General features: G+C 64.7%; 46 protein-coding genes, 1 tRNA gene and 1 pseudogene (1 of these 48 running past the window's edge). 33 read left to right on the top strand and 15 right to left on the bottom strand.

Annotation, left to right across the window (positions count from 1 at the left end; all coding sequences use genetic code 11):
• Positions 1-568: the start of a threonine synthase gene (gene thrC / locus DF196_RS07330; RefSeq protein WP_109057202.1), read on the bottom strand. Its footprint begins 923 nt before the window's first position; 568 of the gene's 1491 nt are visible here — the first part of the coding sequence; it begins with the start codon at positions 566-568; the stop codon falls past the left edge of the window.
• 405 nt (positions 569-973) lie between these two features.
• Between thrC and glyA the strand changes: the two genes are divergently transcribed.
• From glyA to nadD, 4 genes are all read left to right on the top strand, one after another.
• On the top strand, positions 974-2281 hold the full coding sequence (glyA, locus tag DF196_RS07325; RefSeq protein WP_109057201.1) for a serine hydroxymethyltransferase: 1308 nt from the start codon (positions 974-976) through the stop codon (positions 2279-2281).
• Between the two features lie 246 nt (positions 2282-2527).
• Complete coding sequence (locus DF196_RS07320; RefSeq protein WP_109057200.1) at positions 2528-3823, top strand: glutamate-5-semialdehyde dehydrogenase; 1296 nt, start codon at positions 2528-2530, stop codon at positions 3821-3823.
• On the top strand, positions 3820-4395 hold the full coding sequence (locus DF196_RS07315; RefSeq protein WP_109057199.1) for a phosphoribosylglycinamide synthetase: 576 nt from the start codon (positions 3820-3822) through the stop codon (positions 4393-4395). Before DF196_RS07320 ends, DF196_RS07315 begins: the two co-directional genes overlap by 4 nt.
• A complete protein-coding gene (gene nadD / locus DF196_RS07310; protein WP_109057198.1) occupies positions 4392-5132 on the top strand; it encodes a nicotinate-nucleotide adenylyltransferase in 741 nt (246 codons plus the stop codon). Before DF196_RS07315 ends, nadD begins: the two co-directional genes overlap by 4 nt.
• Before the next feature lie 146 nt (positions 5133-5278).
• On the opposite strand, the gene DF196_RS07305 is transcribed toward nadD, so the two are convergent.
• Positions 5279-6508, bottom strand: a complete 1230-nt coding sequence (locus DF196_RS07305; protein WP_241519636.1) for a glycoside hydrolase family 3 N-terminal domain-containing protein — start codon at positions 6506-6508, stop codon at positions 5279-5281.
• A 180-nt stretch (positions 6509-6688) separates the two neighbouring features.
• Here DF196_RS07305 and DF196_RS07300 point away from each other — a divergent pair, with 180 nt between their 5' ends.
• The 4 genes from DF196_RS07300 (at position 6689) to mfd (ending at position 14936) form a co-directional block, all read left to right on the top strand.
• Entirely contained in the window at positions 6689-9988 is a 3300-nt protein-coding gene (locus tag DF196_RS07300; RefSeq protein WP_109057196.1) for a UPF0182 family membrane protein, read from the top strand.
• 66 nt (positions 9989-10054) lie between these two features.
• The gene (locus DF196_RS07295; protein ID WP_109057195.1) at positions 10055-10579 is read left to right on the top strand and encodes a GNAT family N-acetyltransferase; all 525 of its coding nucleotides are present in this window, start codon (positions 10055-10057) and stop codon (positions 10577-10579) included.
• Between the two features lie 66 nt (positions 10580-10645).
• On the top strand, positions 10646-11245 hold the full coding sequence (pth, locus tag DF196_RS07290; protein ID WP_109057194.1) for an aminoacyl-tRNA hydrolase: 600 nt from the start codon (positions 10646-10648) through the stop codon (positions 11243-11245).
• On the top strand, positions 11235-14936 hold the full coding sequence (mfd, locus tag DF196_RS07285) for a transcription-repair coupling factor (protein WP_338323323.1): 3702 nt from the start codon (positions 11235-11237) through the stop codon (positions 14934-14936). The genes pth and mfd overlap by 11 nt, the downstream gene beginning before the upstream one ends.
• Positions 14937-15114: 178 nt before the next feature.
• Here the strand turns inward: mfd and DF196_RS07280 are convergent, their stop codons facing one another.
• Entirely contained in the window at positions 15115-16398 is a 1284-nt protein-coding gene (locus DF196_RS07280) for a zinc ribbon domain-containing protein (protein WP_109057193.1), read from the bottom strand.
• A 201-nt stretch (positions 16399-16599) separates the two neighbouring features.
• Here DF196_RS07280 and DF196_RS07275 point away from each other — a divergent pair, with 201 nt between their 5' ends.
• From DF196_RS07275 to DF196_RS07230, 10 genes are all read left to right on the top strand, one after another.
• A complete protein-coding gene (locus DF196_RS07275; protein ID WP_241519635.1) occupies positions 16600-17511 on the top strand; it encodes an aldo/keto reductase in 912 nt (303 codons plus the stop codon).
• A gap of 140 nt (positions 17512-17651) precedes the next feature.
• Complete coding sequence (gene eno, locus DF196_RS07270; RefSeq protein ID WP_109057191.1) at positions 17652-18950, top strand: phosphopyruvate hydratase; 1299 nt, start codon at positions 17652-17654, stop codon at positions 18948-18950.
• A 100-nt stretch (positions 18951-19050) separates the two neighbouring features.
• Positions 19051-19650 carry an FtsB family cell division protein gene (locus DF196_RS07265; protein WP_170115008.1) on the top strand — a complete coding sequence of 200 codons (600 nt, stop codon included), beginning with the start codon at positions 19051-19053 and terminating at the stop codon, positions 19648-19650.
• Positions 19651-19709: 59 nt separating this feature from the next.
• Positions 19710-20276 (top strand): DUF501 domain-containing protein, encoded by a 567-nt coding sequence (locus DF196_RS07260; RefSeq protein ID WP_109057189.1) that lies wholly within the window; start codon positions 19710-19712, stop codon positions 20274-20276.
• A 34-nt stretch (positions 20277-20310) separates the two neighbouring features.
• Positions 20311-21312, top strand: coding sequence for a Ppx/GppA phosphatase family protein (locus tag DF196_RS07255; protein ID WP_109057188.1), 1002 nt, complete (start codon positions 20311-20313; stop codon positions 21310-21312).
• A gap of 32 nt (positions 21313-21344) precedes the next feature.
• Positions 21345-21424: transfer RNA gene (locus DF196_RS07250), tRNA-Leu, on the top strand.
• A 183-nt stretch (positions 21425-21607) separates the two neighbouring features.
• The gene (locus tag DF196_RS07245) at positions 21608-22201 is read left to right on the top strand and encodes a cadmium transporter (RefSeq protein WP_109057187.1); all 594 of its coding nucleotides are present in this window, start codon (positions 21608-21610) and stop codon (positions 22199-22201) included.
• Between the two features lie 7 nt (positions 22202-22208).
• Positions 22209-23669 carry an L-serine ammonia-lyase gene (locus DF196_RS07240; RefSeq protein WP_109057186.1) on the top strand — a complete coding sequence of 487 codons (1461 nt, stop codon included), beginning with the start codon at positions 22209-22211 and terminating at the stop codon, positions 23667-23669.
• 184 nt (positions 23670-23853) lie between these two features.
• Positions 23854-24261: an FKBP-type peptidyl-prolyl cis-trans isomerase gene (locus tag DF196_RS07235; RefSeq protein WP_109057185.1), complete on the top strand. Its 408-nt coding sequence runs from the start codon at positions 23854-23856 to the stop codon at positions 24259-24261.
• A 113-nt stretch (positions 24262-24374) separates the two neighbouring features.
• The gene (locus tag DF196_RS07230) at positions 24375-24854 is read left to right on the top strand and encodes a GreA/GreB family elongation factor (protein ID WP_109057184.1); all 480 of its coding nucleotides are present in this window, start codon (positions 24375-24377) and stop codon (positions 24852-24854) included.
• 172 nt (positions 24855-25026) lie between these two features.
• Here DF196_RS07230 and trhA read toward each other — a convergent pair whose 3' ends face one another.
• Positions 25027-25956, bottom strand: a complete 930-nt coding sequence (gene trhA, locus DF196_RS07225; protein ID WP_170115007.1) for a PAQR family membrane homeostasis protein TrhA — start codon at positions 25954-25956, stop codon at positions 25027-25029.
• Positions 25957-26147: 191 nt separating this feature from the next.
• Here trhA and DF196_RS07220 point away from each other — a divergent pair, with 191 nt between their 5' ends.
• The 3 genes from DF196_RS07220 to DF196_RS07210 are packed head-to-tail and all read left to right on the top strand — an operon-like array spanning position 26148 to position 30025.
• Positions 26148-27437, top strand: coding sequence for a zinc-ribbon domain-containing protein (locus tag DF196_RS07220; RefSeq protein WP_109057183.1), 1290 nt, complete (start codon positions 26148-26150; stop codon positions 27435-27437).
• Positions 27438-27442: 5 nt separating this feature from the next.
• Positions 27443-28498, top strand: coding sequence for a serine hydrolase (locus DF196_RS07215; protein WP_241519629.1), 1056 nt, complete (start codon positions 27443-27445; stop codon positions 28496-28498).
• Positions 28499-28537: 39 nt separating this feature from the next.
• Entirely contained in the window at positions 28538-30025 is a 1488-nt protein-coding gene (locus DF196_RS07210; protein ID WP_109057182.1) for a sensor histidine kinase, read from the top strand.
• 183 nt (positions 30026-30208) lie between these two features.
• On the opposite strand, the gene DF196_RS07205 is transcribed toward DF196_RS07210, so the two are convergent.
• From DF196_RS07205 to DF196_RS07195, 3 genes are all read right to left on the bottom strand, one after another.
• Entirely contained in the window at positions 30209-30487 is a 279-nt protein-coding gene (locus DF196_RS07205; RefSeq protein ID WP_003835265.1) for a WhiB family transcriptional regulator, read from the bottom strand.
• Between the two features lie 150 nt (positions 30488-30637).
• Positions 30638-32545 carry an FtsK/SpoIIIE domain-containing protein gene (locus DF196_RS07200; protein ID WP_421728454.1) on the bottom strand — a complete coding sequence of 636 codons (1908 nt, stop codon included), beginning with the start codon at positions 32543-32545 and terminating at the stop codon, positions 30638-30640.
• A 327-nt stretch (positions 32546-32872) separates the two neighbouring features.
• Positions 32873-34321, bottom strand: a complete 1449-nt coding sequence (locus tag DF196_RS07195) for an LCP family protein (protein ID WP_170115006.1) — start codon at positions 34319-34321, stop codon at positions 32873-32875.
• A 466-nt stretch (positions 34322-34787) separates the two neighbouring features.
• Here DF196_RS07195 and DF196_RS07185 point away from each other — a divergent pair, with 466 nt between their 5' ends.
• From DF196_RS07185 to DF196_RS07175, 3 genes are all read left to right on the top strand, one after another.
• On the top strand, positions 34788-35087 hold the full coding sequence (locus tag DF196_RS07185; protein ID WP_109057181.1) for a WhiB family transcriptional regulator: 300 nt from the start codon (positions 34788-34790) through the stop codon (positions 35085-35087).
• 217 nt (positions 35088-35304) lie between these two features.
• Positions 35305-38406 carry a glycosyltransferase family 2 protein gene (locus tag DF196_RS07180; RefSeq protein ID WP_109057180.1) on the top strand — a complete coding sequence of 1034 codons (3102 nt, stop codon included), beginning with the start codon at positions 35305-35307 and terminating at the stop codon, positions 38404-38406.
• Positions 38403-39965, top strand: a complete 1563-nt coding sequence (locus DF196_RS07175) for a DUF5719 family protein (protein ID WP_109057179.1) — start codon at positions 38403-38405, stop codon at positions 39963-39965. The genes DF196_RS07180 and DF196_RS07175 overlap by 4 nt, the downstream gene beginning before the upstream one ends.
• A gap of 19 nt (positions 39966-39984) precedes the next feature.
• Here DF196_RS07175 and DF196_RS07170 read toward each other — a convergent pair whose 3' ends face one another.
• Entirely contained in the window at positions 39985-40347 is a 363-nt protein-coding gene (locus tag DF196_RS07170; RefSeq protein WP_170115010.1) for a metallopeptidase family protein, read from the bottom strand.
• Positions 40348-40492: 145 nt separating this feature from the next.
• Here DF196_RS07170 and DF196_RS07165 point away from each other — a divergent pair, with 145 nt between their 5' ends.
• Positions 40493-41329 (top strand): HAD-IIB family hydrolase, encoded by an 837-nt coding sequence (locus DF196_RS07165; RefSeq protein WP_109057177.1) that lies wholly within the window; start codon positions 40493-40495, stop codon positions 41327-41329.
• Between the two features lie 18 nt (positions 41330-41347).
• Positions 41348-42232: a ComF family protein gene (locus DF196_RS07160; protein ID WP_109057176.1), complete on the top strand. Its 885-nt coding sequence runs from the start codon at positions 41348-41350 to the stop codon at positions 42230-42232.
• Between the two features lie 44 nt (positions 42233-42276).
• Here DF196_RS07160 and DF196_RS14105 read toward each other — a convergent pair.
• The 4 genes and pseudogenes from DF196_RS14105 to glgB all read right to left on the bottom strand — a co-directional run.
• Positions 42277-42468: pseudogene (locus DF196_RS14105) on the bottom strand (LexA family protein); the annotation flags it as partial.
• 182 nt (positions 42469-42650) lie between these two features.
• Positions 42651-43721 (bottom strand): sensor histidine kinase, encoded by a 1071-nt coding sequence (locus DF196_RS07150; RefSeq protein ID WP_109057175.1) that lies wholly within the window; start codon positions 43719-43721, stop codon positions 42651-42653.
• A gap of 108 nt (positions 43722-43829) precedes the next feature.
• A complete protein-coding gene (locus DF196_RS07145) occupies positions 43830-44552 on the bottom strand; it encodes a response regulator transcription factor (RefSeq protein WP_109057174.1) in 723 nt (240 codons plus the stop codon).
• A 37-nt stretch (positions 44553-44589) separates the two neighbouring features.
• Positions 44590-46842 carry a 1,4-alpha-glucan branching protein GlgB gene (gene glgB / locus DF196_RS07140; RefSeq protein WP_109057173.1) on the bottom strand — a complete coding sequence of 751 codons (2253 nt, stop codon included), beginning with the start codon at positions 46840-46842 and terminating at the stop codon, positions 44590-44592.
• A gap of 178 nt (positions 46843-47020) precedes the next feature.
• Between glgB and DF196_RS07135 the strand changes: the two genes are divergently transcribed.
• Both DF196_RS07135 and ispF read left to right on the top strand, forming a co-directional pair.
• Positions 47021-47614, top strand: a complete 594-nt coding sequence (locus DF196_RS07135; protein WP_109057172.1) for a CarD family transcriptional regulator — start codon at positions 47021-47023, stop codon at positions 47612-47614.
• 111 nt (positions 47615-47725) lie between these two features.
• Positions 47726-48232: a 2-C-methyl-D-erythritol 2,4-cyclodiphosphate synthase gene (ispF, locus tag DF196_RS07130; protein ID WP_170115009.1), complete on the top strand. Its 507-nt coding sequence runs from the start codon at positions 47726-47728 to the stop codon at positions 48230-48232.
• Positions 48233-48322: 90 nt separating this feature from the next.
• Here ispF and DF196_RS07125 read toward each other — a convergent pair whose 3' ends face one another.
• The 3 genes from DF196_RS07125 to DF196_RS07115 all read right to left on the bottom strand — a co-directional run bounded on the left by DF196_RS07125 (position 48323) and on the right by DF196_RS07115 (position 51576).
• Positions 48323-49159, bottom strand: coding sequence for a metal ABC transporter permease (locus tag DF196_RS07125; RefSeq protein ID WP_109057171.1), 837 nt, complete (start codon positions 49157-49159; stop codon positions 48323-48325).
• Positions 49156-50046 (bottom strand): ABC transporter ATP-binding protein, encoded by an 891-nt coding sequence (locus DF196_RS07120; RefSeq protein ID WP_109057170.1) that lies wholly within the window; start codon positions 50044-50046, stop codon positions 49156-49158. The genes DF196_RS07125 and DF196_RS07120 overlap by 4 nt, the downstream gene beginning before the upstream one ends.
• Positions 50047-50289: 243 nt before the next feature.
• Positions 50290-51576, bottom strand: coding sequence for a metal ABC transporter solute-binding protein (locus tag DF196_RS07115; protein WP_109057169.1), 1287 nt, complete (start codon positions 51574-51576; stop codon positions 50290-50292).
• A 98-nt stretch (positions 51577-51674) separates the two neighbouring features.
• Here DF196_RS07115 and DF196_RS07110 point away from each other — a divergent pair, with 98 nt between their 5' ends.
• From DF196_RS07110 to DF196_RS07090, 5 genes are all read left to right on the top strand, one after another.
• Positions 51675-52550 (top strand): bifunctional methylenetetrahydrofolate dehydrogenase/methenyltetrahydrofolate cyclohydrolase, encoded by an 876-nt coding sequence (locus DF196_RS07110; protein ID WP_109057168.1) that lies wholly within the window; start codon positions 51675-51677, stop codon positions 52548-52550.
• Positions 52551-52811: 261 nt separating this feature from the next.
• Complete coding sequence (rpsA, locus tag DF196_RS07105) at positions 52812-54287, top strand: 30S ribosomal protein S1 (protein WP_109057167.1); 1476 nt, start codon at positions 52812-52814, stop codon at positions 54285-54287.
• 80 nt (positions 54288-54367) lie between these two features.
• Entirely contained in the window at positions 54368-55018 is a 651-nt protein-coding gene (coaE, locus tag DF196_RS07100; protein ID WP_109057166.1) for a dephospho-CoA kinase, read from the top strand.
• Positions 55019-55113: 95 nt separating this feature from the next.
• Positions 55114-57225, top strand: a complete 2112-nt coding sequence (gene uvrB, locus DF196_RS07095) for an excinuclease ABC subunit UvrB (protein ID WP_109057165.1) — start codon at positions 55114-55116, stop codon at positions 57223-57225.
• A gap of 35 nt (positions 57226-57260) precedes the next feature.
• Positions 57261-57671, top strand: a 411-nt coding sequence (locus DF196_RS07090; RefSeq protein WP_421728453.1) for a TerC family protein, incomplete at its 3' end; no start/stop codon positions are given.

Here is a 57671-nt window from a genome sequence, read left to right as displayed (position 1 = left end):
CGTTCACGTTCGCGCCGGTCTGCGTGGTCATCTGCAGCTCCTGGACCTGGCTCACCTTGCCTTCCGGGTAGAAGACGGTGATGGCGGTGCCCGGGGCGTCCGCGAAACCGGCCAGCGCGGCCTTACCCGTGTCGCCGGAGGTGGCGGTGAGGATCATGATCTTCTCGTCCGGGTCGCCGTCGGCCGGGGTGGTGTGCGCCATGAAGCGCGGAAGGATCTGCAGGGCCACGTCCTTGAATGCGGAGGTCGGGCCGTTGAACAGCTCGAGGATGTAGTCGTCGCCCAGGGGCTTGAGCGGCGTGATGCGCTCGTCCGACCACTGGTCGCCGTAGGCGTCCACGATGCACTGGCCCAGCTCCTCGGCCGTGAAGTCCGGCAGCAGCACGCCGAGCACCTCCGCGGCGATCTCCTGATACGTCTTGCCGGGCAGGGAGGCGATGTCCACCTTGGTCTTGCCCAGGTCATCCGAGACGAACAGGCCGCCGTCGTCGGCGATGCCCTTGCGGATGGCCTGCTTGGCGGTCAGCGAGTCGGTGGTGCTGCGGGTGGAATGGAAGGTGGTAGCCACGGTGAATCCTTAATCCTTGAAGCCTTAAGGGATGATTGAATCCTCTTAAGTCTACCGTGGGCCTCGGTCAGGGGAGCGGGGGTTCCCGCATGATGGAGGAAAGCCGCCGGATGTGTGACGCGAGGGAGCTGCGCGTCCGCATGGTGAGACGGCGCGTCGCGATGTCCGGGATATGGGACTTTGCCTTCCCGTCATGTGCGATCCGGGCCATGATGGCCGGTATACGGGCCGCGTGCGGGTCTGCCGGACGCAAGGCCGGCGATGGCGCATGATGTGCGCACCGGTCGTGAAACGACCTGTGAAACACCGGCGGAATCGTCGTACGGAAACAGAACGGCCACAAACGGAACGTACAGTAGCCCCGAACGGCAAACCAGTCGTTATCCACACCACTAAGGAGCACCCATGACCGCTTCACCCCTCGCACAGACCGCAACCGACGCCTTCAACGCGCCCATCAGCGAGACCGATCCCGAGATCGCCCAGCTGCTCGACTCCGAGCTGCACCGCCAGCAGGGCGGCCTGGAGATGATCGCCTCCGAAAACTTCGTACCGCGCGCCGTGCTGCAGTGCCAGGGTTCCGTGCTCACCAACAAGTACGCCGAAGGCTATCCGGGACGCCGCTACTACGGTGGCTGCGAGTTCGTGGACCAGATCGAGACCATCGCCCGCGAACGCGCCAAGAAGCTGTTCGGCGCCGAATACGCCAACGTCCAGCCGCACTCCGGCGCCCAGGCCAACGCCGCCGTCTACCAGGCGCTCGTCAAGCCCGGCGACACCGTGCTCGGTCTGGCCCTCGACCACGGCGGCCACCTGACCCACGGCATGAAGATCAACTTCTCCGGCAAGTTCTACCACGCCGAAGCCTACGGCGTGAACCCCGAGACCTTCCGCATCGACCCGGAGATTATCCGCCAGCGCGCCCTCGAGGTGCACCCGGCCATGATCATCGGCGGCTGGTCCGCCTACCCGCGCATCGAGGACTTCAAGGCCATCAAGGAGATCGCCGACGAGGTGGGCGCCAAGTTCTGGGTCGACATGGCCCACTTCGCCGGCCTTGTGGCCGCCGGCCTGCACCCGAGCCCGGTGCCGTACGCCGACGTGGTCTCCTCCACGGCACACAAGACGCTCGGCGGTCCGCGTTCCGGCTTCATCCTGGCCAAGGAGGAGTACGCCAAGAAGCTCAACTCCTCCGTGTTCCCGGGCCAGCAGGGCGGCCCGCTCATGCACGTGGTGGCCGGCAAGGCCGTCAGCTTCAAGGTGGCCGGCACCCCGGAGTTCAAGGACCGCATGCAGCGCACCCTCGACGGCGCCAAGATCCTGGCCGACCGCCTTATGGCGGACGACGTCAAGGCCAACGGCATCTCCGTGCTGACCGGCGGCACCGACGTGCACCTGGTCATGGTGGATCTGCGCAACTCCGAGATGGACGGCAAGCAGGGCGAGGACCTGCTCGCCGCCTGCGGCATCACCATCAACCGCAACACCGTGCCGTTCGATCCGCGTCCGGCCTCCGTGGCCTCCGGCCTGCGCATCGGCACCTCCGCCCTGGCCACCCGCGGCTTCGGACCGAAGGAATACGAGGAGGTGGCCGACATCATCGGCACCGCGCTCGCCGCCGGCCCGTCCGCCGACGTGGAGACCCTCAAGGCCCGCGTGGACAAGCTCGTCGAGGACTTCCCGCTCTACCCGGGCCTCGACCAGATTCACTGATCGTAAGCATCTTGGCTCCCTCTGATGAGGGAGCTGGCTTGCGAAGCAAGACTGAGGGAGAGAAGTACGGCGTCAGCCGTTTGGGAAAGGCATTGGCTTACAGTCGATACGATTCCACGGCGATGGTATCGCCTCGGCTTCTCTCCCTCAGTCAGCTTCGCTGCCAGCTCCCTCGTCAGAGGGAGCCAAGCGCGTATCTGGCCCGAAACAAGCGCCATGCCGCATTGTGCGTTACCCTTGTCTTCTATGAGCGAAGCATTGAGTCCCGAGGTGTTCAGCGCGGTGTGCGGCCAGGCCGATCGGGCCGCCCGCGCACAGGAGCGCCTCGCCCGGGCAAACACCGAATCCAAGAACGAGCTGCTGCTCGCCATCGCGGACGCACTGGACGCGCACGCCGGCGAGATCGAAGCCGCCAACGCCCTCGACATGCTCGAATCCAAGGAAAACGGCATGGACGCGGGCAAACTCGACCGTCTGCTCTTCGACATCCCGCGCGTGGCCGCCGCAGCCAACGGCGTGCGTCACGTGGCCACCCTGCCCGACCCGGTAGGGAAGATCGTGCGCGGATACAACCTGCCCAACGGCCTGCGCCTGACGCAGACGCGCGTGCCGATGGGCGTGATCGGCATGATCTACGAGGCCCGCCCGAACGTCACCGTGGACGTGGCCAGCCTGTGCCTCAAATCCGGCAACGCTGCGCTGCTTCGAGGAGGCCACGCCGCCGAACGCACCAACGCCGCCACGCTGTCCGTGATCGCCCCCGTGCTTGAGGCCTATGGCTTCGACCCGGCCCTCGTGCAGTCCGTGGATCAGTTCGGACGCGCCGGCGCCACCGCCATGATGGAAGCGCGCGGCCACATCGACGTGCTCGTGCCGCGAGGCGGCGCGGGACTCATCCAGGCCGTGGTGCGCAACTCCAAGGTGCCGGTCATCGAAACCGGAGCCGGCAACGTGCACATCTACGTGGACCGTTCCGGCGACCTCGACAAGGCCATCCCGATCATCCTCAACGCCAAGACCCAGCGCGTGGGCGTGTGCAACGCCGCCGAAAAGCTGCTGGTCCACAAGGATGTCGCCGCCGACTTCCTGCCCGCCATCGCCACGGCCCTGGGCCAGGCGGACGTGGTGCTGCAGGCGGACGCCATCTCCTACGACATCATCCAGGGCGCCTCGATCGAGGGGCTGACGCTCAACCACGCCACCGAGGAGGACTGGGACACCGAATACCTGGCCCTCAAGATGGGCGTCAAGGTGGTCGATGATCTGGACGAGGCCATCGCGCACATCAACGAGCACTCCACCGGCCATACCGAATCCATCATCGCCGAGGATTACGAAGCCATCGAAACGTTCACCAAGCGTATAGACTCGGCAGTGGTCATGGTCAACGCCTCCACACGCTTCACGGACGGCGGCGTGTTCGGCTTCGGCGCCGAACTCGGCATCTCCACCCAGAAGATGCACGCGCGCGGACCCATGGGACTGCGTGAAATGACCACCACCAAGTGGATCGGATACGGAACAGGACAGGTGCGCGCATGAGCGAGAACAACGGCAACGTCGTCAACGGCACGACCAAGGAGGGCGGCCAGGTGACCGACCTGCGCAACGACATCGACCTGAACGATCCCAAACTTGGGCTCAAGATCGCGGCCGAGCGCCTGAGCATCGTACGCTATGTCTTCCTCGTGCAAATCGAGGACGGCATCGCCTCCGCCGCCCAGCGCGCCTCGTTGGAATACGCGGACGCCGTGCTCATCGGCTGGCCCGAAACCGATTCGCCCGACGTGGTGGATCTGGACGAGGCCCGGCTGCACACCGTGCGCGAGCACATGGAGCTCATGGAAGGCTACATCGGCAAGTTCTCCCAGATGGAGCGTGACGGCGACATCGACGGTATGACGGACACGCTCATCCGCATCACCGAGCGCGTGGCCGAGGTGCGTCGACTCTACCAGCCCGGATTCCCGCTGCCCACCTTCGCCGAGATCCGCCGTGTGGTGCAGGACGAATGGGATGAGGACATGGGCAAGATTGATCCGCAGGAGGCCGACCCCACCGCCGACGAGATCGAGCAGGAGACGCAGGTGGCGGACGAAGGCGGCCAGGCATGAGCGCCGCCGAACCTACCGAACTCGCGGCCCTGCAGCAGGCGGCGGGTGCGGCGGAACCCATGCGTCGCATGTCCGATCTGTCCGGTCAGGACGAGCACTCCGGTCACGGCCGCGGACGGCTTTCGGCGCGCGGCAACTGGCATACGCGACTGCGCATCGGCATCATGGGCGGCACGTTCGACCCGATCCACAACGGTCACCTGGTCGCCGCTTCGGAGGTGGCGTGGGTCTACGATCTGGACGAGGTCATCTTCGTGCCCACCGGCCGGCCGGTGTTCAAGCTGGACAAGCATGTGACCAACGCCGAGGACCGGTACCTCATGACCGTGATCGCCACGGCCTCTAATCCCAAGTTCACGGTCTCCCGAGTGGATATCGACCGTCCGGGCGTCACCTACACCATCGACACGCTGCGCGACATCCGCGCCCAGCACCCGGATGCGGAGCTGTTCTTCATCACCGGTGCGGACGCCGTGGCTGAGATCATGCAGTGGAAGGACGCCGAGAAGATGTGGGATCTGGCGCACTTCGTGGCAGTGACCCGGCCCGGATACTCCAGCCCGACCGGCGTGAAGCTGCCCGAAGGCAAGGTGGACACGCTGGAGATCCCGGCTCTGGCCATCTCCTCGACCGACGTGCGCCGCCGCGCCGAACACAACGAGCCCGTCTGGTATCTGGTGCCCGACGGTGTGGTGCAGTACATCGGCAAGCACGGCCTGTACGCGCAGGGGGAGTAGTGGATTCAAACGGAATAAGTTGCGCGGGGGCCGGGGGGGGGGGGCGGGGTGCGCCCCGCCCCGGCCTCCGCGCAACGGATTACGTAATCAGGGCTTGCGGAAAAGCGTGAGGCTGTCGCGTTCCGGTTCTTCCGCCGCTATTGCCGCTACTTCACCAATCCCATTTCGATCTTCAACGTCATCACGCGCACCGCGGATTCCGTGACCTTCTTGGCGAACGCCTCATCTGCCGAGGCCTGCGTGTTGAGACCTTGCAAAATCGGCTCCACATACTCCACCTGACCGATGCAGGCCAGGTCGGCACCCGCATCAATCATCTTCACGCCCAACTGCGTGGCAGCGTAGCCGCTCAGCGCCTCGGCGGACAGCGAATCGGAGGCCACCACGCCGTCATAGCCCAGTTCGCCGCGCAGGTGGTCGGTGATGAGCGCGGACGAGAACACCGCGGGATTGTTCGGATCGATGGCCTGATACGTGGCCAGCGACATCATCACCATCGCCGGGTCGGCCTGCTTGATGGCCGTGTCGAACGCGCCGATCTCATCGCCGCCCAACGCGGTGGTGGTGTCGAGGATGCCCTGCGAGGTGAAATCGGTGTTGCCGGTCACCGCGCCCAGACCGGGATAATGCTTGACCGACGTCTGCACAGAGGCGTCCTTCATACCTTGGATGAACGCCACGCCATGAGCGGCGTTGCCGGCGGCGTCCAGACCGAAATCACGGTTCAGCGCGCCGATCGGGGCGTTCGAGGCGCGATTCACCGTCACCGTGCCCAGCACCGGCGCCAGATTGACGTTCACGCCGGCGGACGCCAGCTGCGAACCCCACACCTTGGCGGAGGCGCGCAGCTGATCGGTGGTCATCGCGCCCTGTTCGACGGCCGAGGGCATCGTATCGAACCCGGTGCCGGTCAGATGCTGTACCTGACCGCCCTCCTGATCGGTGGCGATGATGAGTCCGTTGCCGTCCGGCGCGTATCCCTGCAACTGGTCGACCGCAGCCTTAACGTTCGCGGTGCCGCCGGTCCAGTTGCCGATGATGAGCACGGAACCGGCATGGTCGTTCTGAATGGTCGAGGCCAGCGAGGACGGGTCGGTGCCGGCGAACAACGGCACCATCACCAGCTGGCCCACGCGCTCGCCGAGCGACATCGAGGAGACCAGCTTCCGGGCCCGGGCGGCGGCGGAATCGTCGGGCTTGGGGGAGTCCTTGCGATTGAGCGTCTGCGATTGCTTTTGCGTGCCCGTGGCGGACTGCTGCGTGCCGTTGCCGCCACCGGCCGCGCCGGAGCCGTGCAGGAAATCGAACGCGCCGGTATGCCATCCATAGGCCACCGTGCCGGCCAGGGCCAGGACCAGCACGCAGATCACGGCCACGACCACCGTGCCGATATGGGAGGCCTTGGACGCGGCGTGGGAGGCATGCAGATGTTGCGGACGTTCTCTTCTCATGCCTCCAAGCCTATGACAGGGTATGTTCCGATATTGTGTTTCCTGCGAATCACCTGTGCGCTGGCGGCATAATCACCCTTCCTTGGCTGCCGGTAGGCTGGGAACATGTCTTTCAACGATCCTTTCTCAATACTGTTCGGCAACGGTGACGGCGACGGCCACCGCGGCAAGTCCGGCGATGACGATCCGATCATTCTCAATGTCGAGGCCGATGGGGACGGCCCCGCAAACGGCGGCAACGCCAATGCTTCCAGCCAGTCCGGCTCCGGCCGGCCGCCGCACGGACCCGCGAACCCGCGCCTGACCAACCGGCCGTCCGGCGGGCGCCCGCGCAACACCCAGAGCTCTCGCGGCACCAAGATCATGCTCGGCATAGTGCTCGCGCTGGTCATCGCCGTGAGCCTGTTCTTCGCCCTGTCCCGCTTCATCACCGACCTCATGTGGTATGGCCAGCTCGGCTTCCAGTCCGTGGTCTGGACCCAGCTCGGCGTCAAGGTGGGCCTGTGGGTGGCGTACGCGCTGCTCATGGCGCTGACCGGCTTCGTGTCCGCGTGGCTGGCAATCCGCGCCCGTCCGGACGCGGCGGACGGCTCCACCATCCGCATCAACGGCGACGTCATCGAAGTGGCCAAATCCTTCAGCTCCAAGACCGCGCGCCGTGTGGCCGCCGGCGTCTCGCTCATCGTGGGCGTGGTGTTCGGCGCGCAGTTCAACGCCAACTGGAGCGAGATCCTGCTCATGTTCAACGCGCAGAGCTTCGGCACCACCGACCCGCAGTTCGGCTTGGACAACGGCTTCTACGTATTCGTATTGCCGGGCTTGAAGCTCGTGCTCGCCGCAGTGTCCATGCTGCTGGGCGTGGGCCTCATCTTCTCGCTCATCACGCATGTGCTCATGGGCGGCATCCGTATCACCATGCCGGTCAACGGCCGGGGCCTCTTCGCCATCACCAAGCGTTGCCGCCGCCAGCTCGGCATCTGGCTGATGCTCAACATGTTCGCCTGGGCGGTGCGCCAGGTCATCGGCGTGTTCGATCAGCTCACCGTGCAGGGTTCGCGCATCACCGGCGCCTCCTACACCGCCGTGCACGCCAACATCCCGGTCACCTTCATCATGGCCGCCCTGACCGCCATCCTCGGTGTGGTGCTGGGTGTGTGGCTCATGCGCTCGCATGCGCTCGAAGGCCAGGCGCCGCTCGGCGTGCGCGCCTCCGCCGCCCTCAGGGCCTGGCGTGTGCCGGTGGTGGCCATCGCCGCCACCGTGGTGGTGGGCATGGTGCTCACCGTGGCATGGCCGGTGCTGCTCCAGCGCTTCCGCGTGAACCCGAACGCGCAGGAGATGGAATCCACCTACATCCAGCGCAACATCGACGCCACCCGCGCCGCCTACGGCCTCGACAAGCTCAAGACCGAGCAGTACAAGGTGACCAACAAGGGCGAGCAGGGGGCCCTGGCCAAGGAGGCGGACACCACCGCGCAGATCCGACTGCTCGACCCGCAGGTGGTCAGCCCCACGTTCAAGCAGCTCCAGCAGTCCAAGCAGTACTACACCTTCGCGGACACGCTCGCCGTGGACAAGTACGACATCGACGGCGTCTCCCAGGACACCGTGATCGCCGCCCGCGAGCTGGACCTCGACGGCAACGACAACCGCAACTGGGTCAACGACCATACCGTCTACACGCACGGCTACGGCATCGTGGCCGCCTACGGCAACAAGGTGACCGCGGACGGCCAGCCGGAGTTCTTCGAATCCGGCATCCCCACCCAGGGCAAGCTCACCGACTCCGAGAAGTACGAGCCGCGCATCTACTTCTCCCCGAACACCACCGAATACTCCATCGTCGGCGCGCCCGAGGGCACGCAGGCCTGGGAGTTCGACTATCCGACCGGTTCCGAAGGTGCCCTGACCACCTTCAAGGGCAACGGCGGTCCGTCCGTGGGCAACCTGTTCGCCCGCATCCTCTACGCGATTCGCTTCGGCTCGGACCAGATCCTCTTCTCCGACCGTGTGACCAGCGCCTCGCAGATTCTCTACGACCGCTCCCCGAAGGAGCGCGTGGCCAAGGTCGCGCCGTACCTCACGCTCGACGGCCGTGTCTACCCGGCGGTGGTGGACGGCCGCGTCAAGTGGATCGTGGACGGCTACACCACCTCCGACGCCTACCCGTACTCGCAGATGACCAACCTCGGCACCTCCACCCAGGATTCCACCACCGTCTCCTCGGACACGGTCTCCTCCTTGGGCTCGCAGCAGGCCAACTACATCCGCAACTCGGTCAAGGCCACCGTGGATGCCTACGACGGTTCCGTGGATCTGTACGTGTGGGACACTTCCGACCCGGTGATCAAGGCCTGGGAGCAGATCTTCCCCGGCCAGTACCACCAGCTGAGTGAGATCTCCGGCGACCTCATGAGCCACCTGCGCTACCCGGAGGGCCTGTTCAAGGTGCAGCGCAACCTGCTGTCCAAGTACCACGTCACCTCCGCCAACCAGTACTACTCCGGCGAGGACTTCTGGCAGACGCCAGTGGATCCCACCGAATCCCAGGCCCAGCAGGATCAGGACATCCTGCAGCCGCCCTACTACCTGACCTTGCAGACCGGCGGCACCGAGGAGCCTATCTTCTCGCTGACCTCCACGTACATCCCGGCCGGCCAGTCCACCCGTGAGATCCTCACAGGATTCCTCTCGGTCGATTCGGACGCGGGCAGCGAGAAAGGCAAGATCGGGCCGAACTACGGCACCCTGAGATTGCAAGAGCTGCCCAAGGACTCCAACGTGCCCGGCCCCGGCCAGGCGCAGAACAACTTCAACGCCAACGCGGACGTGTCCAAGGAGCTCAACCTCCTGCAGTCCGGCGACACGCAGGTGGTGCGAGGCAACCTCCTGACCCTGCCGCTCGGCGGCGGCCTGGTGTACGTGCAGCCCGTGTACGTGAAGTCCTCGGGTGCCACGTCCTTCCCGCTGCTCAAGAAGACGCTGGTGGCCTTCGGTGACCAGGTGGGCTTCGCGGACACGCTCGACGAGGCGCTGGATCAGGTGTTCGGCGGCGACTCCGGCGCGGCCGCGGGCGACGCGCAGAACGCGGGAGGCTCGGATTCGTCCGGCCAGAACGGTTCCGGTTCGACTGGTTCGTCCGACGGCGACAAGTCGGATAAGTCCGATTCGTCCGGCCAGTCCGGCGACCAGGGCAAGTCCGACCAGAACGGTGGCGACTCCGGCACTTCGTCTGGTTCCTCCGGCACGACGGCCAGCCCCGAACTCCAGCAGGCGCTTGAAGACGCCGCGCAGGCCATGAAGGACAGCCAGTCCGCCATGAAGAACGGCGACTGGACCGCCTACGGCAAGGCGCAGCAGGAGCTTGAGGACGCCCTCAACAGGGCCCTCGAACTCGACAAGTAGCCCAACGACCGTGTGGCCCGTCCTCGCATCTGAGGACGGGCCACACGCATATCACCAAGGATTTCCATGCCATTCGTATTCCGTCCCGCCGAGCCGCGGGACGTCCAGCCCATCACCGACATCTACAACGCTTCCGTCATCGCCGGCGGCTCCACCGCCGACCTCACGCCACGCACCCTCGACCAGCGCCGCGACTGGGTGGAATCACACAAGCCCCCGTACGGCGTCTTCGTGGTGGAATCAACCGGAGAAACGGGCGAAGAGACGGACGCCGCCCCGCAGGTCGTCGGCTTCGGCGCGCTCTCCGTCTTCTACGACCGCGCCGGCTACGACGGTGTCACCGATCTGGCCTACTACATCGACCCCGCATGGCAGGGCCGGGGAGCGGGCACGTTCCTGCTGGACAAGCTGCTGGACGAGGCGCGCGCCCGCCGCATGCGCAAGGCCTGCGGCATCATCTTCGCGGACAACGCCGGCTCCATCGCCCTGATGAAACGTTTCGGCTTCACCCGCTTCGGCCTCATGCCCGCTGCCGCCACCGACTCCACCGGCACCATGCGTGACATGTCCTACTGGTACCTGGACCTGTGACCATACACGGCCTTGACTGCGGCGTTGAGTACAATCTGTACGGTTTGACCGAGTAAAGGAGCGGATATGGCATCGGATTTCTGGCTGATCGTGGGCCTGGGCAACCCCGGCAAGAAGTATGAGGACACCCGGCACAACATGGGCTTCATGACCGCCGACCTGCTGGCCGAACGCTGGTCGGTGAACTTCGCCGACCATAAGGGCCTGGCCATGCTCGGCAAGGGCGCCATGAACCTCGAGGGTCGCACCGTCAAGTTCTTCCTGGCCAAGCCGCTGACCTACATGAACGACTCCGGCAACGCCGTGGCCTCCATCTCTGCCTACTACCAGATCGAACCGGACCACATCGTGGTGATCCACGACGACATGGATTTGGAATTCGGCCGCATCAAGGTCAAGGCCGGCGGCTCCGCGGGCGGCCACAACGGCATCAAGTCCATCGACCGCTCCCTGGGCACGCCGAAGTACGCGCGCGTACGCATGGGCGTGGGCCATGCCAAGCGCGGCCCCAACGCGCACGATAACACCGTGAACTGGGTGCTCGGCGGCTTCGGCCCCGACCAGCGCAAGCAGCTGCCCGAATTCCTGGCCGACGGCGCCGACGCCGCCGAGGATATCATCTTCAAGGGTCTGGCCAAGACCCAGGAGATGTTCAATGGCCGCTGACGCCGCATCTGCATACGCTTCCGCCGGCTCCCGGACCGCGCCGGCTGGCCCCACCTCCGCCGCATCCGCACAGTCCGTGGTCTCGGCCGCGGCATTGAACGGCGAACCCATCAACGGCTCGCTTACCGGCATCCTGCACGATGTGCTGCGCGATCCCGCATTCCGCAGGGTGGCGGCCGGCGACGTGCAGCCCGGCGAGGAGGCCGCCGCCGACCCATCCATCACGGTCGGCATCCCCGAAGGCCTGCGTCCGGCGCTCGCCGCCGCCATCGCCCAGGGAATCGGCGGTCGGGATTCCGCCGATGAGAACGATCGTGGCCGTGCCGCTGCAGGCAAGCCCGTGGTGCTCGTCGTGGCTTCCGGTCGCGAAGCCGAGGAGACCGTGGGCGCGCTGCGCTCCTGGTATGACGGCGACCCAAACGACATCGCCCAGCTCGAAGCCTGGGAAACACTGCCGCACGAGCGACTGAGCCCCCGCGCGGACACCGTGGCCAGCCGCATGGCCGTGTTCCGCAGGCTCAAGCACCCCAGCGCCGACGACCCGATGTTCGGGCCGATCCGCATCCTCGTCATGCCCGTGCGCTCCCTCATCCAGCCCGTGGTCAAAGGACTGGGCGACGTGGAGCCGCTCGTCTTCACGGTAGGGGAGGAGCTGGCGCTGGACGAAGCCGCCAAACGCCTCATCGAGAACGCCTACACGCGCGTGGACCTCGTGATGGACCGCGGCGAATTCGCCGTGCGCGGCGGCATCCTCGACGTGTTCCCGCCCACCGCGCCGCATCCGGTGCGCATCGAGTTCTTCGGCGACGAAATCGACACCATCAAGGAATTCCACGCATCCGACCAGCGCACCTATGGCAACGGCATCAAGACCATCTGGGCCACCGCCTGCCGTGAACTGCAGCTCACGGACGCCGTACGCAAACGCGCCAAAGCCCTGATCGGCTCCATCCCCAACGCCGAGGACATGCTCGAATCCATCGCCAACGCCATTCCGGTGGAAGGCATGGAATCGCTGATGCCCGCGCTCGTGGACCATCTGGAACCGGTGAGCTCCATGCTGGCCAAGGACGCCGTCATCATGCTCAGCGACCCCGAAAAACTACGCCGCTCCGCCGAGGACCTGGCCAAGACCGCCAACGAGTTCCTCGCCGCCAGCTGGCATGTGGCCGCATCCGGCCACGGCGCCGGCACACCCATCAGCTTCGACGAGGCCAGCTTCCTGGACTTCGAGGAGACCATCAGCGCCCTCGAATACTCCGAGCATGACGTAATCCGTCTCACCAGCTTCGGCGTGGACGCCACCCTGCCCGGTCATGTGCAGCTCGACGCGCAGAACCCGGCCGAATTCCGCGGCGACGAGGCCAAGGCCACGCGCGGCATCGAAGGCCTCATCAGCGCCGGATTCGCCGTGACCATCACCGCGGCCGCCGCCGGCACGCTCGCCAGGCTCAAGCGCGCCATCAACACCACCGGCATCGCCACGTTCGACACCGTCCGCTCCCGTGCCATCGACGGCTTCGTGGACAACGCCGCCAAAATCGCGCTGCTGACCGAACGTGACCTGACGGGCCGCACCTCGGCGGTCGCCGTGGCCAAGACGCCGAAACGCCGTCGCAAGGCCATCGACCTCATGGAGCTCAAGGCCGGTGACTACGTGGTCCACGAACAGCATGGCATCGGCCGGTTCGTAGAGATGCGCCAACGCACCATCGGCACCGGCGCGAACCGCACCACCCGCGAATACCTCGTCATCGAATACGCGCCCTCCAAGCGCGGTGCCCCCGCGGACAAGCTGTTCATCCCCACCGACCAGCTCGACCAGGTCAGCAAGTACATCGGCGCCGAGGCACCGAAGCTCAACAAGCTCGGCGGCTCCGACTGGGCCGCCACCAAGGCCAAGGCCCGCAAGCACGTCCACGAGATCGCGGACGACCTCATCAAGCTCTACTCCGCCCGCCAGCGCGCCCGCGGATTCGCCTTCAGCCCGGACACCCCGTGGCAGAAGGAATTGGAGGACGCCTTCCCGTACCAGGAGACCGCCGACCAGCTCACCACCATCGACGAAGTCAAGGCGGACATGGAGAAGCCCGTGCCGATGGACCGACTCATCTGCGGCGACGTGGGCTTCGGCAAGACCGAAATCGCCGTGCGCGCCGCCTTCAAGGCCGTGCAGGACGGCAAGCAGGTGGCTGTGCTCGTGCCCACCACGCTGCTCGTGCAGCAGCACTACGAGACCTTCACCGAACGCTTCGAGGGCTTCCCGGTGAACGTGGCCGCCATGAGCCGCTTCCAGACCACCAAGGAGATCAACGAGACCATCACCGGGCTTGAAGAGGGCACGGTGGACGTGGTCATCGGCACGCACAAGCTCCTCAACCCCAAGATCAAGTTCAAGGATCTGGGCCTCGTGATCATCGACGAGGAGCAACGCTTCGGCGTGGAGCACAAGGAGACCCTGAAGGCGCTGCGTACCAATGTGGACGTGCTCTCGCTCTCCGCCACGCCTATCCCGCGCACGTTGGAGATGGCCGTGACCGGCATCCGTGAGATGTCCACGCTGGCCACCCCGCCCGAGGACCGTTTGCCGGTGCTCACCTACGTGGGCGCCTACGAGGACGCGCAGGTCACCGCGGCCGTGCGCCGCGAGCTGCTGCGCGGCGGCCAGGTGTTCTACGTGCACAACCGCGTGCAGGACATCTCGCATGTGGCGGACAAGATTCACACGCTCGTACCCGAGGCCAAGGTGGGCATCGCCCACGGCAAGATGGGGGAGAAGCAGCTCGACCAGATCATCCGCGACTTCTGGCATCGCGACATCGACGTGCTCGTGTGCACCACGATCATCGAGACCGGCCTTGATATCTCCAACGCCAACACGCTGATCGTGGACCACGCCGACCGCTTCGGCCTGTCCCAGCTGCACCAGTTGCGTGGTCGCGTGGGCCGTGGCCGCGAACGCGCGTACGCCTACTTCCTGTACGATCCGGCCAAGCTGATGACCCAGCAGTCACACGACCGACTCGCCACCATCGCACAGAACACCGCGCTTGGCTCCGGTTTTGACGTGGCCATGAAGGATCTGGAGCTGCGTGGCACCGGCAACCTGCTCGGCGACGAGCAGTCCGGCCACATCGAGGGCGTGGGCTTCGACCTGTACGTGCGCATGGTCTCCGAGGCCGTGGAGAAGTACAAGGAGCCCGAGGAGAACGTCGAACCAATCGCCGTGTCCGTGGATCTGCCCATCGAGGCGTCCATCCCGGTGGAGTACATCGACTCGGACAAGCTGCGTTTGGAGGCGTACCGCAAGCTCGCCTCCGCCCGCAACGAGGCCGACTTGAAGGACCTTCAGGAGGAGCTCACCGACCGTTACGGCAAGCCGCCTGTGGAATTCGAGACCCTGTTCGACGTGGCGCGTCTGAAGTTCAAAGCCCGCAAGCTCGGCGTCTCGGAGATTCTGGCGCAGTCCAACCGCGTGCGCATCGGCCGCATCGACCCGCCCGAATCCGTGCAGATGCGCATGGCCCGCATCTACAAGGGCACCCAGTACCGCCCGGTCACCCACCAGCTGCTGGTTCCCGCGCCCTTCAACGGCTCGCTCGGCCAGGGCCCGATGAACTCCGACCAGATCGTCCTGTGGGCCAACCAGCTCCTCGACGACCTGGCATACCGCCCCCAGCCGCGCAAGTAGTGTCACATTTTGTTGGCTCCCCTCTCTGAGGGGAGCTGTCCGCGAACGCGGACTGAGGGGAGCAGCCTCAAGGACGGGGGAATTAAGCGGCTAAGGGCAGAGTGAAATGGGTATTCGCAGGCTCGCATGCCGCTGTTCTATCGCCTCTTAGTCAGCGCAGCTGACTAAGAGGGGTGGTCTATGAGAATTGGTGTCCGGAATAGACCTCGTCATTCGGTCCGATTAGCACGGGGTCTGCTGTCCAGTTGAAGCGTTCGCTCCAATAAGAAGCCATATCCGAAGGTACCGGAGCCATAGAACCTGTCGGGTAATACGTCCAAGTACCGGTGTTGCCTGAAGGGTCCCTTCCGCTCCAGCTCGCACTACCATCGGCATTCTTGTGGAATGTTCCGGGAACATATGCGGCTTCGATGGTGTAGATGGTGGTATCCGGAGTGGGGCCCGCCACCGTCTGCACGGTGCAGTCAGCCAACAAAATAGGGTGCCCGCCCATGTCTCCGGCATAAAGATCTGCTGCATATGCCGAACAACGGCTGCCGTCCTCGGAATTCCATTTGGTCACGGCGGCCTCGACCGCGCTGCGAGCGGTATCGAGCGTGGTAGCGGCCTGAGAAAACTCCTTGGCGGTCTTGCCGGAATTGAGCGTTGTGTTCGCGCTTTCCAACGCCTTGGACAATGTGTCGCGCACGGCCTGGTCGTCCACCTTGCCGTCTGAGGAGTTCAGCGTCGAGGTCGCCGTGTCGATGGCGCTCTTGAGTTTGTCTTTCGCCTCCGACAGCGTTTGCTTCTGCTGGTCGGTGTCCGCCCCGGTCAATGTCTTTTCAACCTCGCCGATCTCCCTGATCAGCGTCTCGGCGCTGCCTTGCGCGGTCTTCGGATCGGCCGAGCATGACATGACGCTCGCGTCGGCCTTCTCCTTCGCCTTGCCCAGCGCATCCGAAAGCGTCGATGAAGCGGACGAATCGGCACCGGCCGCATCCGCAGTCTGCTGCGCCTCTCCGATGATCTTGCTCAGCTTCGCCTGCTTGTCCTTCAGCTGCAACACCGACTCCTGGCAGGAGGCCACTGCATGATCGTGTGCCATGCGATACGCCACGAATCCGCCGATCGCCGCCAGCACGATTACCACTGTGACGATCGTGGCGATGACGACCATTTTCCGGTTCGGGCCCTTGCTGTTTGCATACTTGGCGTTCCGCGCATCCTCGACATTCGGCAACGGAACGGGCGGTACCGTCGGCACAGGGGTAGGGGAGTGGACGGGACCCGGAACGGACTCACCGCCATTGACGGCGGGCCGATCCGCCTGAACGCTCGCGCCGGCCTGCATACTCGGATTGGTGCCCGCCAATGCTTCCGGCGGCAACGCCTGCCCGCATTTCGCGCAGAACCTGCCTCGACCGGTCACCTCTGCACCGCAATGCGGGCAGCGCGCCGCTTGTCCGCCGTCCTCGTCCGCCATCGATATCTCCTCTCATGCCGCTTGCCATCTACCATACGTCCGTGCCCTATACAGTGGCGGCTGGATGTGGCATCGGCGATACGGTGAATGCGCACGGCACTGTCCAGCGGCGGGGTTTAAGTGACGGGTATGACCGAAGTTTCCGCAACCGTCGCAGATGACGTTTCCAACAACGCAACCGAAACGACCGGCGCGCAGGCAATGCCCGTCGCGCCCCGCAACACCGGCACCCTCGCCGGTTTCACCATTCCTCGTCTCGGTATGGGCACCATGGCGCTCGCCATCGAAGGCCGTCCCGAGAGCCGTGATCAGGCCATCGAGACCATCCATGCCGCCCTTGACGCCGGTGTACGCTATCTCGACACCGCATGGTCCTACTATCTGCCCAGCAAACCCGGCACCGGCGAGCCGGAAGACATGGGCTACGGCGAATACCTCGTCCGCGACGCCCTGAATTCATGGGACGGTCCGAAGGACGATGTGCTCGTGGCCACCAAAACCGGCTGGCTGCGCACGCTGGATAACCATGGCCACTACGGATGGCAGGCGGATGCGCGCCCCAAGACCATGATCGCCAACGCCAAGGAATCCTGCCAGCGCCTCGGCGTGGACGCCCTCGACCTGTTCTACTCGCATTGCAACGACCCTCAGGTGCCCTACGAGGACCAGATGGGCGCGCTGAAGGAACTCGTGGACGCGGGCGTGGCCAAGGCCGTGGGCATCTCCCGCGTGGGCAACGAGGAGATTGCCCTCGCCCGCGAGATCCTCGGCGACCGACTAGTGGCCGTGCAGAACCAGTTCTCGCCGGTCTACCGCGACCCGGACGGCACGATGGACACCTGCGAACGACTCGGCTTGGCCTTCGTCTGCTGGTCGCCGCTCGGCGGGTTCCTCGACCCGTTCAACGAGCATTGCTTCGACCGTTTCCGTGAGGTCGCCGCCCATCACGGTTGCTCGCACCAGCGGGTCACGTTGGCTTGGGAACTTGCCCGGTACCCCCGCCTGTTCACGATTCCCTCGGCGCGCAACCCGCAGGAGATCGGTGATTCCTTCCAGGCAGCGGCGTTGGACCTCGGCACGGAGGAAATCGACTACCTCAACGGGGTGGCGTAAAGCACGGCCGGTCGGCTATCGAATGTGGCATCACAAGAATGTGAGCGCTCACACCATTTTTGGGCGTGTCGTTCACAACGTCCACAAATCGCACTATTCTTAGGACTGTCATTAGATACACAACCGTTTAAGGAGTAGTTGTGGCAGCAATTGAAAGCGTGTACGCGCGTCAGATTCTCGATTCCCGTGGCAACCCGACCGTCGAGGTCATCCTCGACACCGAGGACGGCGCCCAGGGTCGTGGCCTGGTTCCGTCCGGTGCTTCCACCGGTGAGGCCGAGGCTTGGGAGCGTCGCGATGGCGACAAGTCCGTCTACGGCGGCAAGGGCGTTCTGAACGCGGTCAAGGCCGTGAACGAGGTCATCGCTCCGAAGGTCATCGGCATGGATGCCGCCGACCAGCGCGCTCTTGACGACCTGATGATCGAGCTCGACGGCACCCCGAACAAGGGCAAGCTGGGCGCCAACGCCATCCTGGGCGTCTCCCTGGCCGCTCTGTACGCCTCCGCCGAGTCCGCCGGCCTGCCGCTGTACCGCTACATCGGCGGCACCAACGGCCACATCCTGCCGGTTCCGAACATGAACATCATGAACGGTGGCGCCCACGCTGATTTCGCCACCGACATTCAGGAGTACATGATCTCCCCGTACGGCTTCGACACCTACTCCGAGGCCCTGCGCGCCGGCGTCGAGGTCTACCACACCCTGAAGAACGTCCTCAAGAAGGAAGGCCTGAACACCGGCCTTGGCGACGAGGGCGGCTTCGCTCCGAAGATGAAGTCCAACGAGGACTCCCTGAAGTACATCATGGACGCCATCTCCGCCGCCGGCTACGAGCCCGGCAAGCAGATCGGCATCTGCCTGGACGTCGCCTCCTCCGAGTTCTACAACAAGGAGACCGGCAAGTACCACTTCGATGGTGAGGATCGCGAGTCCGCCTACATGCTGGACTACTACGAGAACCTCATCAACGAGTACCCGATCGTCTCCATCGAGGATCCGTTCAACGAGGAAGGCTGGGAGGACTGGGCCGAGATCACCCGTCGTCTCGGCGACCGCCTGCAGTTCGTCGGCGATGACCTCCTGGTCACCAACCCGGCCCGCCTGCAGAAGGCCATCGACCTGGGCGCCGCCAACTCCCTGCTGGTCAAGCTCAACCAGATCGGCTCCGTGACCGAGACCCTCGACGCCATCGAGCTGGCCACCTCCGCTGGCTACACCTCCATGGTTTCCCACCGTTCCGGCGAGACCCCGGACACCACCATCTCCGACCTGGCCGTGGCCAAGAACACCCGCCAGATCAAGACCGGTGCCCCGGCCCGTGGCGAGCGCGTTGCCAAGTACAACCGCCTGCTGGAGATCGAGGAGGAGCTCGGCTCCACCGCTCAGTACGCCGGCTACAGCGCCTTCAAGGCCTGCAAGAAGTACCTGGCCAAGTGAGCACGAGGAACCGAAAACGCCCGTGAAGGCGTGAGGTTCCGGTGAATCCTGATACCCGTCGCATCCGTTCGGTCGAATGCGACGGGTATTTTCGTATGTCATGAGCAAGCAGTCCCGAGCCGGCAAGTCCGGCACAGCAAAAGCCAAAAAGAGGAAGAGCGGTGCGGGACCCATCGCCTTCTTCGTCTCCCTGTTCATCGTGGCCCTCGGCACCATCCAACTGGTCGCCACCTTCCACACCTACGCGCTTAACCTCGCCGAACTCAACGGTTTGAAGCGTGAGGAGGCGTCGCTGATCGCCAAGAAACAGGAACTGGAAAACGACATCAAACGCTGGAACGACAAGGCCTACATCACCGCCCAAGCCCGCGAACGACTCGGCTTCGTGTTCCCCGGCGAGCAGGCGGTCCGCGTACTGCACCCGGAGGCAGTGACCGGCACCGAAACCGGCACCGATTCGTCCGACTCCTCATCCAGCTCGGACAAGAACGTCCTGCCGTGGTACAGCGAACTGTCGTACGCCTTCAAAAAGGCCGACGAGCCCGTGACCGACGCCAAGTCCGGCACATCGTCCGACGATTCGTCCGCATCCGACTCGTCTTCGTCCGACAAGTCCGGCAAATCCAGCAAGTCCAAGTCCGATTCATCCGGACGGTCCGCCGATTCCGGCACGGGCGGCGCGGACCAAAGCGGACAGTGACACCCATAGTCTTTCCATCGCATCAACCATCATCGACCATCAGGGGAGGAAACCCAACCGTGACCACCGACATCACCGCCAAGGCCGTGTCCCTCGTGGACGCCGTGCTCGCCGAACCCGCGAACGACCATGACATCGATCTGGTCCAGCGCCAGCTCGGCCGTTATCCGCGAGGCATGGTTGCCGTGGGCGCCCGATGCGTGTGCGGCCGTCCACTGGCGGTGATCACCCGTCCGGTGCTGCCCGGTGGTATCCCGTTCCCCACCACCTGCTACCTGACCGGCCCGGAAGCCGTCAAGGCCGCTTCCCATGTGGAGGCCGCGGGCGTGATGCAACAGTACAACGACATGCTCGCCGCTGATGAGGAGCTTCGCGCCGCCTACGCACGGGCCCACGAACTGTATCTGGCGTTCCGCCACGAACTGGCCGCCAGGCTCGGCGATAGTGAGGAGCACATCGAAGGCACGTCGGCCGGCGGCATGCCCGTGCGCGTCAAGTGCCTGCACGCCCTGCTGGCCCAGTCGCTGGTCATGGGACCGGGCGCGAACCCGATCGGCGATCTGGTGCTTGAACGAGTCAAGGATGAGTTCGACCCGTCCGTGTGCCGCTGCACGCTGGAAGACTGAAACCGTCCATCGACTGGACCCGAAGGAGAAGGCAATGAGCAAGGAATCCGTGACCGTAGCCGGCATCGACTGCGGCACCAACTCGATCAGGCTGAAGATCGCCCGTGTGGACGCCGACGGCATGCATGAAGTGGTGCCGCGCATCTTGCGCGTGATCCGGCTCGGCCAGGATGTGGACAAGACCCACCGATTCGCCGACGAGGCGCTCGAACGCGCCTACGTGGCCGCCCGCGAATTCGCCGGTGTGCTTGCCGAACACCCGGTGGACGGCCTGCGCTTCGTGGCCACCTCCGCCACACGCGACGCCGAGAACCGCGAGGAGTTCGAGGACGGCATCGAATCCATCCTCGGCGTGCGCCCCGAAGTGATCCCCGGCACGGAGGAGGCCGACCTGAGCTTCCTCGGCGCCACCTCCGTGGTCAACCGCGGCGAACTCAAGGCCCCATACCTGGTGGTCGATCTGGGCGGCGGCTCCACCGAACTCGTCATCGGCGGCGACGGCGTGAACGCGCCCGCCACGCAGGTCCAAAGCGCCTTCTCGATGAACATCGGCTCCGTGCGCATGACCGAACGTCACCTGAAGACCGATCCGCCCACCCAGGAGGAGATCGACGCCGCCATCAAGGACGTGGACGAGCACATCGACGAGGCGTTCCGTACGGTGGACGCCGGCAAGGCGCGCACCATCATCGGCGTGTCCGGCACGGTGACCACCATGACCGCGCTCGCCCTCGGCCTGACCGAATACGACCACACCGTGGTGGACGGCCACCGCCTGAGCCTTGAGGAGGCGTACGCGGTGGACGACAAATTCCTCAACATGTCCCGCGCGGAACGTCGCGAGTACAAGACCATCCACCCCGGCCGTGTGGACGTGGTGGGCGGCGGCGCCGTGGTGTGGAACCGCGTGCTCGCCAAGGTGAGCGAGGCCGCCGCGGCCGACCACGGCGAGCCCATCGACTCGTACGTGGCCAGCGAGCACGGCCTGCTCGACGGCATCGTCCTCGACTACGGACGCCGCCTGCTCGCGCGATAGCGTACAATGAAACGGTTGGCCCACGGGCCAACGCCTCCATGGCGAAATTGGTATACGCAGTCGACTTAAAATCGATCGCTTCGGCTTGCGGGTTCGAGTCCCGCTGGAGGCACTTTCACAAGGCGCGCGGAATGGCCGGAAGCCTTATACGAGTGGGATCGGACGCCCCCATGTTCCGCGAATCGCTGCCTCATCCGGAATAGTGTGGGCAAGATGTGGGCAAATTCCCGAAACATAACCCCGTTACCCTGTTCTTCGTCGTAATCGCATCCGAACCCGAAACGAGGCAAATCCCATGGCGTCACGCTGGACCGAAGTCGAACGAGTCGAACAAGGCGCGCTGCCCACCATGCTCGCACAGGCGGTCATCGTAGGCACCGCGCTGACGGTCGGTGCCATCGCCTGCTCCGGCTTCTACCTCAATATGATCGCCGATCCGAAGACCGGCGGCCCCGTGGTGGCCTTGGTGCCGTGGATGGTTGTGACCGTGTTCATCGCCGTCGTGTTCTCCTACGTGGTCGGCTTCGCGCTGCTCTGGTGCGCCGAATCCTTCACCAACCGCATGAAGGACACGTTCAAGCCATGGGCGTACGCCGTGGTGGGACTCATCGGGTACGCCATCTGGGGCATGTTCGTGATGGGCACCACCATGAATTCGCTCGACCAGGCCGTCAACGGTGTGGTGCTCGCCAACCAGGACATCCTCGCCGTGACCGCCAACTACGCCGTTTTCGGCTTCATCGCCTTCTTGCTGGCCCAGGCGTATGGTGCCAAGCTCGCCACCCGCAAGACCGCCGTCATTGTGCTGCTCGTCGTCCAGATCGTGCTCGCCGTGCTCGGCGGCATCGTGCTGTTCATGATCTTCGGCCAGATTCCGTCCACGAAGTAGGTACGCCATGTTCAGTGTGCTTGACATGTTCACCATCGGCGTGGGACCGTCCTCCTCGCACACCGTGGGACCGATGGTTGCCGCACATGCCTTCGTCGCCGCGTTGGAACGCGACGGCCTGACCGCACGCACCGCCCGCGTCAAGGTCACGCTCTACGGCTCGCTGGCCCTGACCGGACTGGGCCACGGCACCGACCGCGCCGTCATGGCCGGGCTCGAGGGCAACGTGCCCGCCACCGTGGACACGCAGCACATGCTGCACATCCGCGAGACCGCCGCGCTGGACAACACCATCAACCTGGCCGGCACCACGCGCATCGGCTTCGACTATGACCGGGACATGGTCTTCGAGATGTGGAAGCGCATGGCCGCCCACCCCAACGGCATGCGGTTCCAGGCCTTCGACGCCGCCGGCAGCCTCGTGGACGAGCAGGTCTGGTACTCCATCGGCGGCGGCTTCATCCGCCAGGGCAGTCCCGACGACCTCATGATCGGCATCCACGACCGTCCGCCGGCGGGCACCTCCTTCGCCGACGAGGACGAATCGGCCTCCACCGACTTCGGCCCGGAAACACCCTACCCGTTCTCCTCCTGCGCCGAACTCGTGGCCCTGTGCCGCGAGCACCACATGAGCATCGCCGAACTGGTCTGGGCCAACGAGACCGCCACTCGGTCGGCCATCCAGGTGCGCTCCACCATCGACAACGTGTGGCGCGTGATGCGCGAATGCGTCAACCACGGCTGCACCTCCGAGGAGAAAACATTGCCGGGCGGCCTCGAGGTGCCTCGCCGTGCCCCGCGCATGTACCAGCGTCTCGCCTCGAATTCGGACGTGCTGCGCCGCGACAGCCGGCGCAAGGACGCCGTGCTGGAATCCTCGGACGCCGCATGGGTGGACCTGTTTGCGCTCGCCGTTTCCGAGGAGAACGCCGGCGGCGGCCGCATCGTCACCGCCCCCACCAACGGATCGGCCGGCATCATCCCCGCGGTGCTCCACTACTACTGGCATTTCGTGGACGACGCCAACGAACAGGGCGTCGTCACCTTCCTGCTGACGGCCGGGGCCATCGGATACCTGTTCAAGCGCAACGCCTCGATTTCCGGAGCGGAGGTCGGCTGCCAGGGCGAGGTCGGTTCGGCCTGTTCGATGGCGGCCGCGGGTCTCGCCGCGGTGATGGGAGGCACGCCGGAGCAGGTGGAGAACGCGGCGGAGATCGGCATCGAACACAACCTGGGCCTGACCTGCGACCCGGTGGGCGGACTGGTGCAGATCCCGTGCATCGAGCGCAACGCCATGGCCGCCAACACCGCCATCAACGCGGTGCGCATGGCCATGCTCGGCGACGGCTCGCACATCGTGACCCTCGACCAGGCCATCGCCACCATGAAGCAGACCGGCGAGGACATGATGGCCAAATACAAGGAGACCTCCAAGGGCGGTTTGGCCGTCAACGTCGTGGAGTGCTGAGATTCGGATCGGTGCCGCAGCTCCCTTTGGCGTCCCCAGTCAGGGGAGGCGTCGGTGAAACCGGCTGAGGGATCGTCGGAGGAATCCGGGGTTTCCGCTTCGGCGTGTCGACAGGTGCGAAAGGCTCGACGGCAATCGCGCGGAAGTGCTATTGTAGGGCGCATTGTGTCGTAAAGGAGGACCAATGGCAGATCAGATGCCCAAGGTAAACGCCGAATTCGGTACCACGCCCGTCATCGAATTCCCGACCGAGGAGGCCCCGAAGGGTCTCAAGGCCGTGGAGCTGACCGAGGGCGACGGCCCGATCGTCCGTCGCGGCGATACCGTGACCGTGAACTACCACGGCGTGGTGTGGGGCAAGGACACCGCCTTCGATTCCAGCTTCGAGCGCCATCAGCCGGCCAGCTTCGGTATCGGCGTGGGCCAGGTCATCAAGGGCTGGGACCAGACCGTGCCGGGCCACAACGTGGGCTCCCGTCTCGTGGTGTCCATTCCGCCGGAGTACGGCTACGGCTCCCGTGGCGTTCCGCAGGCCGGCATCGGCGGCGGCGACACGCTGGTGTTCGTCATCGACATCATCTCCACCCGCTGACCTTCCGCGTCAAGCGGATCAGCAGTGACGAACGCCGGGGTAGAAGCCGGCGTTTTGTTATATGCGCACTGAAACGTTGAATATTCGCCGAATACTTATCAGAGGAGGACAACATGGCTGAGGATAAGGTTTACCTGCTCACGCAGGAAGCGTACAACAAGATGAAGGAAGAGCTGGCCCACCGCGAGGGCGAGCTGCGCGAGGAGATCGCGCACAAGATCGCCGTGGCCCGCGCCGAGGGCGATCTGTCCGAGAACGGCGGCTACCAGGCCGCCCGCGAGGCCCAGAGCAAGAACGAGGGCCGCATCGCCGAGCTCACCGTCAAGCTGCGCGATTCCAAGATCATCGAGAACGCGCCGGAAGGCACCGTGGGCAACGGTTCCGTGGTCACCATCGACCTCAACGGCAACGAGATGACCTACGTGCTCGGCACCCGCGACATCGTCTCCGGCACCGACTACGACATCATGACCCCGGATTCCCCGATCGGCCAGGCCATCCAGGGCGCCAAGGTGGGCGACGTGGTCTCCTACACCGCCCCCAACGGCCGCCAGCTGTCCGTGACCGTCAAGGCCGCCAAGCCGCTGGCCTGAGCATATATCGATAGCGCACAAATATCGGCTCCCCTCTCTGAGGGGAGCCGAGTTTTTATCGGAAGCTGGTTGGCGGGGAGTTGGTGGGTCTCGCCCGTAGGCTTGGCCGAACGGCCTTTAGTGGGTAGAGCCCCCCCCACACCCCGCCAACAGCGTCAACTATCCAAAACCGTCAACTCCACAACGAGACGATCACCATATAGATCGCCACCATATGGCAGGCGTATCCGGCAACGGTGCCACAATGGAAGATCTCATGGAATCCGAAGATCCGCGGCCAGGGGTCGGGCTTGCGCAGCGCGTAGACGATGGCCCCAAGGATGTAGCACGCCCCGCCCGAGCACAGCAGGATTACCACGGCAGGGCCGGCATACGGGGAGTTCCAGAACAGCATCATGAACGCCAGGCCATAGATGCCGAATACGATGTAGACCACCGTGTACAGCCATCGCGGCGCATTGATCCAGATCACATGGATGATGAGCGCCACCAGCGTGCATGCCCACATCGAAATGATGATGAAATTACGCCAGAACGGTTCCAACGCGAACGAAACCGGCGTGTACGTTCCCGCGATGAGCAGGAAGATGTTCACATGGTCGATGCGGCGCAGCACATCCGTCACACGCGGGCTCCAATCACCCAGATGATAGGCCGCGGAATTGGTGAACAGCACCAGCGAGGCGGTCATGAAGACCGCGCACGCCCACTTGAGGCCTGCACCCTGCGCCAGGCAGATAAGCACGATGCCGGCTGCCAGGGACAGGGGAGAGGCTATCGCGTGAATCCAGCCGCGCATCAGCGGCTTCGGGCGGCCGTGCACGTCCAGACGAATCTTACGCTCCACCTCGGCAGGGGCGATGCCCTCCACCTTCAGCGCATGGTTCTCCGCCTTGGCCAATGCGTGCCGGGCCTTCACCTCGGCCTTGGCGCGGATAGCCTCGGCCTTGAACTGGCCCTTGGCCCGGATCGCGTCCGCCTTGGCCTTGAGCGCCTGCTCGCGCGCTTCGATGGCCGCCTGGCGTTTCGCCTCGATTTCCGGATCGGACCAGTGGGGGCGTCCGTCTGTCGCGGTCCGTTCGTCATCGTTCGTTGATGCCATTGTTCCCCCATTCATCAGGACTCGCGGAGCGTTGCTTACGCTACCGTAACCTACGTTAACGTAACTTACTCGTTTGTCAATAGCGACTCACGTGAACCCTATCACCTCCGTGAACACTTCGGTCGTGCCCGCCAGCGGTGGCGATACGATGGAGCCAAGAGAGCATCGGAGAAGAACCAAGGGGTTTTGACATGGTGTATTGCACCGAATGTGGCTTCGCCAACAACGACGGCGACGCCTTCTGCACGCAATGCGGCACGCCGCTGGAGCATCCGGACGCTGCTGCGGCACCATCCGCGGCGGCCGCGCCGGATCGCACGCTGGTGGAACCCGCCGCAGCACCGCAATATGCCGCTCCTGCGACACCGGCTGCCCCGGCGCCCGGCATGGTCCCCGTCCCGCCCGTGGCCGGCGCGCCTGCGCCCGCCGGACCCATCAGCGGCACCACCGCACCCACCGTGCCGGCCGGCGCCGTACCCGGTACACCGGTTCCGCCCGCAAACGGCATATCGGGCCAACCTCAACGCAAACGTTCCACGGCCATCATCGTCATCCTCATCGCCCTGATCTGCGTGGTGTCGCTGGTCATCGGCCTGTTCGTCACCCACAGCATGGGTCTATGGGGCGCGGGCCAGTCCACGCAGACCACCCAGAGCGCGAGCGGAACCGATACGGATCAATCCAAGGACGGCACCTCAGCCAAGGACAAGAAGCAGTCCGAAAGCGAATCGGACAAGACCAAGGACAGCGAGGACAAGAAGGACACGAAGAGCGAAGAAACGGAGGAAACCGGCCCGGTCATCACCTCCAGCCAGCTTTCCGCAATCGCCGACTCCTACTCCTCCTCGGACGTGGCCGTCTCCGCCGTGGTGATCGACAGCAAGGTCACCAACGCCAAATCCTCCTCGGACGCGGTCATCGCCACCACCGCACAGTCCGGCAAGCAGTTCGTGGCCGCCGGCCTCTACCTGCCCGTCTACCTGGCCGCCATGGACAGCGGCAACGACGACGCCAAGGCGCAGGCCGCCACCATGATGAGCACGATGGACAACGCCTCCGGCAACAACGCCGCCGCCGCACTCGGCGGATGGGACGCCGTCAACTCGTGGGCATCCTCCCACGGCTACAGCGGCACCACGTTCTCCCGCAACTACGGCGACGTGGCCGCCAGCAACAACGGCTACGAAAACTACAGCTCCTCACGCGACGCCGCACTCATGCTCGCCTCCGTGGACGCCAAGGGTGGTGCTTCGCTCATGAACGTGGACATCGCCTCCGAAGGCGTGACCATCCCGTCCGGCATGACCGTGCACGCCCACCGCGGCCAGGGCATCCAGGACACATGGAACTACTTCGCCATCGTGGAGGCCAACGGGCGCAAGGCCGCCGTGGCCGTCACCACCCAATATCAAGGCAAGGCCGTGGCCGCCGAGCTGATGAGCAAGGTGCTCGCCAGCGTCGACGCCACCCTGAAGCAGTGACCGGCATGGCACGCCATCAACGCCACCGCGCGCCACGTCCGGCGCGGGCCAAAGCCGTGACAATCGGCGCCGCCGTGGCGGTCATCGCCGTCATCGTCGCGCTCGCCGTCACCTTCGGATGGTGGCTGCCGAACAGGCAGACGGCCGGCGGCGACGGGGGAGCGCGGTCATCGCAGGGCGCGGGGAATCCGTCCGCATCGTCCGACACATCCGCGACCGCGGACGCCGCGACGAATGCGACTGCGGACAAACCCACCCACGACACGCTCGACCGCAAGTCCACGCCCCGGCCGGATACTCGCGACCTCGCGGCCGAAACCCGCATCACCAACGTCAAGTCCGCCCTTGAATCGACGATGCCGGCGAGCGGCGGCACCTGGTCCGCATACGTCGAGGACCTCGACACCGGTAAGACCGTGAGCCTCAACGAACAGCCGATGGTGGCCGCCTCGGAAATCAAACTGTACGTGATGCTCACCGTATACGACCGGCTTGCTTCCGGCACCCTGAACACCGGCGGGCAAAGCACGGACGCGCTTCTGAACCAGATGATCACGGTCAGCTCGAACGCGGCCACCAACCAGCTCGTGCAGATGATCGGTGACGGCGACATGGCCACCGGTATCAAGCGCGTGACCGAAACGGCCGCGAAATACGGATACGCCTCCTCAAAGCAGCTACGTGCGCTTTCGGACGCGGGCACGGATGGAACCGGCACCGAGAACTGGACCTCCGCGGCCGACTGCGGCAAACTCCTCGCCGCCATCTATCGGGGCAAGTTGGTTTCGCCCGAGGCGAGCCAAGCCATGCTCGGGCTGCTCGAAGGCCAGACCCGGCGCAACAAGATCCCCTCCGGTGTCCCGGCCGGCATCCAGGTGGCTAACAAGACCGGCGAACTGGCCGGCGTGGAGAACGACGCCGCCATCGTCTGGGGCAAGGCCGCGGACGGGTCCGCGCGCGACTACGTGCTCGTGGTCATGACCTCCGGCGTGGACTCGGCGACCGCGCAACAGGCCATCGTCGGGGCCTCCTCCGCGGTCTACGCGGGGATGACCTCCTGACGCGCGTCCAACGGCCGAATCCTGCGTATTATGGTGCGCATGGCAGATTTCTCACATATCCTCGCAACGCGCCCCGATTTCGATGACGAAGACCGCGAATGGCTCCACCATCTGGTGGCCGACTGGCAGGTGATCGCCGACCTCAGCTTCGCCGACCTGCTGCTGCTCGTGCAGGATGGTTCCGGCCGGTACGTGGTGGCCGAACAGTGCCGTCCCTCCACCGTGATGACGCTCCGTGGAGAGGACGTGGTGGGCGAGGTCATGCCTGAGGACATGGCCGGCGAACTGGACGCCGCCATGCAGTCCACCGTGGTGTTCCGCTCCACCGTGCTCAGGACCGTGGGCAAGGCCACCGTCTGCAACGTGTACGCGCCGGTGCGTCACAACGGCAAGACCCTGGGCCTGGTGGTGCGCGAGACCAACATGGCCACCCGGGAATCCAACGGCCGCTACGAGTCCGAAAGCATCAACGCCGGCAAGCAGCTCTACGAGATGATCCCGCGCGGCCAGTTCCCGTACCAGGATTCCGTGATGAGCCAGCGCCACATCGCGCGCGTGGCGGACGGCTTCATCGTCCTGACCCTCGACGGCGTGGTGCGTTACGCCTCGCCCAACGCCATCAGCTGCTTCCGCCGACTGGGCCTGCTGACCACTATGCCCGGCCAGTATCTGAGCGAGCTTGGCACCCAGCTCATCAAGGAGAACGATTCCGTGCCCGAGACGCTGCCGCTGGTGCTCTCCGGCAAGGCCGCGGTCGATTCCGAACTCAGCGCGAACCGTTCCGCCGTGTCCATGCGTTCGCTGCCGCTGTTCGACAACAACGGCCGTGTGGGCGCCATCGTCCTGTGCCGCGACGTGACCGAGCTGCGCCGCCGCGAGCAGGAGCTGCAGACCAAGAACGCCACGATCTCCGAGATCCACCACCGTGTGAAGAACAACCTGCAGGCCGTCTCCGCGCTGCTGCGACTCCAGGCGCGCAAGACCAAGTCCGAGGAGGTCAAGAAGGAGCTGCAGGAAGCGCAGCGCCGCGTGCAGACCATCGCCATGGTGCACGAGGGCCTGAGCCAGACCGCGGACGAGATCGTGGACTTCGACAAGGTGATCTCCAACCTGCTGCGCATGGCCGTGGATCTGGCCACCATGAAGGACCAGCAGATCGACATCAACTTCATGGGCAAGTTCGGCATGATGCCCGCCCAGGACGCCACGCCGCTCTCGCTGGTGCTCACCGAGCTCATCACCAATTCGGTGGAACACGGTTTCGAGGGACGCAAGGAGGGCCACATCGTCATCTCCGTGGGCCGCTCCGGCTCCAACCTCAACGTGGTGGTGGAGGATGACGGCACCGGTCTCGGCTCCGAGGAACAGGGCGGCATGGCCCGTTCCTCCGGCTCGGGCCTGGGCACGCAGATCATCAACACGTTCGTGACCAACGATTTCGGCGGTTCCGTGCATTGGGAACCGCGCCGCGAAGGCGGCACCCGCGTGGTCCTTGACATGAAGCTGCGCGCCGCCCAGGACGAGTAGTCATTCCATCGCGGCTCCCCTCGCTAAGAGAGGGGAGCCGGCGCATCCGGGCGACTCGAGGGGAGTGACACGTCGTGTGATGTGCCACTGGGAGTCGGAAACGACCGACACTCCACATATGCGAAGACCCTCCCGATCAGGGGAGGGTCTTCGCATATAAAACCTTGGAATACGTTCGCCGAATCAGATCTGCATCTGCATGGCCTGGGAACGGCGTGCACGCATGGCGCGGCGCTTCAGGGCGCGGCGCTCATCCTCGCTCAGGCCGCCCCACACACCGTAATCCTGATTGGTGTCCAGCGCGCACTTCAGGCATGCGTCAATCACCTTGCAGGTACGGCACACGGCCTTGGCCTCTTCGATCTGCTGGTAGGCGGCCCCGGTGTTGCCCACCGGGAAGAAAAGCTCCGGATCCTTGTCACGACATGCGGCCTTGGCTCGCCAATCAAAAGCGCTGCTCAATGCTTGCCTCCTTGTTTAAAGCCTCTGGCTGTTGTTGTTTCTGTAAGCCCAGATACAAGGTAACCACGAACCATACCGTTTTTCAAGAGTTTTCGCCCAGAAAGTGACGACACGCCAAGCCTTGGGCCGGCGGTCGACGGCATCGGCACATCAGGCGGCGCACTGCACCAGACAGGCCGTGGCACCCGCAACCAGCACCGCCCTGCCCGGCGTGTCCAGATCGCGCTGGCTGAGCGTGGCCAACAGGTTCGAGGGGATGCCCGTCATCAGATCGGCCGTCCGCTCGCCGCAGGGGAACGCGATGCGCGTCACGCAGTGTTCGGGCACCCGTACATGACGGGCGGTCGTCACCGCGAACACCACGGTGACGGCGGTATCCGCCAGCGCCTTGCGGAATTCGTCGGCCTCATCGCTGACGTTGAACGGGTCGAACAGTTCATCGGCGTCATCGACCACCCACACCAGCCGCGGCGGATGCGGCACGTCCGGAGTCTCCGTGGTCGTCCTTGCGCCGGATCCCTCGCCGCCCCGCAGCAGTTCGGCGGTGCGCTCGCCGCGCTGCACCCTGCTGTATCGCACCATCAGGCCGTCCATGCCGGCGGCGGAACGGGCGAGCATGGTCAGCACCGTGGTTTTCCCCCGACCGTGCGCGCCGATGACGCCGATGTTGCCTGTCGTAATCGGAACGGTGGCGTCGTGCAGGGCGATGCCGTCATCCGCAAGACCGAACCACAGCCGGTCAGGGAACCGGTTACGCGCATGCCCCGCACGGATGGGAGCCGGCACCTGCGTAGGCAGAGGAGCGGTGAACAGGGGCGGGGTAGGAGCGAATCCCATGAACCGGTGCGCCAACGTCACCTGCCTGCAACAACGGGCGATGTTCTCCACCGGGGCGCAACGCAATGCCGTGACCTGTTCGCCGTCATTGCAGTACGCCGAGCCGGGCAATGCGGGCGGGATGGAGGCGGCCCTGCCGTCGCCCAGCAGTTCCGTGGACTGCATCGTATCGCGCACGCGCAGGCAGATGTTGATGGCCATGTTCGCCTTCATGTCGGCGTTAACCTGGCCGAGCGGGTTCTGCGTGCAGGCGATGAGATGCATGCCGAGCGAGCGGCCCAGCGAGGCGATGCGCACCAGACGGCCGATATAGTCCGGCAGCTGGTCCTTCAATGCGTGGAACTCGTCGATGACCACCATCAGTCGTGGCGGCGGCAACGGCATGTCCTCGATATGGGCGGCGTGATGCTCGGCGGCCAGTCGCTCGCGCCGGGTCAGTTCCGCCTCCAACGCGCGCAGGGCGCGGGCCGCGTGCGCCAGGTCGAGATCGCACACGTTGCCCACGGTATGCGGCAGCTGTTCGAGCGCGCGGAACGCGGAACCGCCCTTGAAATCAAGGAACACGAAATTGAGCCGGTCCGGACCGTTGCACGCGGCCAATGCCAAGCACCAGCTTTGCAGGAGCACCGACTTTCCGGAACCGGTGGTACCCGCCACCAGCGCATGCGGACCTTGACGGACCAGGTCGAGGTCGAAGCGGCCTTGCGCGCCAGTGCCAAGCGGCACGTTCAGATCAGCCGGGCCTATCCAATGACCGACGATGGTGCGCCAAGGCAGCCGGTCGAAACCGAGCATCGCCTCGATGGACTGCGAGGCCATCGTATGGAAGGCCACGGCGTCGCCGGTGTCATCATCGACGGTGATGGGGCGTGATGAGGCCGTGGACGAGGCCGATGGCGTGGCTTCGGCTGCTGCCTGCGAGCCCCAGGGCAGGGCGATGAGCACCGAGGCCAGGCAGCCGATGGCACCGGGCACCACCATCATGGCGAACATCCACTGACCTTGGACGATCATCACCACGATCATCATGATCTGGGCGAACAGTGGTGCCGCCATGGCGAAGACCATGAGTTTGGCACGCGGGTCGGAAGCGGTGCCGTTGCGTGCGGATGAGCCGACCCGATTGGAACGTCGGCCGGAAGGGGAGCGGTCGGAACCATGACGGTTGCGCCGTTCGTGACGTGGGGAGGAGGTGCGTCGTTGCTGTGCATGTCTGGACATGCCTCCAGCGTGAACCGGTCCATGCGCCCCACGCAAGCCGAACCGGCCTATGTGGTTCCAGCTTCCATGTTGCTGTTCTGGCTCCCTTCTCCGAGAGGAGCTGGGCCGCGAAGCGGACTGATGGGGAGGCTTATGGAATAGATCGTGGGCTCCCCTCAGTCGCCTACGGCGACAGCTCCCCTCAGAGAGGGGAGCCCGAATGGGGGCGAATCAATCTTGGTTTAAGAGCCAAAAGGGTTTCCTCGGCTTCACGGCGTTCGGAAGCTCTCCTCGGAGAGGGGAGCCAGAAAACACTTGGAATGCGTCTTACTGTCAAAAAGCCGTGGATTAGCTTTCGGCGAGGGTGCCCACGGTGCCAGCGGCATGTGTGCCGGCTGCGAGTTCGCTGAACAGTTCGGTGTTCTTCGCGTCGTCCAACAGCACGGAGGAGCCCACGCCGTCCACGTAGTAATCGGGATCGGACCAGTACACGCTGCCGGAGATGCCGTTGCTGCCGGTGGCGTCCTTGAATGCCAACGCCATGGACAGCAGGGTGAACGGCGTGGTCTTATTATCCACGGTCAGTGAATCCAGTCCGGCGTTGGCCAGCTTGGAGACTTTTGCGGGATTCGTCAGCGTCTGTGCGCTGGAGGCCTTCTTGATGATGGCCGCGATCACCTGGCGCTGGCGTGCGTTGCGCCCGAAGTCGCCCTGCGCGTCCGCATAGCGCATGCGGGAGAAGGACAGTGCGGTGGCACCGTCCGCCGTATGGCAGCCAGCCTTCCAATTGAGACCGGAATAGGCGTCCTGAACGTCCTGGTCGTAGCACAGTTCGATGCCGCCCAGCGCGTTGACCACTTCCTGCAGTCCGCCGAACTTGATCTGCGCCACATGATCGATGCGCTGCCCGGTCAGGGTCTCGATTTCGCCTACCAGTGCCTTGTTACCGGCGAACTGGGCCACGGAATTGATCTTCATGTACTGGCCGTCCACGTTCATCAGCGAGTCACGGGGGATGGAGATTAGCGAACTCGCGCCGCTTTTGGGCTTGGTGAGCACCAGAATCGTGTCCGTACGGTAACCGGAGACATCGTCCACGCCGCCGTAATCGGTGGAGCCGTCACGTTCGTCCGAACCGAGGATCAGCCACGTGGAGGCGGGCGTGTCAGCGGAATCGGTCAGCCAATCGGCCCTGTTCAACCGGCCGTTGACCCACGTCCAGGCGCCGAACACGGAAACCACGAGCGCCGCAAGGAGTACGGCCACGGCGATGGCCGCGATCCGCCCTGCACGGTGGCGGGGGCGCGCGGCCCGAACCACACCGGCGCCGGGGGAGACGGAACCGCGTCCGGCGCGAAGGGAGGCTGCGGCGGGACGGCTCATCTGGGGAGCGGCCGGAGCGGACGCCGGGCGCACGGCGTTACGGGAGGATCCGGAGGAGCGTCGCGCTCGGGTGGGGGCGATGCTCTGTGGCATGGCGTCGCCCGGCGTGCTGCGGCGGGCCGCACGACGCGCGTTGGGGGAGAAGCTCGGTGGTGGGGTCGCGGCACCCACGGCGTGCTGTGAGGAAGATGTCACGGAATCGGCGGAACTGCCGTCTCCGGGGGCGACGGAACGTGCGGGGGAAGCCTCGGCGGCATCATCGCTTCGACGTGCGTCGGCGGCACCGGTCGCACGAGAACGCGCCGGAGCAAAGGACTGCGGTGCGGAGGCGGAGGGACGCTGACGGCGACCGGCGGAGGGAACGAAGCTCGGCGGATTGATATTCTGGTCCGCTCCACTTGTTTCCTGCGTCATGCAATCCTCCACATACCGTCGAAAATGTCTGAAAGCCACTTTGACACAGTGCCCGGCGAACAGGCCAGACGGGTGCGGTTCCTTCGCATGACCGGCACATACCCGGCGCATATCTCACGCATACCCGGCATGGAATTCGCTCTGTTAAACCAGGATTGACATGAATACCCTTGGACTACCCCTCAGTCGGCTTCGCCGCCAGCTCCCCTGGCAAGGGGAGCCAAGAATAAGGGGCATGTCAATCCTGGTTTAACAGAGCCATGGAATTAGCCCCGCCGTATGCCGCAGCTAGGGCCTGGACGCAATCGAATCCAAGCTCGCCGGCACAGTGCAGACAGTCACACGCTTATAGCACAATTTCTCATAAACAGGCGTAATGACACGAGACACCATTTGACAAAAACACGGCGGCATGAGTGTAATGTAACCGTCAAATTTTGAAATGCTCGAAGGCAAGGAGAGTCGCATGTGGGGTGTGGTCGACGATTCCGCCGAAGAGCAGTGGAACGAACTGTGGGGCCTGTTCAAGCCGGACGGCGACGTCTCATGGCAGCACAAGGCGCTCTGCGCGCAGACCGATCCCGAGGCGTTCTTCCCCGAAAAAGGCGGCTCCACCCGTGACGCCAAGCGCGTGTGCGCCAAGTGCGAGGTGCGCGAGCAGTGCCTCAAGTGGGCCATCGACCATGACGAACGCTTCGGCATCTGGGGCGGCATGAGCGAACGCGAACGCCGTCGGTACAAGAAAAGCCATCGCGAACAAGCGTGAAACGCGGGGCGGGCGCCGCGGTTGCGTGCTCGGCACGGTATCCGTCCATCCCCCGATTCGTCCCTGATGGACTTCACGGCAATGCCGTATCCCATGATCGGCCGTGTCGGTCAGGTTTCGGCGTCCCCGGCACCGAATGTAAGCAAATCAAGGAATATGAAGGTATTTGCCGCCATTCACGGATACTCGGCGGTGGTGCCTATTACTCTGGGGGTTTATGAGTCCGACAGGTAACAGCGATATTCAGCAGGCCTTGGCCGAAGCCATGGCATCCAGGCCGTACACGCACCGGCAGGATGTCGACGCCGGCATAGCGGCCGTGATCACCGTCGAGGAGGACACCCGTTTCCTTGCGGCCACGCTGCGGGCCCTGCTCACCCAGAACGTGTTGCCGGGCGTCATCATCATCGCCGACGCCACCGGTGCCACCGGGCAGCCCGTCAGGACATCCTTCGAGGTGATCCCCTCGCCGGCCGGTCCGGTCATGGCCATGCCGCAGGCCAAGGAGGTCAGCGTGCAGGTCGTTCGGGCCAAGGGAGCCCGTTCATTCGGCGACGCCGTGGACAAGGCCCTTGATTATGCCGAACTCGACCCCTCGACCCGCGCGCTGTGGCTGTTGCACGACGACTCGCGTCCATCGGACGACACCTGTCTGGAACGCTTGCTGGAATCCTGGCGCAACACGCCGGGTGCCAACGTGCTCGGCTGCAAGCAGTGCGACTGGGACGGCAAGCAACTGCACAACGTGGGCATGTATGCGGGCCGCCACACCGTGCATTCCCTTGTGGTGGACGGTGAACCCGATCAGGAGCAGTACGACGGCCGTCAGGACGTGTACGCCGTCTCCCTGGCCGGCGCGCTCGTCTCGCTGAGCACGTTCAAACGGCTCAAAGGCATCAATCCCTGGTTCACCACCTACGGCGAATCCTTGGACTTCTGCCGTCGCGTCTGCCAGAGCGGCGGGCGTGTGGTGATCGTGCCTCAGGCGCAGATCGCCCACCGCCGCGCCCGGTACGAGGGCGTACGCACCCGTGGCGGCGAAGCGCTCAACTCCCACCACACCATCAGCCACGCCATGACCGTGGCCCGCGCCCAACAGCGCTACCTGTACACGGACATGGCCATGTCCTCGTGGATCCCGGTATGGCTGTGGCGTTTCATCCGCAGCTTCGGCATGGCCCTTGCCATGCTGTTCGGCAAGAAACCCTACGGCGCATGGATCGAACTGTGCCTGCCGTGGCTGGCTCTGACCTCCATCCCCGGAGCCATGCGCTCGCGCAGGCTGGTGGCCCGCCAATCGAAGGTGCCGATGTCCTCATTGCAGGTGCTCACCGCCGACCGCCGGCAGATCGCCCAGTTCCACGACCGGCGCGACGCCTTCATCGCCCAGCAGGGCGTGGTGCTGCTGAGCCCGCTCGAACGCGCGCATCTGAGAAGCCGCATCATCCGCCGATGGTCGTGGGCCATGGTCATGGCGCTCGTCTCGTTCCTGGGCATCATGGCCATCCACTGGCCGGTGTTCCGCGCCGCGTTCTCGGACGGCTCGCTGTATTCGAACGCGCTGCTGCCCACCGGCGCGAGCTTCCGCCAACTGGCGCAGGCCGCCACCACGCCGTGGGTGTTCGGCTCGGGCATCGGCATCCCAGCGCCTCCCACACCATGGCTGCTCGTATTGATGGTGGCCTCCCTGTTCACCATCGGCCACGTCGGCGCGGCCCTATCGCTCATGTTGTTCGCCGCCGCACCGCTCGCCGCGTTGTCCTTCTGGGCGCTTGCCGGCATCTTCACCCGTTCGGACGTGGTCCGTGTGCTCGGCGGCCTCCTGTGGGCCTCCTCCGGCATCATGTTCGGCTGGTACGCCGGCGCTGACCTGCCGATGCTCACCGTGCTGGTCTTCCTGCCCGCCGCGTTCGCATTCGTGTTCCGCGCCGTGGGCATGTACCACACCGAGGACCCGTTGAAGCCCCGCCCCTCCGTGCAGGCGGCGGCATTGTCCGCCCTGTGCTTCATCCCGGTGGTGGCCGCCGAGCCGCAGCTCCTGCTGGCTCTCGTCGTGGCGTTCGTGGCCTTCCTCATGTTCGTACGCCGCAAACGCGCCACGCTCCTGCTCATCCCGGTGCCTGCCGCGTTCGCCGTGGCCCCCACCCTCGTCAACTCGATTCGGTACGCGCATTTGGGCTCATGGCGTCAGCTGTTCGGCGACATCATGGTTCCTTCCACGGCGTCCAACGGTTCTCCTGAGGCGTTGAGCCTGCTGCAGGTGGCCCAACGCGCACTCGGCTGGAATCTTCTGTCCACGCACATGCTTGACCTGGCTGTGGCGCTCCTGTTCCTCATCGTGACCGTGCTCGCCATCGCCTCGCTCGTGCTGCCGTTCGCCCTGCGCGCCTCCCGACTCATGTGGGTGGTCATCGTCTGCGGCGCGGCGCTCTCGCTCGTCTCCTCGCGCGTGGCCATCGACGTGGACGCCGCAGGTCCGGTGGCCGGCTCGGCCGAACCCGGCATGCTCCTGATGATGATGGGCTTCCTGTCCTGCGTATGCTTGGTGGCCGGCGGTGCGGTGAAGCGCTTCCACCCCCTGCATTCGAACGCGCAAGGCGAGATCGAGGCACCGGCCCGTGACCGTCTTCGCCCGCTGATCGTATCCGGCCGCATGGTGCTTGCCGTGGTGCTCGCCGGCTGCGTGGCCATCCAATGCTGGTATGGCCTCGAACGCCAGCAGGATGGGGGACTGGGTATCTCCCGCTCCGGCCTGCCCATGGTCACCACCGATTACCTGGCTTCCGGCGAGGACCATCGCGTACTGGCCATCAGCGCCCAGACCCGCAATGTGGTCGATTATTCCGTGATGCGCACCTCCCGCGGCGACCTCATCGACAGCTCCCCGGCCCAGCGCGTACGTCTGCTGGACGGCGAACACGATGAGATCGACCAGACGCTCGCCAAGGCATGCGCCACACTGCTGTCCAATCCGGACGAGGACGCCATCGCCACCATCAGCCAACTCGGCTTCGGCGGCATCTACGTGGTCTCGGACGGCGAATCGGCCACCACGGCCACGCCCTACGAACAGTTGAGCGCCAACATCGCCGCATCCAACGGCACCCAGGCGCTGGTCAGCACCGACGCCGGCACCTACTACCGCCTGACCCTGCGCTCCGCCGCCTCGCAGAACGTGGACACCTCATGGCAGCAGCGCACCCAGAACAGCGGCTGGCGGCGCGCCTGGCTCATCTGCCTCGCGGTGGTGCTCGTCCTGTACTGCCTGGTGGCCCTGCCGCGCCGACGCATCATGGACGGCTTGGAGGAGGAAGCATGAGCCGCAAAGCAAGGAAATCAACGTCGTCCGTCCCCAGGCGCGTCATGCGCGTGGTGACCGGCATCATCACCATGATCGTGCTCATCGCCCTGTTCGCGGCCCTGATGATCCTGCCCGGCCCGAAGTCGCTGATCGACCGGGTCCAGGCCACCACCGACGCCATCGACCAGACGGTCAGCCCCACCCAATCCGAGACATACTGCCCGGCGCCCATGGCGCTCGCCGATTCCGGCACCTACGGTGACAGCGAATTCCAGGCCACCGTGGGCAACCTCGCCACCCAGGCCCGCTACGCGGCGTTCGGCTCGGTGTACAGCGCATCCGTCGCCGCGTTTGGGGATGATTCGGCGTCCGCATCCAGCGCCGTGACGCTCAAGGACGACGATGCCACCGACGAGGACCAGGTGAAGACCGGTTCCGAGAAGATCAGCCAGGGCTCCCGCCTCATCGACACCCACATGCTCACGGCCGAGGCCGGCACTGGCACCGCCGGCTCCATCGCCTCCTGGGCCAGCGACGGCGACCTCAAGGGCGTCTCCGCGGCCTCTTGCGTGGCCACGGCCCTGCGCCAGTCGTTCCTCCTGCCTTCCACCGCAACCGGCACCACGCAACAGCTCATCGTGGCCAACCCCTCCACCAAGCCCACCACCGTGGACGTATCCGTGTGGGGCTCCAAATCCGCCGGCAAACTCACCATGTCCACCCAATCCACGCTGACCGTGCCTGCCGGCGGCGAAAGCACGCTGGAACTCTCCGCAGCCGCCACCGCCCAGGACGGCCTGTACGCGACGGTCTCCAGCAAGGAGACGCCGATCGCCGCCGTGGTGCGCGTGGTGAGCATGGACGGCCTGACCTCCAAGGGCTCCGATTTCGCCATGCCGTTGGGAGCCGCCTCCAACGCGGCGGTGGCCTCCTCGGTGAACGAAGGGGACAAAGCCACCGCCTACCTGTTCGCGCACGTCGATACGCGCACCGAACTGTCCTGGATCACCGCAAGCGGTCTGGTGCATGCCCAGGACGTCACGGTCAAGGCGGGCCAGGTGTCCGTCGTGGATCTGGGCGATGCCCCCAAGGGCGCGCTGGGCGTGATGTCCACCGCCGAGGACAAGTTGTTCCTCACCGTGAAGGCCTCCCGCTCCGGTGACGGCGATCAGGCCGATTTCGCGCTCATCAACGCCGCGCAGCCCGCGGCATACGCCGGTCTGGCATTGCCGGACGACGTGACCGGAACCATCACGCTGGCCAATCTGTCGAACAAGGAAGCGAAGGTGACGATCCACGCCTACGACGCCAAGGGGCATGCGGTCAAGAGCCGCGACGTGACGCTTGGGGCGAACGCCGCGCAAGCCGTCAAGGCCGCCGATCTGGCCGACGGCGACAACGCCGCGGTCGTGCTGATGGTCGAGGATCAGGACAAGCAGGTGGGGTGGAACGTGCGGTTAAGCCACGATAATCTGGGCGACGGCAAGGTCGCCGGCCTGGCCGCCATCGGCCCGACCGCGCTCGTACCGTCCATCGCCCACGTCTGGGCCCGCAACGATTCCACCATCGTGCGGTAATCGTGTGGTAACAGGCGGATCACAGGCCCCAGTCGGGGTCGATCTCCTCGGGACGGCGCCCGTACAGTTCCGCCAGACGCGAAACCAGTTCGTCGCGGATCGCCAACTGGAGTTCCATCTTGGTCGGCGCCTCCGTCTGCAACGGCATGCGGTACAGCACGATGCGTGCCGGAATGCCATGGCTGGCAGGGAAGCACTGCGACGTGAAATTCGGCTCCGTCTGCCAAGGCGTCGGATCGGAAGGCGGCACATCCTCCACCGCGAACTGCAACGGGCGCACCAACTGGGGCCACGCCTCACCGAGACGGCGTACCTGCGCGGCCACCATGTCGTCGAACATGCCGGTGCGGGTGCGGTAACGGGGCAAGCGAGTGCCGAACATTGGGGTGCGTGTGCCGCGTCCGTGCCGGTTCCGGTACACGCGGGCGTTCCAAGGCGGTTGAAGCATGGTTCCCACCATAGGCCAAGGCGACGGCAATATGCGTTAGAATCGGTGCATTGGATACTCGCGTGAGGAGGACACGGGGATGATGGTGCGCTCCTGGACCGAATGCAATCTCGACGAACTGTGCTCGCGGGCCAAGGTGTTCGGCTTCGACCTGGACAACACGCTCGCCAGCTCCAAGCAGCCCATGAAACCGCCGATGATCGAACGGTTCAGCGCCCTGACCTCATGCGCCACGGTGGCACTCATCTCCGGAGGCAGCATGGCCGTGGTCGCCTCCCAGGTGCTCGACGTGCTCGCCCCCACCGCGAACCGCGCTAATCTCCACGTCATGCCCACCTCGGGTTCGCGCTACTACCGGTGGGATGAGGCCGAATCCCGGTGGGGGCTGGTCTATTCGCATGACCTTGACCCCGAAACCGTGGCCGTCATCGAATCCAGCCTCGAACGGCACGCCCGGGAACTCGGACTATGGGAAGCCGAGACATGGGGCCCGCGCATCGAAAACCGCGGCAGCCAGATCACCTTCTCCGCATGCGGCCAATACGCGCCGGTCGAGGTCAAGCAGGCTTGGGATCCGGACAACACCCGCAAGCACGCGCTCGCCGAAGCCGTGCGCGCCGACCTGCCCGACCTGAAGATCCGCGCGGGCGGCTATTCCAGCGTGGACGTCAGCAAGCACGGCATGGACAAGGCCTATGCCGTGCGCTCGCTTGCCGCCGCCCTGGGCATCGAGCCCGGCCGGATACTGTTCACCGGCGACCGCATGGGTCCGGGCGGCAACGACTATCCCGCCGTCGAGGCTGGAGCCATGGGTATGCGCGTGAACGATCCCCAGGATGCCTTGGGACTGATGGACGCGCTGCTTGCCCGTCTGGGATTGGGCACCGCCGGCCCGTCCCCGTCATCGTCGAAATAGCAGCGCCGGGTCAGGATCATGGTCACGCGGGCGGGCAGAGGTCACCATCGCCGGACGCAGGGGAGCGGCGGTCTGCTGCCTCATGTCTGGCCCGCGATACGGGACGTGCTCCTGCCCCGCGGATGCGCCGGATGCGACAGGCCCGATGAGGTGCTCTGCCCCGATTGTCGTGCGTTGTTCGGCGGCTGCCATGAACGGGAACTGCAGGGCTGCATATCCGGTTCGGCCTACGCCGCCGCCATCTACCAGGGATTCGCCCGTCACGCCATCCTCGACTGGAAAGACCACGACGACGTGGAACTGGATGGCCCGTTCGCCGAAATCGTCACGGACGTGCTGCGAAGATCCAATCTGCCGGAATCACTGGCCGCAACGTTGAAGGAGGACACCGCCCGCGGTCCCGTACTGGTGGTTCCCGCACCGTCCTCCCGCCAATCCACGCGGCGGCGCGGCAGACGCCACCTGATGCCGTTGGCCATGGCACTCGCCGATGCCCTGTGCGACATGGGAATCGACGCCATACCAGCGCGGGTGCTGGCAAGCACCGCGGGCGGCGGGCGATCGGTGCAGCAGGTTTCCTCCGCCCAGCGGGCCCAGCGCATCGGCGGGCACATCGAGGCCGTTTCCCTCCCAGACATGCCGCTGAAGGGCGCGGTGACGGTATTGGTGGACGACATCATCACCACAGGTTCCACATTGCGCCAGTGCGTGGCCGCATTGCGCGGGGCCGGCGCCATACCGGTCGGCGCGCTTGCCCTGGCCCATGCGGTGGTCCGCTACGGATCCGAAGAGGAAGACGATTCATATACTCCCGTTCCCGGAACATCCAGAGGCTCCCGTATGGGAAGCACCTCGAGCACCACACCCCAGATGAGCGGGCGAACCCCGTCCGGGGTCATGTAATCGGGGAAGCGCGGGTTATCGGCATGTAGGATGGTGCGCGAACCGCGTACCAGCAGCCGTTTGACGGCCAGCTCGCCGTCCAGTACGGCCACCACCACATCACCGGGTCGGGGAGCGCGCGACCGGTTCACAATGAGCAGGTCGCCATCCCGTATACCGCCGTCGCTTAGGTCCTTGCCATCGTTGGTGTCAACGTTGGTGTCAACGATGACACCAACGCGCTCGGGAATGCACATGGAATCGCCCGCCATCTGCACCACGAACAGCGAATCTCGCGCATCGGCCGCCCCTGCCACCACACACCCCCAAAATCGAACGTTTGTTCGATTCTATCGGAAGGCGTGTATAACATCAGTGGCTCCGCCAAGTACATTGACAGAGCCACAGATGTGATGCCGGAATGCCGGCAACGGGGATTTCAGCCTTCGGCGATGTGGTATTTCGGCAGGGTGATCTCGAAATCGGCACCGCGCACATCATCCACCACCTTGACGGTGCCGCCGTGGAGCTGCGCCGCCCAGCGCGCGATGGACAGGCCCAAGCCGGTGCCTCCGGATTCCGTGCCGGGGCCGGTCTTGCCCTTGACGAACCGGCGGAAGATGGCGGAACGGTCGGCGGGGGCGATCTGCGAGCCGAAGTTGACCACATTGGTCACGATGGTGCCCATCGTCGTGTCCTCATGGGCCTCGACCAGCACGGTGGTGCCGTCCGCCGAGTGCTTGAGTGCGTTGGCGATGATATTGGTGAACAGCTGGCGCAGGCGATCCTGATCGCCCTCCATGGCGATATCGTCGGGCACTTGGACCAGGATGTCGTGCGCGTGGCCCCCGTCTGCGATCTCCAATGGTTCGATGGTCTCGTCCAGGAAGTCGGCGAAGTTGAACCGTTCCACGTTGAGGCTCGCGGCACCGGCCTCCATGCGGCTCAGGTCGAGCAGGAACGCGATGAGGTCGGACAGGCGCTTAGTTTGGGTGAGGATGCTTTCGAGATTGGCTGGTGTCGGCTCGGTGACGCCGTCGGCCATGTTCTCCACCATCGCCTGCAAGGCGGAGACGGGCGTGCGCAGTTCATGGCTCACGTTGGCGATCATGTCCATGCGCATCTGGTTGGCGTGTTCGAGTTCGCCGGCCATTTCGTTGAACGAGCGGGCGAGCTGACCTACCTCGTCATGGCGGACCTGGTCGATGTCCACGCGCACGCTGTAGTCGCCGTCGGCCATGGCTTCGGCGACGTCGCGCATCTGGCGCAGGGGAGCGGTGATGCCGCGGGAGAACACGTAGGTGATGCTCAGGGCCACCACCAGGGTCAGCGGCATGGCGATCCAGCCGGACCAGCCGTATTTGAGCAGGATCCAGCACATCGCGAAGGCGATGGCGGTGGCCACCACGATCAGCGCGCTGAGCTCGAGTTTGAGGGAGGAGAAGAAGTCAACCGGCTTGGTGTACCGCTTCAACGCGCCAAACCGGGATTTCGGTGTTTGCTTTGCCATGGATAGATCGAACCAGCCGTTTCGTCGTACAACAGAATGCACCGGGCCCGTCGGTAGGGACGGACCCGGTGCATCATCGAATCACAATAGGAAGGTATGCGCCGTCGTTCACGCTGCGGGCGGCTCGAAGGCGTACCCCACGCCGTGCACGGTGCGGATGGTGTCCGCGCCGAGCTTGTGGCGCAGCGCCTTGACGTGGCTGTCCACCGTGCGGGTGCCGGAGGCATCCACCCAATCCCACACTTCCTCGAGCAGCTTCTCGCGGGTGAGTACGGACTTCGGGCGGCGGGCCAGCGTGGCCAACAGATCGAATTCCGTGGGGGTCAGGTGCACCTGCTGGCCGTTGACGGTCACGATGCGCTGGGCGGGATCGATCACCATGGACCCGAAATCGAGGATCTTCTCGTTCTCGGAGTTCTTGGCGATGACCTTGGCGCGCTCCACGCGGCGCAGCAGCGCCTTGCAGCGGGCGATGAGCTCGCGCATGGAGAACGGCTTGGTCATGTAGTCGTCCGCACCGGCGCCAAGGCCGATGACCTTGTCCGCCTCGTCGTCACGGGCGGTCAGAATCAGCACCGGCACCGGACGTTCGGCCACGATGCGCTTGGTGGCCTCCAGACCGTCCATCACCGGCAGCATGATGTCCATGATCACCAGGTCGGGACGCAGCTGGTTCGCCGCCTGCACGGCGGACGCACCGTCGCCGGCCACGCGGGCCGTCCATCCCTCGGCGGTGATGCGCTGGGCGATGGCCGTGGCGAGCGTGGGCTCGTCCTCGACCACCAGCACCGTGTGCGGTGCCGAATTCTGACGCGCTGTGGTATTGAGCATAAAACCGGTTACCTTTGTCCTTTCGGTGTTGCCCCTATCAGTCCTCTTCCGGCTTCAAGAATACAACTCCGAGGGCCGGCACGGTGATGTTCACGGAGAACGGACGGGAGTGGTACTCGCCCTCGACCGCCTCCAGCGTGCCGTTGTGGATGTCGGAGCCGCCGTACTGGGCGTCGTCGGTGGTGAACACCTCGGTCCACTTGCCGCCGGAGGGCAGGGCCACCTTGTAGTCGGACCAGGCCTCGCCGGAGAAGTTGACCACCACGGCCAGGGTCTCGCCCTTGGAGCCGATTCTGAGGAAGCTCAGCGTGTTGTGGTCGGCGTCGTCGCTGGTGAGCCACTGGAATCCCGCCGGGTCGAAGTCCTGGCTCCACAGGGCCGGATTGGCCTTGTAGAAGGCGTTGAGGTCGCCCACGAAATGCTGGATCTGACGGTGCTCCTCCCAGTCGAGGCAGTCCCAATCGATGGAGGCGTCGTGGTTCCACTCGCCCCACTGGGCCAGCTCGTTGCCCATGAAGGACAGCTTCTTGCCCGGGTGGGCCCACTGATAGGCGAACAGGGATCGCACGCCGGCCATCTTCTGCCAGCCGTCGCCCGGCATCTTGCCGTACACGGAGCCCTTGCCGTACACGACCTCGTCGTGGCTGATCGGCAGCACGTAGTGCTCGGAGTAGGCATACACCATGGAGAAGGTGATCTCGTTGTGGTGCCACTTGCGGTTGATGGGCTCCTCATGCAGGTACTGGAGGGTGTCGTGCATCCAGCCCATGTTCCACTTGAGGCCGAAGCCGATGCCGCCGGCGGAGGTGGGGGCGGTGATGCCCGGCCATGCGGTGGACTCCTCGGCGATCATCATGATGCCGGGGTTGTTCTTGTACGCCGTGGCCGTGGCCTCCTTGAGGAAGTCGATGGCCTCCAGGTTCTCGCGGCCGCCGTAGATATTCGGCCTCCACTGGCCGGGCTCGCGGCTGTAGTCGAGGTAGAGCATGGAGCTGACGGCATCCACGCGCAGGGCGTCGATGTGCAGGTCCTCAAGCCAGAACAGGGCGTTGGCCACCAGGAAGTTGCGCACCTCGTGGCGTCCGAAGTTGAACACGTAGGTGCCCCAGTCCGGGTGCTCGCCGCGCAGCGGATCCGGATCCTCGTACAGCGGCGTGCCGTCGAAGCGGCCGAGCGCGAAGCCGTCCTTGGGGAAGTGGGCGGGCACCCAGTCCATGATCACGCCGATGCCGGCCTGATGGAACTTGTCTACGAGGTAACGGAAGTCGTCCGGGGAGCCGAGACGGGAGTCCACGGCGTAGTAGCCGGTGACCTGGTAACCCCAGGAACCGGAGAACGGGTGCTGGGCCAGCGGCATGAACTCCACGTGCGTGAAGCCCTCCTGCTTGACGTAGTCCACCAGTTCGTCGGCCAGTTCACGGTAGGTCAGGCCCTTGCGCCAGCTGCCGGCGTGGACCTCGTAGATGGAGACAGGGCCGTTGCTCGGGTCGCTAGCACGGCGGTGGTTCATCCAGTCGTCGTCCTGCCACTCGTAGTGCGAGTCGGTCACGATGGAGGCCGTGTTCGGCGGGATCTCGTGCTGGCGCTCCATCGGATCGGCCTTCATCTCCCACTGGGAGTTGGCGTTGAGGATGTGGAACTTGTAGTGTTCGCCGGCGCCGATGCCCGGGATGAAGATCTCCCACACGCCGGAGGAGCCGAGCGCGCGCATGGCGTGGCGGCGGCCGTCCCAGCCGTTGAAGTCACCCACCACGCGCACGGCGTGGGCGTTCGGGGCCCACACGGAGAACGCGGTGCCCACCACCTGCTCGCCGGGGGTGCCGTCGGCGCCGCCCATCGGGTCGTCATAGCGCAGCACATGGGCGCCGAGCACCTCCCACAGCTTCTCGTGGCGGCCTTCGCCGAACAGGTAGGTGTCCATGTCGCCGAGGGTGGGCAGGTAGCGGTACGGGTCGTCCTCGACGATGGTCTCGCCGTCCTCCCATTCGGTGCGCACGCGATAGTCCGGGATGCCGGGCTCGTCGGGGGTGCCGGCGGCGGGCACGGTGGTCACGAACACGCCGTTATGCTCATGGCTCATGGGGTACTCGCCGTCCTGGGTCAGGATGGTCACTGCCTTGGCGAGGGGACGCAGCACGCGGATGGTGACGGTGTCGGCATGCTTGCCGATGCCGAGGTGCCCGCCGAGCACCGCATGGGGGTTGTAGAATTCAGCATTGCTCACCGAGTCCAGTTCGCCGGAGGGGACAGGCACGGTGATGGTATCTTCGTTGATCGTTTCTTTAGCCATGCCCCAAAGTGTACTTGTGTTAACGAAGGAAACGCTACATTGGCGCGTCGAGGAATGGCGTGTTGCCGCCGTTTTTTCGTTTTTCCCCTAATGTGAACGTTCTCAAAGGCGAGGTCCAGGGCATCTGGCAAAATTATTCGAGTTTTTGTGTGTAAGCCGATCAGTTCTCGGAGGATACATGTCTTACAAAGTCGGCGATATGGTCGTCTATCCGCGTCATGGTGCAGCCAAGGTGGAGGCCATCACCGAACGGACTGTCAAGGGAATCACCCGGCAGTACCTGCAGCTGTCCGTGCTGTCCTCGGACGGCCTGGTCATCAACGTTCCGGTCGACAACGCCAAGAAGGTCGGCGTGCGAGATATCGTCTCCGCCTCCGAGGTTGCCAAGGTCTTCGAGATCCTGCGCACCCCGATCGTCGAGAAGGAGATGAACTGGTCCCGCCGGTACAAGCTGAACGTCGAGAAGATCGCCACCGGTGACGTCAACAAGATCGCCGAAGTGGTGCGTGACCTCGCCCAGCGCGACGTGGACGAGCACGGCCTGTCCGCCGGCGAGAAGCGCATGCTCACCAAGGCCCGCTCCATCCTGACCTCCGAGATCGCGCTGTCCGAGAAGATCGACGAGACCGAGGCGCAGCGCCTGCTGGACGTGAACCTCGGCTACGAACCCGCCCAGCCCGGTGACGAGAAGCACCACACCGAGGAGCCCGAGGAAGCCGCCGCCGATACGCTGGCCCGCATCGAGTCCCAGAAGAAGTCGAAGAAGAAGTGATCGCTTCGGCCCGGTTCCGCACCTTGCGGGCCGGGCTTTCGCTTTTTCGGGGGCTGTGCCGTCGAGAGGAGGATGCCCATGAATGACAGCCCGATGATTCCGGCGACCCCGATGATCGGCCAGGGATTCGATGCCCATCGTTTCGCCGAGCCCGGTTCGGGGCGTCCGCTGTGGCTGGCCGGTCTGTTCTGGCCAGTGCCGGAAGGGGCCGACGCCGTGCAGGCCGCGCGTTACGAAGGCATCGAGGGCGATTCGGACGGCGATGTGGCGGCCCATGCCCTCATCGATGCGTTGCTGTCCGCGGCCGGACTGGGGGATATCGGTTCGTTGTTCGGCGTGGGCGCCGATGCCCATGGCGCCGGCATGCATGGCACCGACATGCTACGGGAGACGGTGGCGCATCTGACGGAGCATGGATTCACGCCGGTATCGGCGTCCGTGGCGGTGATCGGCAACCGTCCGAAGATCGGTACCCGACGTGCCGAGGCGGAGACGGCCTTGTCGGAGGCCGTCGGGTGCCGCGTATCCGTGACCGCCACGACCACCGACCGGATGGGCTTCACCGGCCGGGGCGAAGGCGTCGCCGCCATCGCCAACGCCTTGGTCGTCCGGGATTGATTTGAAACATACGTCATACGAAGGTGCCCTCCGCTGACATCGGTTCAGCGGAGGGCACCTTCGTATGACGTATCGGTTCGGAATGGTCCGTCAGCGCGCCTTCAGGGCGGAGACGGCCTTGGCGATGGCCCAGAACAAGGTGGACAGCGTCACGATGATGAAGCTCGGGGGAGCGGGGAACATCGCGGACAGCACCAATCCAATCCAGATCGAGGCAAGGCACAGCACGCTGGCGATGACCATGGCCTTGAACGGCGAGCCCGCCAGGATATTGGCGGTGGCGGCCGGGGTGATGACCAGCGCGAAGATCAGCAACGTGCCCACGGCCGGTACGGCGATGGTGATCACGCCGGCCATGATGGCCATGAACGCCACGTTCATCACGCCGATTGGCACGCCCTTGGCCTGCGCCACCTGCTCGTCCAGCGAGCTGAACAACAGCGGACGGTAGATGACGGCAAGCAGCACCAGCAGCAGCACGTCGAAGATGGCGAATCCGATGATCTGGTCGGTGGTGATGGTCAGGATCGAGCCGAATAGGATCGACTGCATCTGCTGGGACGCGGAACTGGACAGTCGCGCGAAGAACAGGCCCAGACCGGTGGCGAAGGCCAGCACGGTGCCGGTGGCGATCTCGCGTTCGGAGACGCGCTTGCCCAAAGCGCCGATGACCAGTGCGCCGCCCAATGCGAACACGCCCATGCCCAATGAGACCGGCAACCCCAGCAGCACCGCGCCGGTGGCGCCCGGCAGACCGATGTGGGCCAAGGCATGCGCGGCGAACGTGGAATGACGCGCGATGGTGAAATAGCCCATGACGCCCGCGGCCAGGGCGATGAACAGGCCGGCCACGAAGGCGTTGGTCATGAACGGGGCGGTGAGCGTGCCCATCCATTCGGGATCGAACGAGAAATCGATGGTGCTCATCGCGCGCCTGCCTTTCCCGCGCCGGGCGCGGATACCGCGGAATCATGGGAATGATGATGCATCTGCGCCACCTCGGCGGCCGAATGCATGTCCTGCACCTGGTCGAGCGGCTCGTCCGGGGTGGGGGTCACGAACATATCGCCCTGCGGGGTGGTGACCACCTGCACCTGCGTGCCGTACAGGTGCGTGAGCAGGTCGGAATCGAGCACCTTGCCCATGTCCGCGTAATGCGGGTGCCCATCCAGCAGGTAGACGGCTCCGGTCAGGATCGGCAGCAGCATGTTGAGGTCATGCGCCACCACCTGGATGGTCATGCCGAGCTCGCGGTTGAGCTTGGCGAGCACATGCACGGCGGCGCGCTGGCTGGCCAGATCAAGGTTCGCGAGCGGTTCGTCCAGCATGAGCAGCTTGGGATCGCACACCAGCGCCTGGGCGATGGCCACACGCTGACGCAGGCCGCCGGACAGTTCGGACAGGCGGTATTTGGCCTTGTCCGCGATGCCGGTGAACTCCATGGCCTCGCGCACTTTGGCTTTCTGCGCCTTGGTGACCAGATGGATGCCGAAGCGCGTGCCGGTTAGACCCAGGAGCACCGACTGCTCGGCGGTGAGGTTGGAATCGATGTCCGAGGTGTAGCTCTGCGGCACATAGCCGATCTGCGCGTTCCGCTCGCCGGCCGGGCGGCCCAGCACGGTCAGCGAACCGGCGGCCAATGGCAGCAGGCCCAGCTCGGCCTTCATCATGGTGGTTTTGCCGGTGCCGTTGGTGCCCACGATGGCGGTGACCGATCCGGTGGGGATGGCGAAGCTGCCATGCTGCCAGATGATGCGGTCGCCGCGGCGCACGGCGGCATCGCGGAAGACGATGCAATCGGATGATTCACTCATAAGGCCGATTGTGGCAAATGATGCTGACAATCGTTCTCAATATCGGTTTGGTGTGACGAGGGAGGGAATAAACGGGTTCTATTGAACCGAAATCGGTATAAACGGTTTGACTACCCCTCAGTCGGCTGTGCCGACAGCTCCCCTGACAAAGGGAGCCAAGAATGGGGGGATTAACGGGGCCAAACAAAAAAGCTCCCCTCGTTGAGTCGAGGGGAGCCAGGGGAACAGGTTGGGTCGGACAGGCTACTTGCCCGGATCGGTTTGGCCTTCGTTGGAGGGCACCTGCGAGTCGGTGAAGGAGTCCGTGTTGTCCTGCGTGCCGTCCGTGGACTGGTTGTCCTTGGAGGTGTCGGACTTCGTAGCCTTGCATTCGCGGATGTAGGTGCGGGTCTTGGAGGCGGTGCCGGAGGAGCTGTCGGAGGAATCCGAATCGGTCGAATCGGAGGAAGAGGAATCGGTGCCATCGCTGGCGTTGGCGGACTGGCCGTCGCTATCGGTGCCGTCGCTCGATTCGCCGTCGCCGTCCGCTGAGGTGTCTGTGGAATCGCCGTCGGAGGAATCCGACTCGTTATCCGAGGTGTCCTCGCAACCATAGCTCGGGTCCACGGCGTCGATGATTGTGTTGACGAGCTGGTTGATCCAGTCGTCCAGCGTTTCGGAGTCCGCGGGCATCTGCTCGCTGACATCCACCACCGGCACGTCGGAGCGGCCGGCTGTGCCCGTGATCATGTTGGTCGCGTCGCTGGTCTCCTGCGTGTTGTTGAGCAGTACGTCCACCTTGCGTCCCTCGATGATCTTCTGGAACGACTGCAGGTCGGCCGGAGCCACCTCGCCGCCTGAGGCCTGCGACTGCGCATAACCCTTGGGGGTGGAGTCCTCGAAGCCGAGGTCGGACATAAGGTAATAGGCCACGGGCTCGGTGGCCGCGTAGGTCAGATTCTCGTGCGTCTTGGTGAAGTCCTCGGCCCAGGACTCCAGCTGCTTCTCGCCGGCCTGCCATTCCTTGAGTCGCTTCTGGAAATCGGCCTTCTTGCTCGGAAGGGCCTTGATGTAGGCCTCGGTGATCTCCGTGGCCATGCCGGAGCGGGCGTCCTTGGAGAACCACAGGTGCGGGTTGTCGCCCTCCATCGCGCCCACCACGGATGCGGCGGAGACGATGGTGGTGGACTTGGTGAGCGACTTCGTGGCCCAGGAATCGTAGCCGGCGCCATTGGCCACCACGATCTGGGCTTTGGACAGCTTGGCCACGTCCGAGGTCTTCGGCTCGAAATCGTGGGCGTCCACATTGGTGGAGCTCATGATGGACGTGACGTCCACGTCGTCGCCGCCCAGTTCGGCCGCCAACGAACCCCACTGGTTGATGGAGGCCACCACGGTGATCGGACCGGTGGCCTTGGAAGACGTGTTCTGGTCGGTTTCGGTCTCGGTTTCGGCGGTGTTCTGGGAACCGCATGCGGCGGTGGCGAACAGCAGTGCCGCACTCGCGGCGACGGCCGCAAGCCGCGTAAGTCGAGTGATTCGAATACCCATGGCGTGCCTTCTTCGTTGAGCTGCGAAACAAAACGGACTTGTTCCAACAGTAGCCTATCGTTGCGAACAATCACCGAAAACCTACAGGAAGGGTACCGATGTCCACAAAAATCGACGGCAAGCAGGTCGCGGCCGATATCAAGGCGAATCTCGCCGAGCGTGTGGCCAAGCTCAAGGCCCAGGGCGTGACGCCGGGCCTCGGCACGCTGCTGGTGGGGGAGGACCCCGGCTCGGTCAAGTACGTCGCCGGCAAGCACGCGGATTGCGCTGAGGTGGGCATCAACTCCGTCAAGAAGGAGCTGCCCGCCACCGCCACGTTCGAGGACATCGCGCAGGCGGTCAGGGAGCTCAACGAGGATCCGGCGTGCAACGGTTTCATCGTGCAGCTGCCGTTGCCCAAGGGCATCGATCAGAACGCCATCATCGATCTCATCGACCCGGCCAAGGACGCCGATGGCATGCACCCGTACAACCTCGGCGAGCTGGTGCTCCACGTGCGCGGCGACATCAGCACGCCGCTGCCGTGCACCCCGCGCGGCGTCATCGAGCTGCTCAACGCCTACGACATCGACCTGAACGGCAAGGAGGTGTGCGTGCTCGGTCGCGGCATCACCATCGGCCGCACCATCGGCCTGATGCTCACGCGCAACGCCGTGAACGCCACCGTGACCCTGTGCCACACCGGTACCAGGGACGTGGTCGACCACATGCGTCGTGCGGACGTGATCGTGGCTGCCATGGGTTCCGCCGGATTCGTGACGCCGGACAAGATCAAGGACGGTGCCGTGTTGGTGGACGTGGGCGTCAGCCGCGTCTTCGACGAGGAGGCCGGCCGCTACCGCATCAAGGGCGACGTGGACAAGGCCTGCTACGAGAAGGCCTCCGCCTACACCCCGAACCCCGGCGGCGTGGGCCCGATGACCCGTGCCATGCTCCTGGCCAACGTCGTGGAGATGGCCGAGCGCTCGCTGTGAAACATCGCGGCGGTCAACGGATCCGAACCGCCGCGACACACCCGCGGAGCCGTTAAGGCGGCAGTCCGGTGGACTGCCGGTAGGCGACGCCGCGGGGGTGGGGCCCCGAGGTAAAGAGGCAGAATCCGGGCGACACGCCCGGATTCCTCTAAGGAATTTGGCCATAGATGCCTGTATTCTGGATATTTGTGCGCCCGAAAGGTGTGCAGATAACTTAATAACGAGCAATTATCCATCCACTATTAGAAACCATATATTTACATGGCAGAGAACAACACTGAAGTCGCCAAGGTCGCCATCAACGACATCGGCACCGAAGAGGACTTCATCAAGGCAGTCGATTCCACCATCAAGAACTTCGATGATGGTGATCTGGTCGAGGGTACCGTCGTCAAGATTGATCACGACGAGGTCCTGGTCGACATCGGCTACAAGACCGAGGGTGTGATTCCCTCCCGCGAGCTTTCCATCAAGAAGGACGTCGATCCCGACGAGGTCGTCAAGGTTGGCGATCCGATTGAGGCCCTTGTCGTCACCAAGGAAGACAAGGAAGGCCGTCTGATTCTGTCCAAGAAGCGTGCTCAGTACGAGCGTGCCTGGGGCGACATCGAGAAGATCAAGGAAGCTGACGGCGTTGTTGAGGGCACCGTCATCGAAGCCGTCAAGGGCGGCCTCATCGTGGACATCGGTCTGCGTGGCTTCCTGCCTGCTTCCCTGGTTGAGATGCGTCGCGTCCGCGACCTCTCCCCGTACATCGGCCAGAAGATCAAGGCCAAGATCCTTGAGCTCGACAAGAACCGCAACAACGTGGTCCTGTCCCGCCGCCAGTACCTCGAGGAGACCCAGTCCGAGGTCCGCGAGACCTTCCTGTCCCAGCTCAAGAAGGGCCAGATCCGTGAGGGCGTGGTGTCCTCCATCGTCAACTTCGGCGCCTTCGTCGATCTGGGCGGTGTTGACGGCCTGATCCACGTCTCCGAGCTGTCTTGGAAGCACATCGATCACCCGTCCGAGGTCGTCAAGGTCGGCGACAAGGTCACCGTCGAGGTGCTCGACGTCGATCTCGATCGTGAGCGCATCTCCCTGTCCCTGAAGGCCACCCAGGAGGATCCGTGGCAGCGCTTCGCTCGCACCCACGTCCCCGGCCAGATCGTCAAGGGCAAGGTCACCAAGATCGTCCAGTTCGGTGTCTTCATCTCCGTCGAGGACGGCATCGAGGGCCTGGTGCACATCTCCGAGCTCGCCAACCGTCATGTCGAGAACCCGGAGACCGTAGTCAAGCCGGGCGAGACCGTGTTCGTCAAGGTGATCGACGTCGATCTCGATCGTCGCCGCATCTCCCTGTCCCTCAAGCAGGCCAACGACTCCGTTGACCCGGCTTCCGAGGACTTCGATCCGGCTCTGTACGGCATGCCGGCCGAGTACGACGAGCAGGGCAACTACAAGTACCCCGAAGGCTTCGACCCGAACACCAACGAGTGGATCGCTGGTTACGAGAAGCAGCGCGAGGAGTGGGAGGCCCAGTACGCCGCCGCTCACGAGCTGTGGGAGGAGCACAAGGAGTTCGTGGCCAAGGAGCTGGAGAACGCTGCCGAGTCCGCAGCCGCCGACGGCCAGGGCCCGAAGGAAGAGAAGCCGGTCGAGGAGACCTCCAACTACTCTTCCGCTGCGCCGACCACCGGTACCCTCGCCGACTCCGATCAGCTCGCCGCCCTGCGCGACCAGCTGCTCGGCAAGTGAGTTGCCGCTGGCATAACGCCTAGCCTGTGAATGAAACCCGGTCCTTATGGGCCGGGTTTCTTCGTATCGGCCGTATTAGCATGGCACTTATGCTGAGAATCGGATTGACGGGCGGCATCGCCGCGGGCAAGAGCACGGTGGCGGCGCGATGGCGCGAACTGGGAGCGGTGCATATCGATTACGATGCGTTGGCCCGGCAGGTGGTGGAGCCCGGGGGAGAAGCGTTGCCTCGCATCGCCGAAGCGTTCGGCCCGGAGTCCCTGAACCCGGACGGCACCCTGAACCGCGCATGGGTCGCCGGCCATATCTTCGGGCGCGATGCGGAACCGGGTGCCCGCGAGCGGCTCGACGCCATCGAACACCCGCTGATCTATGACGAGGCGCGGTGGATCGAGGCGAATGCCGCCGCCGCGGCGGAACGCAGCGAGACGGATACGACTAGGCCGCTGATCGTGGTGCATGACGTGCCGCTGCTCGCGGAGGTCATCAATACGATTCCCTTCGACTTCGACCACATCGTCACCGTCGAAGCGCCCATCGACGTGCGCGTCGAACGCATGATCGCCGATCGCGGCATGACCAGTGACCAGGCAGAGGCCCGCATCCTCCACCAGTCGAACGAGGAGGAGCGCCTTGCCATCGCCGATGTCGTCGTCGACTCCACGCGCCCCTTGCAGGACATGCTGGCTCAGGCGGATGCCCTCTACCGGCAGTGGGCTTTGTCCATGTAGTGATGACTGATCGTCGTCGCGCCGGATCCGTTAACAGAGCCTAACGGTATCCACCAGGCGAACAAATGTGCGAAGCCCTGCGTAAAATGGAACCCATGGGATTCAATATCGAGCGCGCCGACAAGCCATTCGTCGTCAAATCACCGTATAAGCCGTCCGGCGACCAGCCCCAGGCCATCGCCGAACTCGCCGAACGTATTGAAAACGGCGAGAACGACGTGGTCCTCATGGGCGCCACCGGTACCGGCAAGACGGCCACCACCGCCTGGCTTATCGAGAAACTGCAGCGCCCGACCCTCATCATCGAACCCAACAAGACGCTCGCCGCCCAGCTGTGCGCCGAATTCCGCGAGCTCATGCCGGACAACGCCGTGAGCTACTTCGTCTCCTACTACGACTACTACCAGCCCGAGGCGTACATCCCGCAGACGGACACGTACATCGAGAAGGACTCCAACATCAACGACGATGTGGAGCGTCTGCGCCATCAGGCCACTGCGAACCTGCTCACCCGACGCGACTGCGTGGTGGTGGCCACCGTCTCCTGCATCTACGGCCTCGGCACCCCGGAGGAATACGCCGGCCGTATGCTCTTCCTCAAGGAAGGCCAGGAGATTAACCGCGACGACCTGCTGCGCCAGTTCGTGGCCATGCAATACAAACGCAACGACATCGCCTTCACCCGCGGCACCTTCCGCGTGCGCGGCGACACGGTCGAGATCATCCCCGTATACGAGGAACTGGCCGTACGCATCGAGTTCTTCGGCGACGAGATCGACCGCATCTCCACCCTCCACCCACTGACCGGCGACGAGATCGCCCACGAAACAGAAGTCCATATCTTCCCGGCCTCCCATTACGTGGCCGGCCCGGCACGCATGGAACGCGCGCTCAAAACCATCCGCGAAGAGCTGGACGAGCGCGTGGCCGAACTGCGCAAGCAAGGCAAGGAACTCGAAGCCCAGCGCCTCAACATGCGCACCACGTACGACCTTGAAATGCTCACCCAGGTGGGCGTGTGCTCCGGCGTGGAGAACTATTCGAGGCACTTCGACGGCCGCGCGCCCGGCACCCCGCCGCACACCCTGCTGGACTTCTTCCCCGACGACTTCCTGCTCGTCATCGACGAATCGCACGTCACGGTGCCGCAGATTGGCGCGATGTACGAGGGCGACGCCTCCCGCAAGCGCACGCTCGTGGAGCACGGCTTCCGTCTGCCCTCCGCGATGGACAACCGACCGCTCAAATGGCCCGAATTCCTGCAGCGCGTGGGCCAGACCGTATATCTGTCCGCGACTCCCGGCGACTACGAGCTGGGACTTTCGGACGGCGTGGTGGAGCAGATCATCCGCCCGACCGGTCTGCTCGATCCGAAGATCGACGTGCGCCCGGTCGAAGGCCAGATCGACGACCTCTTGGGTGAGATCAAGGAGCGTGTGGCCCGCAACGAACGCACGCTGGTGACCACGCTCACCAAGAAGATGGCCGAGGACCTGACCGACTACCTGCTGGAACGCGGCATCAAGGTGGAATACCTCCACTCCGACGTGGACACGTTGCGCCGCGTGGAGCTGCTGCGCATGCTGCGCGAGGGCAAGATCGACGTGATCGTGGGCATCAACCTGCTGCGCGAGGGCCTCGACCTGCCCGAGGTCTCGCTGGTGGCTATCCTTGACGCGGACAAGGAAGGCTTCCTGCGTTCGTATCGTTCACTTATCCAGACCATCGGCCGCGCGGCCCGCAACGTATCCGGCATGGTGATCATGTATGCCGACGAGACCACCGAGGCCATGCGCAAGGCCATCGACGAGACCGACCGCCGCCGCGCCAAGCAGATGGCGTACAACCAGGAACACCATATCGACCCCAAGCCCCTGATCAAGAAGATCAGCGACGTCAACGACATGCTCGCCAAGGAGGACGTGGACACCCAAACCCTGCTCGAAGGCGGCTACCGCAACGCGGGCAAGGCCGGCAACACGCACCTGGGCGTGCCCACGCTCGATCCCGCGGAGGCGGACAAGCGCCACGAGGAGATCCTCAAGGCAGGACTTCCGGCCCAGGACCTGGCCGACCTCATCCGTCAGCTCTCCGAACAGATGCACACCGCCGCCGAACAGCTCCAGTTCGAGCTCGCCGCCCGCCTGCGCGACGAGATCCGCGACCTCAAAAAAGAACTCCGCCAAATGACCGAAGCAAACAAGTAATTCTCCGTCAACTCCATAAATTAGGGTAGTGAAGCATGGCAGAAACCCCTCTTGCATTTGAAATCATTACCTTTGTAGTGCTCGCGCTGTTCTTCATCGTGGACCTGTTCATCATCGGACGCAGGCCCCACGTGCCCTCCACCAAGGAGTGCGTGCAGCACATCGCCTTCTTCGTGGTGATGGCGTTGATCTTCGGCGGATGCATCTGGTTCTTCGCCGGATCGAAGCCGGCCATCGAGTTCTACTCGGGCTGGCTCACCGAATACTCGCTGTCCATCGATAACCTCTTCGTGTTCGTCATCATCATGTCGAACTTCGCCGTGCCCAAGCAGATCCAGAAGTACGTGCTGTCGGTGGGTATCACCATCGCCTTGATCTTCCGCGGCATCTTCATTCTCATCGGTGCGGCCCTGATCACCCGCTTCACCTGGGTGTTCTTCATCTTC

It is taken from the genome of Bifidobacterium callitrichidarum (genome assembly GCF_003129905.1).
Taxonomy (GTDB): domain Bacteria; phylum Actinomycetota; class Actinomycetes; order Actinomycetales; family Bifidobacteriaceae; genus Bifidobacterium; species Bifidobacterium callitrichidarum.
This window is presented reverse-complemented; position numbering and strand designations above follow the sequence as displayed.

Bases quoted from the DNA above. Each gene is read 5' to 3' on its own strand.
- glyA (WP_109057201.1), top strand. From the start codon at position 974: ATGACCGCTTCACCCCTCGCACAGACCGCAACCGACGCCTTCAACGCG.
- DF196_RS07320 (WP_109057200.1), top strand. From the start codon at position 2,528: ATGAGCGAAGCATTGAGTCCCGAGGTGTTCAGCGCGGTGTGCGGCCAG.
- DF196_RS07315 (WP_109057199.1), top strand. From the start codon at position 3,820: ATGAGCGAGAACAACGGCAACGTCGTCAACGGCACGACCAAGGAGGGC.
- nadD (WP_109057198.1), top strand. From the start codon at position 4,392: ATGAGCGCCGCCGAACCTACCGAACTCGCGGCCCTGCAGCAGGCGGCG.
- DF196_RS07300 (WP_109057196.1), top strand. From the start codon at position 6,689: ATGTCTTTCAACGATCCTTTCTCAATACTGTTCGGCAACGGTGACGGC.
- DF196_RS07295 (WP_109057195.1), top strand. From the start codon at position 10,055: ATGCCATTCGTATTCCGTCCCGCCGAGCCGCGGGACGTCCAGCCCATC.
- pth (WP_109057194.1), top strand. From the start codon at position 10,646: ATGGCATCGGATTTCTGGCTGATCGTGGGCCTGGGCAACCCCGGCAAG.
- mfd (WP_338323323.1), top strand. From the start codon at position 11,235: ATGGCCGCTGACGCCGCATCTGCATACGCTTCCGCCGGCTCCCGGACC.
- DF196_RS07280 (WP_109057193.1), bottom strand. From the start codon at position 16,398: ATGGCGGACGAGGACGGCGGACAAGCGGCGCGCTGCCCGCATTGCGGT.
- DF196_RS07275 (WP_241519635.1), top strand. From the start codon at position 16,600: ATGCCCGTCGCGCCCCGCAACACCGGCACCCTCGCCGGTTTCACCATT.
- DF196_RS07265 (WP_170115008.1), top strand. From the start codon at position 19,051: ATGAGCAAGCAGTCCCGAGCCGGCAAGTCCGGCACAGCAAAAGCCAAA.
- DF196_RS07255 (WP_109057188.1), top strand. From the start codon at position 20,311: ATGAGCAAGGAATCCGTGACCGTAGCCGGCATCGACTGCGGCACCAAC.
- DF196_RS07245 (WP_109057187.1), top strand. From the start codon at position 21,608: ATGGCGTCACGCTGGACCGAAGTCGAACGAGTCGAACAAGGCGCGCTG.
- DF196_RS07240 (WP_109057186.1), top strand. From the start codon at position 22,209: ATGTTCAGTGTGCTTGACATGTTCACCATCGGCGTGGGACCGTCCTCC.
- DF196_RS07235 (WP_109057185.1), top strand. From the start codon at position 23,854: ATGGCAGATCAGATGCCCAAGGTAAACGCCGAATTCGGTACCACGCCC.
- DF196_RS07230 (WP_109057184.1), top strand. From the start codon at position 24,375: ATGGCTGAGGATAAGGTTTACCTGCTCACGCAGGAAGCGTACAACAAG.
- trhA (WP_170115007.1), bottom strand. From the start codon at position 25,956: ATGGCATCAACGAACGATGACGAACGGACCGCGACAGACGGACGCCCC.
- DF196_RS07220 (WP_109057183.1), top strand. From the start codon at position 26,148: ATGGTGTATTGCACCGAATGTGGCTTCGCCAACAACGACGGCGACGCC.
- DF196_RS07215 (WP_241519629.1), top strand. From the start codon at position 27,443: ATGGCACGCCATCAACGCCACCGCGCGCCACGTCCGGCGCGGGCCAAA.
- DF196_RS07210 (WP_109057182.1), top strand. From the start codon at position 28,538: ATGGCAGATTTCTCACATATCCTCGCAACGCGCCCCGATTTCGATGAC.
- DF196_RS07200 (WP_421728454.1), bottom strand. From the start codon at position 32,545: ATGTCCAGACATGCACAGCAACGACGCACCTCCTCCCCACGTCACGAA.
- DF196_RS07195 (WP_170115006.1), bottom strand. From the start codon at position 34,321: ATGACGCAGGAAACAAGTGGAGCGGACCAGAATATCAATCCGCCGAGC.
- DF196_RS07185 (WP_109057181.1), top strand. From the start codon at position 34,788: ATGTGGGGTGTGGTCGACGATTCCGCCGAAGAGCAGTGGAACGAACTG.
- DF196_RS07180 (WP_109057180.1), top strand. From the start codon at position 35,305: ATGAGTCCGACAGGTAACAGCGATATTCAGCAGGCCTTGGCCGAAGCC.
- DF196_RS07175 (WP_109057179.1), top strand. From the start codon at position 38,403: ATGAGCCGCAAAGCAAGGAAATCAACGTCGTCCGTCCCCAGGCGCGTC.
- DF196_RS07170 (WP_170115010.1), bottom strand. From the start codon at position 40,347: ATGTTCGGCACTCGCTTGCCCCGTTACCGCACCCGCACCGGCATGTTC.
- DF196_RS07165 (WP_109057177.1), top strand. From the start codon at position 40,493: ATGATGGTGCGCTCCTGGACCGAATGCAATCTCGACGAACTGTGCTCG.
- DF196_RS07160 (WP_109057176.1), top strand. From the start codon at position 41,348: ATGGTCACGCGGGCGGGCAGAGGTCACCATCGCCGGACGCAGGGGAGC.
- DF196_RS07150 (WP_109057175.1), bottom strand. From the start codon at position 43,721: ATGGCAAAGCAAACACCGAAATCCCGGTTTGGCGCGTTGAAGCGGTAC.
- DF196_RS07145 (WP_109057174.1), bottom strand. From the start codon at position 44,552: ATGCTCAATACCACAGCGCGTCAGAATTCGGCACCGCACACGGTGCTG.
- glgB (WP_109057173.1), bottom strand. From the start codon at position 46,842: ATGGCTAAAGAAACGATCAACGAAGATACCATCACCGTGCCTGTCCCC.
- DF196_RS07135 (WP_109057172.1), top strand. From the start codon at position 47,021: ATGTCTTACAAAGTCGGCGATATGGTCGTCTATCCGCGTCATGGTGCA.
- ispF (WP_170115009.1), top strand. From the start codon at position 47,726: ATGATCGGCCAGGGATTCGATGCCCATCGTTTCGCCGAGCCCGGTTCG.
- DF196_RS07125 (WP_109057171.1), bottom strand. From the start codon at position 49,159: ATGAGCACCATCGATTTCTCGTTCGATCCCGAATGGATGGGCACGCTC.
- DF196_RS07120 (WP_109057170.1), bottom strand. From the start codon at position 50,046: ATGAGTGAATCATCCGATTGCATCGTCTTCCGCGATGCCGCCGTGCGC.
- DF196_RS07115 (WP_109057169.1), bottom strand. From the start codon at position 51,576: ATGGGTATTCGAATCACTCGACTTACGCGGCTTGCGGCCGTCGCCGCG.
- DF196_RS07110 (WP_109057168.1), top strand. From the start codon at position 51,675: ATGTCCACAAAAATCGACGGCAAGCAGGTCGCGGCCGATATCAAGGCG.
- rpsA (WP_109057167.1), top strand. From the start codon at position 52,812: ATGGCAGAGAACAACACTGAAGTCGCCAAGGTCGCCATCAACGACATC.
- coaE (WP_109057166.1), top strand. From the start codon at position 54,368: ATGGCACTTATGCTGAGAATCGGATTGACGGGCGGCATCGCCGCGGGC.
- uvrB (WP_109057165.1), top strand. From the start codon at position 55,114: ATGGGATTCAATATCGAGCGCGCCGACAAGCCATTCGTCGTCAAATCA.